The 54546-nt window shown below is 72.2% G+C and carries 62 protein-coding genes and 1 tRNA gene (2 of these 63 running past the window's edge); 27 read left to right on the top strand and 36 right to left on the bottom strand.

Translation table 11 applies throughout. The features are described 5' to 3' along the window. The 12 genes from K6T13_RS05790 to argS form a co-directional block, all read right to left on the bottom strand. On the bottom strand, positions 1 to 714 hold the 5' portion of the coding sequence (locus K6T13_RS05790) for a glycosyltransferase family 4 protein (RefSeq protein WP_222897569.1). Its footprint begins 426 nt before the window's first position; only the first 714 of its 1140 coding nucleotides appear in the window; the start codon lies at positions 712 to 714; the stop codon falls past the left edge of the window. A gap of 4 nt (positions 715 to 718) precedes the next feature. Next, positions 719 to 1381 carry an L-threonylcarbamoyladenylate synthase gene (locus K6T13_RS05785; RefSeq protein WP_249423955.1) on the bottom strand — a complete coding sequence of 221 codons (663 nt, stop codon included), beginning with the start codon at positions 1379 to 1381 and terminating at the stop codon, positions 719 to 721. Positions 1382 to 1386: 5 nt separating this feature from the next. Further along, complete coding sequence (prmC, locus tag K6T13_RS05780) at positions 1387 to 2238, bottom strand: peptide chain release factor N(5)-glutamine methyltransferase (RefSeq protein ID WP_222897567.1); 852 nt, start codon at positions 2236 to 2238, stop codon at positions 1387 to 1389. Next, positions 2235 to 3308: a peptide chain release factor 1 gene (prfA, locus tag K6T13_RS05775; protein WP_222897566.1), complete on the bottom strand. Its 1074-nt coding sequence runs from the start codon at positions 3306 to 3308 to the stop codon at positions 2235 to 2237. The genes prmC and prfA overlap by 4 nt, the downstream gene beginning before the upstream one ends. 82 nt (positions 3309 to 3390) lie before the next feature. Further along, on the bottom strand, positions 3391 to 3606 hold the full coding sequence (rpmE, locus tag K6T13_RS05770) for a 50S ribosomal protein L31 (RefSeq protein WP_222897565.1): 216 nt from the start codon (positions 3604 to 3606) through the stop codon (positions 3391 to 3393). Between the two features lie 112 nt (positions 3607 to 3718). Then, complete coding sequence (locus K6T13_RS05765; protein ID WP_222897564.1) at positions 3719 to 4090, bottom strand: response regulator transcription factor; 372 nt, start codon at positions 4088 to 4090, stop codon at positions 3719 to 3721. 125 nt (positions 4091 to 4215) lie between these two features. Next, positions 4216 to 6081: a transcription termination factor Rho gene (gene rho / locus K6T13_RS05760; protein ID WP_249423954.1), complete on the bottom strand. Its 1866-nt coding sequence runs from the start codon at positions 6079 to 6081 to the stop codon at positions 4216 to 4218. Positions 6082 to 6337: 256 nt separating this feature from the next. Beyond that, the gene (gene thrB, locus K6T13_RS05755) at positions 6338 to 7237 is read right to left on the bottom strand and encodes a homoserine kinase (protein ID WP_222897563.1); all 900 of its coding nucleotides are present in this window, start codon (positions 7235 to 7237) and stop codon (positions 6338 to 6340) included. A gap of 5 nt (positions 7238 to 7242) precedes the next feature. Further along, on the bottom strand, positions 7243 to 8331 hold the full coding sequence (gene thrC / locus K6T13_RS05750; RefSeq protein ID WP_222897562.1) for a threonine synthase: 1089 nt from the start codon (positions 8329 to 8331) through the stop codon (positions 7243 to 7245). Further along, positions 8328 to 9629 carry a homoserine dehydrogenase gene (locus K6T13_RS05745; protein ID WP_222897561.1) on the bottom strand — a complete coding sequence of 434 codons (1302 nt, stop codon included), beginning with the start codon at positions 9627 to 9629 and terminating at the stop codon, positions 8328 to 8330. The genes thrC and K6T13_RS05745 overlap by 4 nt, the downstream gene beginning before the upstream one ends. Next, on the bottom strand, positions 9626 to 11035 hold the full coding sequence (gene lysA / locus K6T13_RS05740) for a diaminopimelate decarboxylase (RefSeq protein WP_222897560.1): 1410 nt from the start codon (positions 11033 to 11035) through the stop codon (positions 9626 to 9628). Before lysA ends, K6T13_RS05745 begins: the two co-directional genes overlap by 4 nt. A 2-nt stretch (positions 11036 to 11037) precedes the next feature. Next, positions 11038 to 12711, bottom strand: a complete 1674-nt coding sequence (argS, locus tag K6T13_RS05735; protein ID WP_222897559.1) for an arginine--tRNA ligase — start codon at positions 12709 to 12711, stop codon at positions 11038 to 11040. 92 nt (positions 12712 to 12803) lie between these two features. On the opposite strand from argS, the gene K6T13_RS05730 reads away from it, so the two are divergent. Beyond that, positions 12804 to 12876: transfer RNA gene (locus K6T13_RS05730), tRNA-Arg, on the top strand. 168 nt (positions 12877 to 13044) lie between these two features. After that, positions 13045 to 14400 carry a choice-of-anchor P family protein gene (locus tag K6T13_RS05725; protein WP_222897558.1) on the top strand — a complete coding sequence of 452 codons (1356 nt, stop codon included), beginning with the start codon at positions 13045 to 13047 and terminating at the stop codon, positions 14398 to 14400. 6 nt (positions 14401 to 14406) lie between these two features. Here K6T13_RS05725 and K6T13_RS05720 read toward each other — a convergent pair whose 3' ends face one another. Together K6T13_RS05720 and K6T13_RS05715 are read right to left on the bottom strand one after the other, a co-directional pair. Beyond that, complete coding sequence (locus K6T13_RS05720) at positions 14407 to 15315, bottom strand: LCP family protein (RefSeq protein WP_222897557.1); 909 nt, start codon at positions 15313 to 15315, stop codon at positions 14407 to 14409. Beyond that, positions 15312 to 15992, bottom strand: a complete 681-nt coding sequence (locus K6T13_RS05715; protein ID WP_222897556.1) for a hypothetical protein — start codon at positions 15990 to 15992, stop codon at positions 15312 to 15314. The genes K6T13_RS05720 and K6T13_RS05715 overlap by 4 nt, the downstream gene beginning before the upstream one ends. Before the next feature lie 176 nt (positions 15993 to 16168). On the opposite strand from K6T13_RS05715, the gene K6T13_RS05710 reads away from it, so the two are divergent. Together K6T13_RS05710 and K6T13_RS05705 are read left to right on the top strand one after the other, a co-directional pair. Next, positions 16169 to 20002, top strand: coding sequence for a multifunctional oxoglutarate decarboxylase/oxoglutarate dehydrogenase thiamine pyrophosphate-binding subunit/dihydrolipoyllysine-residue succinyltransferase subunit (locus K6T13_RS05710; RefSeq protein WP_249423953.1), 3834 nt, complete (start codon positions 16169 to 16171; stop codon positions 20000 to 20002). A 6-nt stretch (positions 20003 to 20008) separates the two neighbouring features. Beyond that, positions 20009 to 20185 carry a DUF6104 family protein gene (locus K6T13_RS05705; RefSeq protein ID WP_222897555.1) on the top strand — a complete coding sequence of 59 codons (177 nt, stop codon included), beginning with the start codon at positions 20009 to 20011 and terminating at the stop codon, positions 20183 to 20185. A gap of 15 nt (positions 20186 to 20200) precedes the next feature. Here K6T13_RS05705 and K6T13_RS05700 read toward each other — a convergent pair whose 3' ends face one another. After that, positions 20201 to 20587 carry a VOC family protein gene (locus K6T13_RS05700; protein WP_222897554.1) on the bottom strand — a complete coding sequence of 129 codons (387 nt, stop codon included), beginning with the start codon at positions 20585 to 20587 and terminating at the stop codon, positions 20201 to 20203. Positions 20588 to 20753: 166 nt separating this feature from the next. Here K6T13_RS05700 and K6T13_RS05695 point away from each other — a divergent pair, with 166 nt between their 5' ends. The 3 genes from K6T13_RS05695 (at position 20754) to K6T13_RS05685 (ending at position 23977) form a co-directional block, all read left to right on the top strand. Beyond that, a complete protein-coding gene (locus K6T13_RS05695; protein WP_222897553.1) occupies positions 20754 to 22250 on the top strand; it encodes a S8 family serine peptidase in 1497 nt (498 codons plus the stop codon). A gap of 67 nt (positions 22251 to 22317) precedes the next feature. Further along, entirely contained in the window at positions 22318 to 23157 is an 840-nt protein-coding gene (locus tag K6T13_RS05690) for an alpha/beta fold hydrolase (RefSeq protein ID WP_222897552.1), read from the top strand. A 19-nt stretch (positions 23158 to 23176) separates the two neighbouring features. Continuing rightward, positions 23177 to 23977, top strand: a complete 801-nt coding sequence (locus tag K6T13_RS05685; protein WP_222897551.1) for an HAD-IIA family hydrolase — start codon at positions 23177 to 23179, stop codon at positions 23975 to 23977. Positions 23978 to 23983: 6 nt separating this feature from the next. Here the strand turns inward: K6T13_RS05685 and K6T13_RS05680 are convergent, their stop codons facing one another. Continuing rightward, entirely contained in the window at positions 23984 to 24187 is a 204-nt protein-coding gene (locus K6T13_RS05680; RefSeq protein WP_222897550.1) for a hypothetical protein, read from the bottom strand. A 57-nt stretch (positions 24188 to 24244) separates the two neighbouring features. Between K6T13_RS05680 and K6T13_RS05675 the strand changes: the two genes are divergently transcribed. Both K6T13_RS05675 and K6T13_RS05670 read left to right on the top strand, forming a co-directional pair. Next, complete coding sequence (locus K6T13_RS05675) at positions 24245 to 24859, top strand: TetR family transcriptional regulator (RefSeq protein WP_222897549.1); 615 nt, start codon at positions 24245 to 24247, stop codon at positions 24857 to 24859. Beyond that, on the top strand, positions 24856 to 25386 hold the full coding sequence (locus tag K6T13_RS05670; RefSeq protein WP_249423952.1) for a nitroreductase family deazaflavin-dependent oxidoreductase: 531 nt from the start codon (positions 24856 to 24858) through the stop codon (positions 25384 to 25386). The genes K6T13_RS05675 and K6T13_RS05670 overlap by 4 nt, the downstream gene beginning before the upstream one ends. Here K6T13_RS05670 and K6T13_RS05665 read toward each other — a convergent pair. From K6T13_RS05665 to K6T13_RS05650, 4 genes are read right to left on the bottom strand one after another with little or no spacing between them, the layout of a single operon-like run. Next, positions 25383 to 26057: an SDR family oxidoreductase gene (locus K6T13_RS05665; protein ID WP_222897548.1), complete on the bottom strand. Its 675-nt coding sequence runs from the start codon at positions 26055 to 26057 to the stop codon at positions 25383 to 25385. The genes K6T13_RS05670 and K6T13_RS05665 overlap by 4 nt on opposite strands. Beyond that, positions 26057 to 27025, bottom strand: coding sequence for a zinc-binding dehydrogenase (locus tag K6T13_RS05660; protein ID WP_222897547.1), 969 nt, complete (start codon positions 27023 to 27025; stop codon positions 26057 to 26059). Before K6T13_RS05660 ends, K6T13_RS05665 begins: the two co-directional genes overlap by 1 nt. 53 nt (positions 27026 to 27078) lie before the next feature. Then, entirely contained in the window at positions 27079 to 28260 is a 1182-nt protein-coding gene (locus K6T13_RS05655) for an NAD(P)-dependent malic enzyme (RefSeq protein ID WP_430228044.1), read from the bottom strand. A gap of 55 nt (positions 28261 to 28315) precedes the next feature. Continuing rightward, positions 28316 to 28642: a S24/S26 family peptidase gene (locus K6T13_RS05650; RefSeq protein ID WP_222897546.1), complete on the bottom strand. Its 327-nt coding sequence runs from the start codon at positions 28640 to 28642 to the stop codon at positions 28316 to 28318. A gap of 77 nt (positions 28643 to 28719) precedes the next feature. Between K6T13_RS05650 and sodN the strand changes: the two genes are divergently transcribed. The 3 genes from sodN (at position 28720) to K6T13_RS05635 (ending at position 30496) form a co-directional block, all read left to right on the top strand. Next, on the top strand, positions 28720 to 29121 hold the full coding sequence (sodN, locus tag K6T13_RS05645) for a superoxide dismutase, Ni (RefSeq protein ID WP_222897545.1): 402 nt from the start codon (positions 28720 to 28722) through the stop codon (positions 29119 to 29121). Positions 29122 to 29274: 153 nt separating this feature from the next. Further along, positions 29275 to 29682: an ATP-binding protein gene (locus tag K6T13_RS05640; RefSeq protein WP_222897544.1), complete on the top strand. Its 408-nt coding sequence runs from the start codon at positions 29275 to 29277 to the stop codon at positions 29680 to 29682. Between the two features lies 1 nt (position 29683). Next, positions 29684 to 30496: an RNA polymerase sigma factor SigF gene (locus K6T13_RS05635; protein ID WP_222897543.1), complete on the top strand. Its 813-nt coding sequence runs from the start codon at positions 29684 to 29686 to the stop codon at positions 30494 to 30496. A 34-nt stretch (positions 30497 to 30530) separates the two neighbouring features. Here K6T13_RS05635 and K6T13_RS05630 read toward each other — a convergent pair whose 3' ends face one another. Continuing rightward, complete coding sequence (locus K6T13_RS05630; protein WP_222897542.1) at positions 30531 to 30854, bottom strand: hypothetical protein; 324 nt, start codon at positions 30852 to 30854, stop codon at positions 30531 to 30533. A gap of 272 nt (positions 30855 to 31126) precedes the next feature. Here K6T13_RS05630 and K6T13_RS05625 point away from each other — a divergent pair, with 272 nt between their 5' ends. Then, positions 31127 to 31378: a WhiB family transcriptional regulator gene (locus tag K6T13_RS05625; RefSeq protein ID WP_222897541.1), complete on the top strand. Its 252-nt coding sequence runs from the start codon at positions 31127 to 31129 to the stop codon at positions 31376 to 31378. A gap of 14 nt (positions 31379 to 31392) precedes the next feature. Here the strand turns inward: K6T13_RS05625 and K6T13_RS05620 are convergent, their stop codons facing one another. After that, complete coding sequence (locus K6T13_RS05620; RefSeq protein ID WP_222897540.1) at positions 31393 to 32859, bottom strand: sensor histidine kinase; 1467 nt, start codon at positions 32857 to 32859, stop codon at positions 31393 to 31395. Positions 32860 to 32930: 71 nt separating this feature from the next. Here K6T13_RS05620 and K6T13_RS05615 point away from each other — a divergent pair, with 71 nt between their 5' ends. Genes K6T13_RS05615 through K6T13_RS05600 form a run of 4 tightly spaced genes read left to right on the top strand, consistent with a single transcriptional unit; the run spans position 32931 to position 36349 of the window. Continuing rightward, complete coding sequence (locus K6T13_RS05615) at positions 32931 to 33770, top strand: DUF2785 domain-containing protein (RefSeq protein ID WP_222897539.1); 840 nt, start codon at positions 32931 to 32933, stop codon at positions 33768 to 33770. 43 nt (positions 33771 to 33813) lie between these two features. Then, positions 33814 to 35496: an acetolactate synthase gene (locus K6T13_RS05610; RefSeq protein ID WP_222897538.1), complete on the top strand. Its 1683-nt coding sequence runs from the start codon at positions 33814 to 33816 to the stop codon at positions 35494 to 35496. Then, positions 35496 to 35981 carry a GNAT family N-acetyltransferase gene (locus K6T13_RS05605; RefSeq protein WP_222897537.1) on the top strand — a complete coding sequence of 162 codons (486 nt, stop codon included), beginning with the start codon at positions 35496 to 35498 and terminating at the stop codon, positions 35979 to 35981. The genes K6T13_RS05610 and K6T13_RS05605 overlap by 1 nt, the downstream gene beginning before the upstream one ends. After that, positions 35978 to 36349, top strand: a complete 372-nt coding sequence (locus tag K6T13_RS05600; protein ID WP_222897536.1) for a thioesterase family protein — start codon at positions 35978 to 35980, stop codon at positions 36347 to 36349. The genes K6T13_RS05605 and K6T13_RS05600 overlap by 4 nt, the downstream gene beginning before the upstream one ends. A gap of 61 nt (positions 36350 to 36410) precedes the next feature. Here K6T13_RS05600 and K6T13_RS17640 read toward each other — a convergent pair whose 3' ends face one another. The 5 genes from K6T13_RS17640 to K6T13_RS05580 form a co-directional block, all read right to left on the bottom strand. Next, the gene (locus tag K6T13_RS17640) at positions 36411 to 36485 is read right to left on the bottom strand and encodes a 50S ribosomal protein bL37 (RefSeq protein WP_425474887.1); all 75 of its coding nucleotides are present in this window, start codon (positions 36483 to 36485) and stop codon (positions 36411 to 36413) included. 82 nt (positions 36486 to 36567) lie between these two features. Next, positions 36568 to 36840 (bottom strand): mycothiol system anti-sigma-R factor, encoded by a 273-nt coding sequence (rsrA, locus tag K6T13_RS05595; protein ID WP_222897535.1) that lies wholly within the window; start codon positions 36838 to 36840, stop codon positions 36568 to 36570. Beyond that, positions 36837 to 37466 carry a sigma-70 family RNA polymerase sigma factor gene (locus K6T13_RS05590; RefSeq protein ID WP_222897534.1) on the bottom strand — a complete coding sequence of 210 codons (630 nt, stop codon included), beginning with the start codon at positions 37464 to 37466 and terminating at the stop codon, positions 36837 to 36839. The genes rsrA and K6T13_RS05590 overlap by 4 nt, the downstream gene beginning before the upstream one ends. A gap of 63 nt (positions 37467 to 37529) precedes the next feature. Next, on the bottom strand, positions 37530 to 38192 hold the full coding sequence (locus tag K6T13_RS05585) for an alpha/beta hydrolase family protein (protein ID WP_249423951.1): 663 nt from the start codon (positions 38190 to 38192) through the stop codon (positions 37530 to 37532). Next, the gene (locus K6T13_RS05580; RefSeq protein ID WP_222897533.1) at positions 38189 to 38944 is read right to left on the bottom strand and encodes an SOS response-associated peptidase; all 756 of its coding nucleotides are present in this window, start codon (positions 38942 to 38944) and stop codon (positions 38189 to 38191) included. The genes K6T13_RS05585 and K6T13_RS05580 overlap by 4 nt, the downstream gene beginning before the upstream one ends. A gap of 64 nt (positions 38945 to 39008) precedes the next feature. On the opposite strand from K6T13_RS05580, the gene K6T13_RS05575 reads away from it, so the two are divergent. From K6T13_RS05575 to rsgA, 3 genes are read left to right on the top strand one after another with little or no spacing between them, the layout of a single operon-like run. Further along, the gene (locus K6T13_RS05575; protein ID WP_222897532.1) at positions 39009 to 39539 is read left to right on the top strand and encodes a DoxX family protein; all 531 of its coding nucleotides are present in this window, start codon (positions 39009 to 39011) and stop codon (positions 39537 to 39539) included. Between the two features lie 25 nt (positions 39540 to 39564). Next, complete coding sequence (gene aroA / locus K6T13_RS05570) at positions 39565 to 40833, top strand: 3-phosphoshikimate 1-carboxyvinyltransferase (protein WP_222897531.1); 1269 nt, start codon at positions 39565 to 39567, stop codon at positions 40831 to 40833. Next, on the top strand, positions 40833 to 41855 hold the full coding sequence (gene rsgA, locus K6T13_RS05565; protein ID WP_222897530.1) for a ribosome small subunit-dependent GTPase A: 1023 nt from the start codon (positions 40833 to 40835) through the stop codon (positions 41853 to 41855). The genes aroA and rsgA overlap by 1 nt, the downstream gene beginning before the upstream one ends. Here rsgA and K6T13_RS05560 read toward each other — a convergent pair. Both K6T13_RS05560 and K6T13_RS05555 read right to left on the bottom strand, forming a co-directional pair. Then, positions 41852 to 42301, bottom strand: coding sequence for a hypothetical protein (locus K6T13_RS05560; protein ID WP_222897529.1), 450 nt, complete (start codon positions 42299 to 42301; stop codon positions 41852 to 41854). The genes rsgA and K6T13_RS05560 overlap by 4 nt on opposite strands. 67 nt (positions 42302 to 42368) lie before the next feature. Further along, positions 42369 to 42824, bottom strand: a complete 456-nt coding sequence (locus K6T13_RS05555; RefSeq protein WP_222897528.1) for a DUF2231 domain-containing protein — start codon at positions 42822 to 42824, stop codon at positions 42369 to 42371. A gap of 42 nt (positions 42825 to 42866) precedes the next feature. Here K6T13_RS05555 and hisN point away from each other — a divergent pair, with 42 nt between their 5' ends. The 3 genes from hisN (at position 42867) to K6T13_RS05540 (ending at position 44655) form a co-directional block, all read left to right on the top strand. Continuing rightward, positions 42867 to 43736, top strand: coding sequence for a histidinol-phosphatase (gene hisN, locus K6T13_RS05550; protein WP_222897527.1), 870 nt, complete (start codon positions 42867 to 42869; stop codon positions 43734 to 43736). 105 nt (positions 43737 to 43841) lie between these two features. Then, positions 43842 to 44273 carry a CBS domain-containing protein gene (locus K6T13_RS05545; RefSeq protein WP_222897526.1) on the top strand — a complete coding sequence of 144 codons (432 nt, stop codon included), beginning with the start codon at positions 43842 to 43844 and terminating at the stop codon, positions 44271 to 44273. A gap of 13 nt (positions 44274 to 44286) precedes the next feature. Continuing rightward, a complete protein-coding gene (locus tag K6T13_RS05540; RefSeq protein ID WP_222897525.1) occupies positions 44287 to 44655 on the top strand; it encodes an FKBP-type peptidyl-prolyl cis-trans isomerase in 369 nt (122 codons plus the stop codon). Between the two features lie 12 nt (positions 44656 to 44667). Here the strand turns inward: K6T13_RS05540 and K6T13_RS05535 are convergent, their stop codons facing one another. After that, complete coding sequence (locus tag K6T13_RS05535) at positions 44668 to 44916, bottom strand: RNA-binding S4 domain-containing protein (protein ID WP_283247946.1); 249 nt, start codon at positions 44914 to 44916, stop codon at positions 44668 to 44670. Next, the gene (locus K6T13_RS05530) at positions 44913 to 46175 is read right to left on the bottom strand and encodes a DUF445 domain-containing protein (RefSeq protein ID WP_222897524.1); all 1263 of its coding nucleotides are present in this window, start codon (positions 46173 to 46175) and stop codon (positions 44913 to 44915) included. Before K6T13_RS05530 ends, K6T13_RS05535 begins: the two co-directional genes overlap by 4 nt. A 46-nt stretch (positions 46176 to 46221) precedes the next feature. On the opposite strand from K6T13_RS05530, the gene K6T13_RS05525 reads away from it, so the two are divergent. Beyond that, positions 46222 to 46620: an FAD synthase family protein gene (locus K6T13_RS05525; RefSeq protein WP_222897523.1), complete on the top strand. Its 399-nt coding sequence runs from the start codon at positions 46222 to 46224 to the stop codon at positions 46618 to 46620. 99 nt (positions 46621 to 46719) lie between these two features. Next, positions 46720 to 48276, top strand: coding sequence for an MXAN_6640 family putative metalloprotease (locus K6T13_RS05520; RefSeq protein ID WP_222897522.1), 1557 nt, complete (start codon positions 46720 to 46722; stop codon positions 48274 to 48276). Between the two features lie 31 nt (positions 48277 to 48307). Here the strand turns inward: K6T13_RS05520 and K6T13_RS05515 are convergent, their stop codons facing one another. The 5 genes from K6T13_RS05515 to K6T13_RS05495 all read right to left on the bottom strand — a co-directional run bounded on the left by K6T13_RS05515 (position 48308) and on the right by K6T13_RS05495 (position 53519). Continuing rightward, complete coding sequence (locus K6T13_RS05515) at positions 48308 to 49549, bottom strand: endonuclease/exonuclease/phosphatase family protein (RefSeq protein WP_222897521.1); 1242 nt, start codon at positions 49547 to 49549, stop codon at positions 48308 to 48310. Positions 49550 to 49712: 163 nt separating this feature from the next. Then, a complete protein-coding gene (gene katG / locus K6T13_RS05510) occupies positions 49713 to 51905 on the bottom strand; it encodes a catalase/peroxidase HPI (RefSeq protein WP_222897520.1) in 2193 nt (730 codons plus the stop codon). Between the two features lie 61 nt (positions 51906 to 51966). Continuing rightward, complete coding sequence (locus tag K6T13_RS05505; RefSeq protein ID WP_222897519.1) at positions 51967 to 52407, bottom strand: Fur family transcriptional regulator; 441 nt, start codon at positions 52405 to 52407, stop codon at positions 51967 to 51969. Positions 52408 to 52461: 54 nt separating this feature from the next. Continuing rightward, complete coding sequence (locus K6T13_RS05500; RefSeq protein ID WP_222897518.1) at positions 52462 to 53178, bottom strand: cation diffusion facilitator family transporter; 717 nt, start codon at positions 53176 to 53178, stop codon at positions 52462 to 52464. Next, positions 53175 to 53519, bottom strand: a complete 345-nt coding sequence (locus tag K6T13_RS05495; protein ID WP_222897517.1) for an ArsR/SmtB family transcription factor — start codon at positions 53517 to 53519, stop codon at positions 53175 to 53177. Before K6T13_RS05495 ends, K6T13_RS05500 begins: the two co-directional genes overlap by 4 nt. 100 nt (positions 53520 to 53619) lie before the next feature. On the opposite strand from K6T13_RS05495, the gene heR reads away from it, so the two are divergent. Both heR and K6T13_RS05485 read left to right on the top strand, forming a co-directional pair. Beyond that, entirely contained in the window at positions 53620 to 54402 is a 783-nt protein-coding gene (gene heR / locus K6T13_RS05490; RefSeq protein ID WP_222897516.1) for a heliorhodopsin HeR, read from the top strand. A 45-nt stretch (positions 54403 to 54447) separates the two neighbouring features. Continuing rightward, a protein-coding gene (locus K6T13_RS05485; RefSeq protein WP_222897515.1) for an FUSC family protein crosses the window boundary here: on the top strand, positions 54448 to 54546 show its 5' end (the start). 981 nt of this gene lie beyond the right edge of the window; 99 of the gene's 1080 nt are visible here — the first part of the coding sequence; it begins with the start codon at positions 54448 to 54450; its stop codon lies beyond the right edge, outside the window.

The raw sequence follows: 54546 nt of genomic DNA, 5'->3' as shown, positions 1-54546 counted from the left end.
GGACAGGACCAGCCCCAGCAGCATCGAGCCGCTGTCACCCATGAACAACCGCGCGGGGTGGAAGTTGTGCGGCAGGAAGCCGGCGCACGCCCCCGCCAGGGACGCCGAGAGGAAGGCTCCCGTCGTCGCGAGGGTCACCCCGTTGAGCGTCGTCAGCTGGTAGCTGAAGAGGAACAGGGCCAGGGCGCCGATCCCGACGACGCCCGCCGCCAGCCCGTCCAGGCCGTCGACGAAGTTGACCGCGTTGACCGTCGCGACGACCAGGACGGCGGTGAGCAGCGCGCCCTGCGCCGGGTCGAGCGAGAACTGCCAGCGGTCCGGCAGCAGGATCCACTGGAACTGGATGCCCGAGTAGACGAGGAAGCCGACGGCGAGGACCTGGCCGCCCAGCTTGCTCAGCGCGTCGAGCTCGAAGAGGTCGTCGAGCACTCCGACAGCGCACACGAGCGCCCCGGCGAGGAGCACCACGCCCGCGTCCTCGAACACGAAGGGCCCGTTGCTGGACAGGAACGGCAGCTCACGACCCACGGCGTACGCCGCCACCAGACCGCCGAGCATGGCCAGCCCACCCAGGTAGGGAATGGGCTCGGCGTGGACGTCCCGGTCGCGGACCTCGGCGATGGCACCGGTCCGCAGCGCGATCTCCCGGGCGATGACGGTCAGCAGGTAGGTGACCGCGGCGGCGACCAGGAAGACCAGGACGTACTCGCGCACCGGCTCACTCCTCCTCGGTGAGCGTCGCTCCGAGCGGTTCCAGGACCTCGTTGAGCCGCTCCAGCGACAGCGCACCACGACGCAGCACGCGTCCCTGGCTGCCGGTGACGTCGACGATCGTCGACGCCTCTCCCCCGGGCGCTGTGCCGGCGTCGACGATGACCGCGACCTCGAGGCCCAGCATCTCCTCGGCCGCCTCGGCGTCCACCGCCGCGGGTTTCCCCGTCTTGTTGGCCGAGCTGACCGCCAGCGGGCCGGTGCGCTCGAGCACGGCCAGCGCCACGTCGTGGTCGGGCATCCGGACCGCGACCGTGCCCCGCGTCTCGCCGAGGTCCCACTGCAGCGAGGGTTGCTGCCGGCACACCAGCGTGAGCGGGCCCGGCCAGAAGGCGTCGATCAACGCGCGTGCGTATCCCGGGAGGTCGGTCGCGAGGGCGTCGACGGTCGTGGCCGCGCTGACCAGCACGGGCGGTGGCATGTCGCGGCCACGGCCCTTCGCGTCGAGCAGGGCGGAGACGGCGTCCACGTCGAAGGCGTCGGCGCCGATGCCGTAGACGGTGTCGGTCGGGATGACCACCAGCTCCCCGTGCTGGACGGCGCGGCTGGCCGCGGCGATCGCGTCCTCACGTTCCTCGTCGGTGCCGGTGGGGAGGCGCTGCGCAGTCACGGGGCTCATCGTGCCAGTCGCGCCGTGAGGAAGCGCGGCCGACCGGCCAGGTCGGCGTGGTCACGGACGTCGACCCACCTTCCGCCGGCCGTGAAGACGCCCGGTGCCGACGAGCCCTGGGCGTCGGCGTGCTCGACGCCGATCCAGCCCCCAGGGCGGAGCAGCCGCGCCGCGCGCCGCTCGACCACGCGGATCGCGTCGAGCCCGTCCTCGCCGGACCACAGCGCCAGGGCAGGGTCGTGGTCGCGGGCCTCGGGTGCGACCGACTCCCATGCCTCCAGCGGGATGTACGGCGGGTTGCACGTGATCACGTCGACGGTGCCGAGCAGGTCCTCGAAAGCGTCCGCCAGGTCGCCCAGCCGCAGGTCGACGCCGGTGCCGGCCAGGTTGCGCTCGGCCCAGGCGTGGGCCGCGGGGTCGAGCTCGACGGCGTGCACCTCGGCGGCCGGCACCTCGTGGCGGACCGCCAGCGCGATCGCCCCGGAGCCGGTGCAGAGGTCGACGACGCGACAGGTGCGGTTGCCGCGTTCGACCTCGTGGGCTCGCTCGACGGCCCAGCCCGCGAGCAGCTCGGTCTCGGGCCGTGGCACGAACACGCCCGGCCCGACGGCCAGCTCGACGTGGCGGAACGCCGCGGTGCCCAGCAGGTGCTGGAGCGGCTCCCGTCGCTCACGCCGCACCAGCAGCTGCTCGAGCCGCTGCTCCTCGTCCGGCGACAGCGGACCCGCCAGCGCGAGCCGGCCACGGTCGACCCCGAGCACGTGGGCGAGCAGCGCGTCGGCGTCGTACGCCGGGGAGGGGACTCCGGCCGCGGCGAGCCGATCCCTCGCGCGGCGCCGCGCGTCGCGCAGGCTCATGACTCCAGCGCGGCCAGCCGGGCCTCGAGGTCGGTGGTCACGCAGGACTCCAGCACCGGTCCGAGATCGCCGTCGAGGACCTGGTCGAGGTTGTAGGCCTTGTAGCCGGTGCGGTGATCGGAGATCCGGTTCTCGGGGAAGTTGTAGGTCCGGATCCGCTCGGAGCGGTCCACGGTGCGCACCTGGCTGCGCCGCGCCTCGCTGGCCTCGGCGTCGGCCTCCTCCTGGGCGATCGCGAGCAACCGGGAGCGGAGGATCCGCATCGCCTGCTCGCGGTTCTGCAGCTGGCTCTTCTCGTTCTGGCAGCTCACCACCACGCCGGTGGGCAGGTGGGTGATCCGCACCGCGGAGTCGGTGGTGTTGACGCTCTGCCCACCGGGCCCGCTGCTGCGGAAGACGTCGATGCGCAGGTCGTTCTCGTCGATGCTGACGTCGACCTGCTCGGCCTCGGGGAGCACGAGGACCCCGGCCGCGCTGGTGTGGACCCTGCCCTGGGACTCGGTGACGGGCACCCGCTGCACCCGGTGGACGCCGCCCTCGAACTTCAGCAGGCCGTACGGCGCCTGGCCCGGCTCGCTCGCTCCGCGGGCCTTCACGGCGACCGTGACGGACTTGTAGCCACCCAGGTCGGACTCGGTGGCGTCGAGCAGCTCCGTCGCCCAGCCGCGCCGCTCGGCGTACCGGGTGTACATGCGCAGCAGGTCTCCGGCGAAGAGCGCTGACTCCTCACCGCCCTCGCCCGACTTCACCTCCAGGATCGCGTCCTTCCCGTCGGCCGGGTCGCGTGGCACCAGCAGCAGGCGGAGCCGCTCGGCCGTCTCCTCCCGCCGCGCCGCGAGGGCGTCGGCCTCGGTCGCGAAGTCGGGCTCGTCGGCCGCCAGCTCCCGGGCCGCCGACGCGTCGTCCCCGAGCTGGCGCCACTCCTCCCACGTCCGCACGATCGCCGAGACCTCGGCGTAGCGCTGGTGGAGCCGCTTGGCGAGGGCCTGGTCGGCGTGCGTGGCGGGGTCGGCGAGCTGTCCCTCGAGCGCGCGACGCTCGGCGACGAGACTCTCGACGGCCTCGAACATCAGCACCCCCTGGTGGCCTCGTGGGCGGTCGGCACATGCAGAGCGCCGGCCACCACGAAGGTGACCGGCGCCGGCGGGGAAGCTACTTCTTGGCAGCCTTGGCGTAGCGGGCCTCGAAGCGGGCGACGCGGCCGCCGGTGTCGAGGATCTTCTGCTTGCCGGTGTAGAACGGGTGGCAGCTCGAGCACACGTCGGCGTGGATGACGCCGTTGGGTGCGGTGCTGCGGGTGGTGAACTGGTTGCCGCAGGTGCAGGTCACCTGGGTCGCGGCGTAGTCCGGGTGGATGTCCTTCTTCATGGTGTCCTCTCTGGGTCGCCGGGTCGCTGTCGCGGGTGCGGCGGCGTGAACCGGAACCGACGACCAAGTGTGCCACCTGTGGGCAACAGGTGCCCAAATCGGGGGCCGTGGGTCAGGGAGTACGGGCGAGGAGCGCGTCGACGCGGGCGGCGAGCTCCCGGGGGCTGAAGGGCTTGGTGATGTAGTCGTCGGCCCCCGAGTCGAAGCCGGTCTCGACGTCGGCCTCCTGGGCGCGTGCCGTCAGGAGGATCACCGGCAGGCCGGCCAGGTCCGCGTCGGCCCGGATCTCCCGGATCGCGTCGAGGCCGGAGACCCCGGGCATCATCACGTCGAGGACGGCGAGGTCGGGCTTTTCGGCCCGGCAGGCCTCGATGGCGGCGGCACCGTCGCCCACGGCCACGATGTCGTGGCCCATGGTGGACAGCTTGAACTCGACGAGCTCGCGGATGTCGACGTCGTCGTCCGCGACGAGGATCCTGGCCACGTTCGTGTCCTTCCGAGGGGCGCCGGGGGGTGTTGCTGGCACGAGAAGCCTAGACCCCCTGACGCCCGAAATCTCGAAGACCCGCACCCTCGCGGGTGCGGGTCCTCGGAGCCGGAGGCGGGAAGTCAGTCGTTCTGACCGGCGCCCGGCGTGGTCTTCTGCACCTGCATGAGGAACTCGATGTTGCTCTGCGACTTCTTGAGCCGCTCGAGCAGCAGCTCGAGGGCCTGCTGACCGTCGAGCCCCGACAGCACGCGGCGCAGCTTCCAGACGATCGCGAGCTCGTCCTTCGACATGAGCAGCTCCTCACGCCGGGTGCCGGACTGGACCGCGTCGATGGCCGGGAAGAGCCGCTTGTCGGCGAAGTCGCGGCGCAGCCGGATCTCCATGTTGCCGGTGCCCTTGAACTCCTCGAAGATCACCTCGTCCATCTTCGAGCCGCTCTCGATCAGCGCGGTCGCCAGGATCGTCAGCGAGCCGCCGTTCTCGATGTTGCGGGCGGCGCCGAAGAACCGCTTGGGCGGGTAGAGCGCCGCGGAGTCGACACCACCGGAGAGGATCCGGCCGCTGGCGGGGGCCGCCAGGTTGTAGGCGCGACCCAGCCGGGTGATGCCGTCGAGCAGCACCACGACGTCGTGGCCGAGCTCGACCAACCGCTTGGCGCGCTCGATGGCGAGCTCGGCCACGGTGGTGTGGTCGCTCGCCGGGCGGTCGAAGGTCGAGGAGATGACCTCACCCTTGACCGAACGCTCGAAGTCGGTGACCTCCTCGGGGCGTTCGTCGACGAGCACGACCATCAGGTGGCACTCGGGGTTGTTGGTCGTGATCGAGTTGGCGATCGACTGCATGATCATCGTCTTGCCGGCCTTGGCCGGGGAGACGATGAGGCCGCGCTGGCCCTTGCCGATCGGCGCGGCGATGTCGATCACGCGCCCGATCAGGTTGGTGGGCTCGGTCTCCAGACGCAGCCGGTCGCTCGGGTAGAGCGGGGTGAGCTTGGAGAACTCGACCCGGTCGCGGGCCGCCTCCGGGTCAGCGCCGTTGACGCTGTCCACGCGGACCATCGGGTTGAACTTCTCCTTGCGCTCACCCTCACGCGGCTGCCGCACCTGGCCGACGATCGCGTCGCCACGGCGCAGGCCGAACTTCCGCACCATCGAGAGCGACAGGTAGACGTCCTCGGACCCGGGCAGGTAGCCGCTGGTGCGCACGAAGGCGTAGTTGTCGAGGACGTCGAGGATGCCGGCCGCCGGCAGCAGCACGTCGTCCTCGAGGATCGTGGTGTCCGGCTCGCTGCGCTGGCTGCCGCCACTGCCGCCGCCGCGGTTGCGGTCGCGACCACGCCGCCGCCGGCTGCGGCTGCTGCGGCCGTCACCGTCGTCGGGTCGGCCACCGCCCTGGTTGCGGTTCTGGTTCTGCTGGTTCTGGTTGCCCGGGTTGCCCTGGGCCTGGTCGCGGTTGCGGTCGCGGTCCTGGCGGTCGCGGTCCTGGCGGTTGCGGCTCTTGTCCTTGCCACCGTCCTTGCCGCCGTCCCGGCCGGTGTCCTTGCCGCCGTCCTTCGCGCCGTCGTTGCCACCGTCGCGGGAGCCGTCGGCCTCGCGGTCGCCCCGGGACTGCTTGCCCTGGTCGTCCCGGCGGTCATCGGCACGATCATCCCTGCGGTCATCCCGGCGCTCGCCCTTGTCGTGCGCGGGCTGGTCCTGGGAGCGCGGCTCGTCCGCGGGCTTGCCACTGTCGGTGGGGCGCTGGTCGTCGCGGCTGTCGCGCTCCTTGGCCGGCGCACCCCCGGACTGCCCACCCGACTGGGCCGCCTTGATCGCGCTGACCAGCTCGGCCTTCTTCATCGAGCCGGCACCGGAGATCCCGAGGCTCCCGGCCAGCGACTTCAGGTCGGCGATCCGCATCGCGTTGAGACCACCACCGCGCTTCTTCGGGGCAGCGTCCTGGGCGGACTGGCCGTCGCCGACGGTGGTGTCGATGGTTTCCGTCACGTGAGGTCCTTCCCACGTATCAGTGCCAGCCGCTCAGATGGGCCGGCTTCTTGGTCGTTGCTTCCCCGACCGGAGTGCGCCGTCGCGAATGCTTCGGCACGACGTCGTCGCGGCGGAGGAAGAAGGTGCACACCCGCTCGGGTGCCGCCTCAGGGCGGCCGTCGTGGGTGTCACGCCGAGATCAACGGCGCTGTGTCAGCGTACCACCCGGCTGCGGACCTGTGTCATCGACGTCACGTTCCCGCGCGTCCGTGGCTCACTCGACCACGGCGCCGCGGTGCTCCGGCGTACGCCGCTCGGCGCGCCACCCGGCCGGCGCCCGCGCCACCAGCTCCTCGACCCCGGCGCCGTCGCAGAACGCCAGCACCGAGGGTCCGGCGCCCGACACCACGGCCGGGATCCCTCGTGCCCGCAGCGCGTCGACCAGCGCCAGTGACTGCGGCATCGCCGGCCGTCGGTAGTCCTGGTGCAGGTAGTCGCGGGTCGCGAGCAGCAGGTGCTCGGGCGCCCCCGAGAGGGCCACCACCAGCAAGGCGGTGCGCCCGGCGTCCGCGGCCGCGTCGGCGTGGGGGACGGCTGCGGGGAGGAGGCCTCGCGCCTGGGCGGTGGAGACCGCGGTCGGCGGGACGAAGACGACCGTGGTGATCCGCGGGTCGACGGCGGTCGGCACGGCGTAGAACTCCCCGTCCTCGCGCCCGCACACCACGAACCCGCCGTACCAGGCCGGGGCGACGTTGTCGGGGTGCCCCTCGAGCCGGGCAGCGAGCCGGAACACCGCATCGTCGTCGAGCAGCAGCGATCCCCCGGCGACGAGGGACCGGGCCAGCGCGATGCCACCCACGATCGCCGCCGACGACGAGCCCAGGCCGCGCGCGTGCGGGATCACGTTCTCGCACCGCAGCGACAACCCTGGCGGTCGGGCGTCCATCTCGGTGAAGGCCGCCCGCATCGCCCGGACCACGAGGTGCTGCTCGTCGCGGGGCACGTCGTCGGCACCCTCGCCCACCACCTCGACCACCAGGCCCCCGGCGGCCACCTCGGCCGTGAGTCGGTCCCGCAGGTCCAGCGCCAGCCCCAACGAGTCGTAGCCCGGCCCCAGGTTGGCGGAGGTCGCCGGGACCGACACCGTCACGGGCCCGTCGACGAAGCTCGCCACGGCGGTCAGGCCAGACCGGCGGCGCGCGCCGCCGCGTCGACGTCGGCGTCCACCACGGTGTCGGCCAGGGCGCCGAAGCCCTCCAGGGCCGTCGCGGTGTCCTTGAGCCCGTGCCCCGTCACGGTCACGACGACCGTGAGGTCGGCCAGACCGGTCACGGCGGCGTCGCCGTGCTCGAGGTCCTGCAGCAGGCCGGCCACACCGGCCGCCGAGGCGGGCTCGACGAAGACCCCGTCGCGGGCAGCCAGCAGCCGTTGCGCGTCGAGGATCCGCTCGTCGCTGACGGCCGCGAACCGCCCGCCCGACTCGTCCCGGGCGCGGACGGCCAGCGACCACGAGGCCGGGTTGCCGATCCGGATGGCCGTGGCCCTGGTCTCGGGGTCGCGCACCGGCTCCCCGTGCACGAGGGGTGCCGCTCCCTCCGCCTGGTAGCCGAGCATCACGGGCGACCGCGAGGTCCGGCCGGCCTTGTGGTGCTCGGTGTAGCCCAGCCAGTAGGCCGAGATGTTGCCGGCGTTGCCCACGGGCAGCACGTGCACGTCAGGGGCATCGCCCAGGAAGTCGGTGATCTCGAACGCCGCGGTCTTCTGTCCCTCCAGCCGCGCCGGGTTGACCGAGTTGACCAGGGCGACCGGGTAGCTGTCGGCCAGACCGCGTGCCATCTGCAGGCAGTCGTCGAAGTTGCCCCGCACCATGATGATCTGGGCGCCGTGCACGATCGCCTGCGCCATCTTGCCGGCGGCGATCTTGCCCTCGGGGACCAGCACCAGCGGCTTGAGCCCGGCCCGGGCGGCATAGGCCGCCATGGACGCAGACGTGTTGCCCGTCGACGCGCAGACGACCGCCTCGGCACCCTCGTGGCGCGCCAGCGAGATGGCCGCGGTCATGCCGCGGTCCTTGAAGGAGCCGGTCGGGTTGTCACCCTCGACCTTGAGGTGGACCCGGGCGCCGGTGAGGCCGGACAGCCAGGCCGACGGGACCAGCGGCGTCCCGCCCTCGCGCAGCGTCACCGCCTCGATGTCGGCGGGGAGGTCCAGCAGCTCGCGGTACTCCTCGATCACCCCCCGCCACTGGGTGGTGGTGCCGGTGCTCACTCGGCCTCGCCCTCCACGCGCATCACGGAGGTGACCTCGCGGACGATGTCCATGGTGCGCAGCTGCTCGACCGTGGCGGCGAGCTGGGCGTCGCTCGCCGTGTGCGAGACGACCACGAGCTGCGCGTCCTCGTCGCGACCCTCCTGCTTCACGGTCTGGATGGACACGTCGTGGTCGGCGAAGGCGTTGGCCACGGCGGCGAGGACGCCGGCACGGTCGTCGACGTCGATCGCCACGTGGTAGCGGGTGACGGTCTCCCCCATCGGCAGCACCCGTCGGTCGGCGTACGCCGACTCGCCGGCGCCCCGCGTGCCCGCCAGCCGGTTGCGCGCCACGGTGACCAGGTCGCCCAGCACGGCCGACGCGGTCGGCGAACCCCCGGCCCCGGGCCCGTAGAACATCAGCTCACCGGCCGCCTCGGACTCGACGAACACTGCGTTGAAGGCCTCCCGGACCGAGGCCAGCGGGTGGCTCCGCGGGATCATCGCGGGGTGGACCCGGACGGCCACCGCCTCTCCCCCGTCGTCGTCGGGCCGGAGCTCGGCGATGGCCAGCAGCTTGACCACGGACCCCATCTCCGCCGCCGACTGAACGTCGGCCGCGGTCACCTCGGAGATCCCCTCCCGGTGCACCTCGTCCACCGTCACCCGGGAGTGGAAGGCCAGGCTGGCCAGGATCGCTGCCTTCGCGGCGGCGTCGAACCCCTCGACGTCGGCCGTCGGGTCGGCCTCGGCGTACCCGAGCTCCTGGGCCTCCTCGAGCGCCTCGGCGAAACCGGCGCCGGAGCTGTCCATCCGGTCGAGGATGAAGTTGGTGGTCCCGTTGACGATGCCGAGGACGCGGGTGACGCGGTCCCCGGCGAGCGACTCGCGCAGCGGCCGGAGGATCGGGATGGCACCGGCCACCGCCGCCTCGTAGAACAGGTCGCGGTCGGCCTTCTCGGCCGCCTCGTAGAGCGTCGGTCCGTCGGCGGCGAGCAGCGCCTTGTTGGCCGTCACGACCGAGGCACCGTGGTCGAGTGCTGCCAGGATCAGGCCCCGCGCCGGTTCGATGCCACCGATCACCTCCACGACGAGGTCGGCCCGCGAGACCAGCTCCTCCGCGTCGGTCGTGAGGAGCCCCGTGGGCACCTCGACCTCGCGCGCCGCGTCGAGCCGCCGTACGGCGACGCCGACCAGCTCCAGCGGGGCACCGATCCGCGCGGCCAGGTCACCGGACTGCTCGTGGAGCAGCCGGACCACCTGCGAGCCCACCGACCCGCAGCCCAGCACCGCGACCTTCAGCGGCTTGTCACTCACGCGTGCGCCCCCATGTCGGTTGCCAACAGATCGTCCTCGGTCTCCCGGCGCACCAGGACACGTACCTCACCCTCTCGCACCGCGACGACCGGCGGCCGCAGCAGGTGGTTGTAGTTCGAGGCCATCGACCAGCAGTAGGCGCCGGTCCCGGGGACCGCCAGCAGGTCACCGGGAGCAAGGTCGCCGGGCAGGAACTCGTCCTTCACCACGATGTCGCCGGCCTCGCAGTGCTTCCCCACCACCCGGGACAGGACCGGGGGTGCGTCGGAGTGCCGTGAGGCCAGCGTGCAGGAGTAGTCGGCGTCGTAGAGCGCCGTCCGGATGTTGTCGCTCATGCCGCCGTCGACCGAGACGTAGGTACGCCGGGCGCCGCCGTCGAGCTCCACCTCCTTGACGGTGCCGACCGTGTAGACGGTGCACATCGACGGGCCCACGATCGCGCGCCCCGGCTCGATCGAGAGCCGCGGTCGCTCGACGCCGAGGGCGCGGCACTCGTGGTCGACGATCTTGGCCATCTCGGTGGCCAGCTGAGCAGGGTCAGCCGGGTCGTCCTGCGTCGTGTAGGCGATGCCGAAGCCGCCGCCGAGGTCGAGCTCGGGCATGGCGGTGCCGACCTCCTCGGCGACCTGGGCGTGGAGCGCGAGCACCCGCCGCGCTGCCACCTCGAACCCGGAGGAGTCGAAGATCTGGCTGCCGATGTGGGAGTGGAGACCACGCAGGTCCAGCCCCGGGGCGGCGCTGATGCGCCGTACTGCCTCGAGCGCGTCGCCGCCGGTGATCGAGAAGCCGAACTTCTGGTCCTCGTGGGCGGTGGCGATGTACTCGTGGGTGTGAGCCTCGACCCCGGCCGTCACGCGGACCATGACTGCGACGGGCTCCCCCGCGCGCCCCTCGGTGATCTGCACCAGCCGGTCTACCTCGTGGAACGAGTCGACGATGATCCGTCCGACGCCGGCGGCGACCGCGCGACGGAGCTCGGCGTAGGACTTGTTGTTGCCGTGGAACCCGATCCGGGCCGGGTCGACCCCGGCGCGGAGTGCCACGCTGAGCTCGCCGTCGGTGCACACGTCGAGGAACAGGCCCTCCTCCTGCACCCAGCCGGCCAGCGTGGTGCAGAGGAAGGCCTTGCCGGCGTAGTAGACGTCGAAGTCGGCGAAGGCGTCGCGAAAGGTGCGGGCCCGCGTGCGGAAGTCGTCCTCGTCGAGGAGGTACGCCGGGGTGTTGACCTCCGCGACGACGTCGGGCACCGCCGCGCCGCCGACGTGGAGCACGCCGTCGACCTTCTCGGCCGTGAGCGGCCACAGCAGCGGTACGAGGTGGTTGGGGTCGCCGGGCTGCCGCAGCCACGGCGGAGCCTTGAGCGCGCCGTCCGCGTGCGCCCAGCCCGACGGGTGCGAGGTGGGCACGACTACATCCGCTCGGGCGCGGTCACGCCCAGCAGGTCGAGCCCGTTGGCGATGACGGTGCGGCTCGCGACGACCAGCACCAGGCGGGCCTCGTTGACCGGGCGGACCGGCTCGTCCCCGACCGGCAGCATTCGGCACTCCCGGGTGTCGTACCACTTGTTGAAGACCGAGACCGTGTCCTCGAGGTAGCGGGCGACGCGGTGGGGCTCGCGCAGCTCCGCGGCGGCCGCCACGACCCTGGGGAAGTCGGCCAGGGCCCGCAGCAGCTCGCGGTCGCGCTCGTGGGTCAGCAGCGAGGGGTCGAACTCCTCGACCGACGGGAGCGACATGCCCAGGTCGGCCGCGTTGGCCATCATCCGGCAGGTGCGGGCATGGCCGTACTGCACGTAGTAGACGGGGTTGTCGTTGGACGCCTTGGTGATCTCGGCGACGTCGAGCACCAGCGGGGAGTCCGACGGGTAGCGGGCCAGGGAGTAGCGCAGCGCGTCGACGCCGATCTCGTCCATCAGCTCCTCGAGCGTGACGATCTCCCCCGCACGCTTCGAGAGCCGGATCTCCTCACCGTCTCGGAGGATCTTGACGAGCTGTCCGATGAGCACCTCGATGTTGCGCTCGGGGTCGTCGCCCGCGCAGGCCGCCATGGCCTTGAGCCGGCCGACGTAGCCGTGGTGGTCGGCGCCGAGCAGGTAGAGGCAGCGGTCGAAGCCGCGCTCCCGCTTGTTGACGTAGTAGGCCGTGTCGCTGGCGAAGTAGGTCAGGTCGCCGTTGGACCGGATCAGCACCCGGTCCTTGTCGTCGCCGAAGTCGGTGGTGCGCATCCACAGGGCGCCGTCGGCATCGAACAGGTGGCCCTGCCCACGCAGCTTCTCCAGTGCCGCGGCGACGTCACCCTCGTGCAGGGTGCGCTCGGAGAACCACACGTCGAAGACCGTGTGGAAGCGCTCGAGGTGCTCGCGCTGCTCGCGCAGCTGTAGCTCGTACGCCGCCTCCTGGATGGCGGCGGTGCGCTCTGCCCCGGCCGGTTGCTCGCGCAGCTCCGGGTGTGCGGCCAGGACGGCCGCCGCGAGGTCGGTGACGTAGGCGCCCTGGTAGCCGTCCGCGGGCACCTCCTGGTCGAAGGCGCGCGCCTCGACCGAAGCGCCGAGCAGGTCCATCTGGTTGCCGCGGTCGTTGATGTAGAACTCGCGGGTGACGGACGCGCCGGCTGCCTCCAGCACCCGCGCGATGCTGTCGCCGACCACCGCCCACCGGGTGTGGCCCAGGTGGAGCGGCCCCGTGGGGTTGGCCGAGATGAACTCGACGTTGACCCGTTCCCCCGCCTGGCTGTCGTTGTGCCCGTAGCTCGCGCCGGCCGCGACGATGTCGGCGGCGATCCTGCCCTGCGCCTCGGCGGCCACGGTGACGTTGAGGAACCCCGGGCCGGCGACCTCGACCGCGGCGATCCCGTCGGCCTGCTCAAGCTCGCCCGCCAGGAGCTGGGCGAGGTCGCGGGGCGGCATGCCCGCCTGCTTGGCCAGCTTCATCGCCGCGTTGGTGGCGTAGTCGCCGTGGCCCTTCTGCCGGGGTCGTTCGACCGTCACCTCGGGGGGCACGCCGTCGGCCAGGACGAGCGCGCCGCGGTCGACGAGGGACGCGAGGGCGTCGACGACGGTGGCGGAGAGCTGGGCGGGATTCACCGGGCCAGCCTATCGACGCCCACCGGTTTCGTTGTCGCCGTATCAGCCGGGTAGTGTTCGGCACCGCAGCGCCGGCCGTCGGCCTGCGACCAGCCTCCGTAGCTCAGGGGATAGAGCACTGGTTTCCGGTACCAGGTGCCGCAGGTTCGAATCCTGCCGGAGGCGCCCGACGATCGCCTATCTTTCTCCTTTCCCGGGTCTGTCAAACCGTGGCAAGCGTCACAGTCACAGACCATGTCGTCGCGCCACCACGCCTCGTTAGGGTCCGCAAACCACGACGACGGGGTCCGGGCTCGTAAGGGTGTCGTTCCCCCCTGGGTGCAAGGACGAACGATGACCACCTCCCGAGTGACTGCCGCCCTGTGCGCAACCGCCCTCGCGGCCACGCTCACCGCCTCCGTGACCACCACGACCGCCAGCGGCGCGGCCCCCTCACAGCGTGGCAAGCCGGTCACCGACTACGGGTTCGCCGGCCGCGCCTACGGATCGGTCGCCAAGGCCTCCCCCCTCGCCGTGGGCTCGGCCCCGACGGCCCCGACGTACCTCGCCTGCACCCGCCGGGCCGGCATCGACCGGGACAACTTCGTGGCCGCGTCCGGCGGCGGGTCCGGCTCGGCCCTCGAGGTCACCCGGGCGGACAACTCGACCGAGTCCTTCCGCACCGGCACCCGGGTGGGAACCCGCTCGATCAGCCGGGTCGCCAGCGCGACCCTCGGTAGCCCCGGCGGTCCCACCCTCACCATCGAAGGCATCCGGACGGTCGGCACCGCCTACGCACGTCGCGCCGACGGGAAGCTGGCAGCCACGACCGAGGCGACCGCCAACCGCATCGAGAGCAACACCGGCACTCCGCTCGACGCGGTCCTCAACGAGGCCGACGCGGGGCTCGACACGCTCCTCGAGGCGATCACGGACGCGGGCGGGACCCTGATCGTCCCCGGCCTCGGTGAGCTCCAGTCCGGCGAGGACGTCACCCGGGTGGACCGCTCCGCCGCGGTCGCGCGGGTGGCGGCGATCAAGGCGAAGCTCTACGGCGAGGACGGCCTGCCCGGCGGTGGGGACGACGTCAAGGCGATCCTGGGCAGGAGCCGGGCGGCCGTCTACGCCGACGTCACGGGAGGCGTCTTTCGCGGCCGGAGCATCCCCCTCGAGGCGCAGGTCGCCGGCGGGCTGCTCGACGTCGGCCGTGTGGTGGACAAGCCGATGCCGTGCCCCGGCACGAACGGCAAGGTCCGACAGCTGTCCAGTGGCAGCCCCGACCTCGGTAACGCCGACCTGATCGAGGTGGCGGCGCTGCGCGGGCGGGCCTTCGGCGTGCAGGAGAACGGATCGGCCCGGGGCTGGACCGACGCCACCGTGAGCTCGGTCGACATCGGCAACGGCCGGGTGCGCCTCTCCGGGATCGTCGGCCGCGTCAACGTCCGGACCGACCGGTCCGGCGCCGTCGTCGGCAACACCATCGAGGGCAGCAGCATCGGGCGGCTCGTCATCGACGGGGAGAAGCAGGACGCTCCTCGTCCCGGCGACGTGGTCGAGGTCCCCGACCTCGCCACGCTGGAGTTCTTCCTCCGCGACCGAGGAGCCCGCGGCTCCGACGTGATCGCCGTCCGGATCACGCTCCGGCCGGGCACCCCCGAGGAATCGGTGATCGACCTGGGTCACGCCCGGGCCTACATCACCCGCAGCTGAGCCGACTCAGCAGCGGCCCAGGCTCCCGTCGTTGCGGGCGGCGTTCCCGTAGCGACGCGCCTGGGTGAGGTTGGGCCGGATGATGCTGGCCCCACCGACGTTCCCGAAGGACCCGCCCACGACGCACGTGCGGATCCGGCGCGGGTCGACCTGCGCCACCACGTGGGCCAGCCGGAACAGCTCGGCGGGGCCGAGGTTGGTGTCCATGTTGCGCATCACCGAGACCACACCTCGCTCGACGAAGCCGGGTTGACCCGCCCGTGTCGCGATGCGCGACTGGATGCCCCGCAGCACCCGCTGCTGGTTGGCCGACCGGTCGAAGTCGCCGCCTGCCAGGCTCTTGCGGATCCGGGCGAAGGCCATGGCGCCGTACCCGTCGACCTTGATGTGGCCACGTCGGAAGCCGCGCGGCTTGAGGTCGGGGTCGCCGAAGGCACGGGGGTTGTCGACGTAGATGCCGCCGATCGCGTCGACCATGTTCTCGAAGAACGGGAAGCGCGTGACCATCACGTAGTCCGGCTGCACACCCACCATGGCCCCGACGGTCCGGCCCATCAGCGCGGGACCACCGAAGGTGAGGGCCGCGTTGACGCGGTTGTAGCCGTGGCCCGGGATCGGCACCCACGAGTCGCGGGGGATGCCGATGGCGGAGGCTGCGCCGGTGCGCGGGTTCAGGGCGATCATCTGGATGGCGTCACCGCGGGTCCGGGTCATCAGCTGTCCGGGGCGCGCGTCCGACCCGATCCCCAGGATCCAGATCACGCCCCTCCCGCCGTCGACGCCGCGGGCGTGCGGGACCTTGACGAGGCTGACCTCGGCGGGCCGGACGGCGGAGTCGGGCACCGTCACGCCCACGAGGGCCAGCACCAGCACCAGCAACCCGGTGCGCAGGAACGTCGGCAGCCTGCGGGTCATGCCCGACCTCCCCGGGAGCGGTTCTTCGTCGTCGATCTGCCCTGCTTCTCCTTCTGCTTCTGGTCCTGCTTCTGCTGCTGCTTCTGGGCGGGCTTGCCACCCTGCTGGCCCCGCGCGATGTCGTAGGCGAACACCCGCCACCCCGGCTGTTGCCGCGTCATCATCAGGCGGCCCGCGACGCGGTAGTCGCGCTCGACCTTGCCGGTCGTGCGGAACCGCAGGTCGACGTGGGCGGTGGCGGTGACGGCGCGCAGGCGCACGGCGAGCAGGTCGACCTCCACGCTGATCGCGGTGGGCGTGACCGCGTCGACGCGGCGCCCGACCAGCTTGTTGGTCATCCGGCCGAGGTCACGTCGCGCGGCCGCCCGGGCGCCAGGAGTGAAGACGGCGAAGGAGCTGCCGAAGCCGGACCGCGGGTAGCGGCCGCCGAGGAAGGCGTCGTCCATCCAGCGCACCGCCACCCGGGAGACCGCGCGCTCGACGCGCACGCGGTCCTTGCGCGGCAGCCGACCCAGCACCCGGCCGGTCGTGGTGACCGGCTCGACCGCGAGGGTCGGCGCCTCCTCCGGCTCCTGCAGCGAAGGTGACGGGTCGGCGTCCGGGCGAGGCTCCTCGTCGTCCCCGCTGCACGAGGTCGCCACCAGGGGCAGGAGGAGGGCCAGCGCGACGACCGGCACGGCGGTTCGGAGCCGCCTTCGCCGGGTCCGCTTCACAGTCATCGGACTCCCTGTCTGTCGTGTCGCGCGGCCCCGACCCCGATCCCGGACGGTGGCTGCGCATTTGCATGGCTGTGGGACTAGCCTTTGGTGGAGCACCCAACCGCGCGCGATCCCGGAAGAGGCGAAAAGCACCCGTGCCGCAGTCCGAAGGTTCCCAGTCCACCGACACCACCGCCGACTTCGGTGCCAACGAGTGGCTCGTCGAGGAGATGTTCGAGCAGTACCAGCGCGATCCGAACAGCGTCGGGCCGGAGTGGGTGCGCTTCTTCCAGAACAACGGTACGACGGGCGGCGGGTCGTCCGCGCAGGCCCCCTCCGGCGAGGCGAAGCAGCAGGCTGCGTCGACGAGTGAGTCGAGCCAGCCGACGAGCCAGCCGGCCCCGGAGAAGCCCCGAGGGAAGACCGAGCAGAAGCCCCAGCAGAAGGCCGAGCAGAAGGCCGAGCAGAAGCAGCAGGACTCGGGGCAGGAGGACTCGGGCTCCGGCCGGGCCGTCGCCCGCCCCCGGCCCGACGCGGCGGCCGCCGAGCCCGCCAAGGGAACCAGCAGCCCGGTCGCCAAGGACCCCTCACCCCCGTCGCGCTCGGAGGCCAAGGACGAGCCGACCCGCACCGTGCTCCGCGGGGCGCCGGCGCGCACCGCGCAGAACATGGATGCCTCGCTCAGCGTGCCCACCGCGACCTCGGTGCGGTCGGTGCCGGTGAAGCTGCTCTGGGACAACCGGACGGTCATCAACAACCACCTCGCCCGAGCCCGCGGCGGCAAGGTGTCCTTCACCCACATCATCGGCTACGCGCTGGTCAAGGCGCTCAAGGCGATGCCGGAGATGAACGTCGGCTTCGACGTCGTCGACGGCAAGCCCACGCTGGTGACCCCGGCCCACATCAACCTCGGCCTGGCGATCGACATGCAGAAGAAGGACGGCACCCGCCAGCTGCTGGTGCCCTCGATCAAGGCCGCCGAGACCATGGACTTCGCCGGGTTCTGGACGGCCTACGAGGACATGGTCCGCAAGGCCCGTGACGGCAAGCTCGGCATCGAGGACTTCCAGGGCACGACGATCTCCCTCACCAACCCCGGGGGCATCGGGACCGTCCACTCGGTGCCGCGGCTGATGAAGGGGCAGGGCGCCATCATCGGCGTCGGCGCGATGGAGTACCCGCCGGAGTGGCAGGGCGCGTCGGAGGAGGCGATCGCGCGCAACGCGATCGGCAAGATGATGACCCTGACGTCGACCTACGACCACCGGGTGATCCAGGGCGCCCAGTCCGGCGAGTTCCTGAAGCGGGTGCACAGCCTGCTGCTCGGCGAGGACGACTTCTACGACGAGATCTTCCGGTCGCTCCGCATCCCCTACGAGCCGATCCGCTGGGCGCAGGACATCGCGACCTCCCACGACGACGAGATCAGCAAGCAGGCACGCATCCTCGAGCTGATCCACGCCTACCGGGTCCGCGGCCACATGATGGCCGACACCGACCCGCTGGAGTACCGCCAGCGCAGCCACCCCGACCTGGAGGTCGAGTCGCACGGGTTGACCCTCTGGGACCTCGATCGCGAGTTCGCCACCGGGTCGTTCGGGGGCGAGGGACGGCGCTTCATGAAGCTGCGGACGATCCTCGGGATCCTCCGCGACTCCTACTGCCGGACCACCGGCATCGAGTACATGCACATCATGGATCCTGAGCAGCGGCGCTGGATCCAGCAGCGCGTCGAGCAGCCGCACGTGAAGCCGCCCCGCGAGGAGCAGCTGCGGATCCTGCTGAAGCTCAACCAGGCCGAGGCGTTCGAGACCTTCCTCCAGACGAAGTTCGTCGGCCAGAAGCGCTTCTCCCTCGAGGGCAGCGAGACCACCGTCCCGCTGATCGACGAGATCTGCGAGGCCGCTGCCGAGGCCGAGCTCGACGAGGTCACGATCGGGATGGCCCACCGCGGCCGGCTCAACGTGCTGGCCAACATCGTCGGCAAGTCCTACTCGCAGATCTTCCGCGAGTTCGAGGGCAACATCGACCCCCGCACCGTCCAGGGCAGCGGCGACGTCAAGTACCACCTCGGAGCCGAGGGTGAGTTCATCGCCGGCAGCGGCGACCGGATCAAGGTGTCCGTGGCCGCGAACCCGTCCCACCTCGAGGCGGTCAACCCGGTGCTGGAGGGCATCGCGCGGGCCAAGCAGGACGTGCTCGACCGCCACACCGAGTACCCCGTCCTGCCGCTGCTGATCCACGGCGACGCCGCCTTCGCCGGCCAGGGCGTCGTGGCGGAGACGCTGAACCTCTCGCAGCTGCGTGGCTACCGCACCGGCGGCACCGTCCACGTGGTCGTCAACAACCAGGTCGGGTTCACCACCTCCCCCGGTTCCTCGCGTTCCTCGCTCTACTGCACCGACGTGGCGCGGATGGTCCAGGCCCCGATCTTCCACGTCAACGGCGACGATCCCGAGGCCTGCATCCGGGTGGCCCGGCTGGCCTTCGACTACCGCCAGCGCTTCAACAAGGACGTCGTCATCGACCTGGTCTGCTACCGGCGCCGCGGTCACAACGAGGGCGACGACCCCTCCTACACCCAGCCCCTGATGTACGACCTGATCGAGCAGAAGCGGTCGGTGCGCAAGCTCTACACCGAGTCCCTCATCGGCCGTGGCGACATCACGATCGAGGAGGCCGAGCAGGTCCTCCAGGACTACCAGCAGCAGCTGGAGCGGGTCTTCACCGAGGTGCGCGAGGCCTCCAGCCAGCCCGACGACTGGACGACCGTGCCCGACTACCCCGAGAAGCCGGCGGGTGCGACCGCGACCTCGGTGTCGAGCGACGTCCTGAAGCGGATCTCCGACGCCTACGTGACCCCGCCGGAGGGCTTCACGGTCCACCCGAAGGTGATGCCGCAGCTGCAGCGCCGCGCCGCCGCCATCACCGACGGTCCGATCGACTGGGGAACGGCCGAGGTGATCGCCTTCGGCTCCCTGCTGATGGACGGCCGGCCGGTCCGGCTCGCCGGGCAGGACTCCCGCCGCGGCACGTTCGTCTCCCGGTTCGCGACGATCATCGACCGCACCAACGCCGACGAGTGGACGCCGCTGAGCTCGCTGACCGAGGACCAGGCGAAGTTCTACTGCTACGACTCGCTGCTGTCGGAGTACGCCGCCCTCGGCTTCGAGTACGGCTACTCGGTGGCCCGCCCCGACGCGCTCGTGCTGTGGGAGGCCCAGTTCGGCGACTTCGTCAACGGCGCGCAGACGGTCATCGACGAGTTCATCACCTCCGGGGAGACCAAGTGGCGCCAGCAGTCCGGCGTCGTCCTGCTGCTCCCGCACGGCTACGAGGGCCAGGGCCCGGACCACTCCTCCGCGCGGATCGAGCGGTTCCTCACGATGGCCGCCGAGGACGCCTTCGTCGTGGCGCAGCCCTCCACGCCGGCGTCGTACTTCCACCTGCTGCGGCAGCACTCGCTCGGCGAGGACCACCGCCCGCTGATCGTCTTCACGCCGAAGTCGATGCTCAAGCGCAAGGAGGCGGCCTCGCAGCCGTCCGACTTCACCGACGGCGAGTTCCGGCCGCTGGTCACCGACCCGGAGGCGGACCCCGAGAAGGTCGACACCCTGCTGCTGTGCTCCGGTCGGGTCACGTGGGACCTGGTGGTGGAGCGCGCCAAGCGGGAGGACGGCGAGCGGTTCGCCATCGCCCGCGTCGAGCAGCTCTACCCGCGGCCGACCGAGGAGATCCACGACTACCTCGACTCGCTGCCCAACCTCAAGACGGTCCGGTGGGTGCAGGACGAGCCGCGCAACATGGGCCCCTGGCCGCACTTCGCGCTCAACGTCTGGCCGGCCCTGGGCCGTCACGTCGAGCCGGTGACGCGGCAGGCCTCGTCCTCGCCCTCGGTCGGCACGGTGAAGCGCCACGTCGAGGAGCAGAAGGCGCTGCTCGACCGGGCGTTCGCGAGCGCGACCGAGCGCATCGGCGACGACTACTGAGCGCCCGTGTACTTCACCGACCGCGGGATCGAGGAGCTCGAGAAGCGTCGGGGTGACGAGGAGGTCACCCTGGCGTGGGTCGCGGAGCGGCTTGCCGAGTTCACCGACCTCAACCCCGACTTCGAGACCGCCGTCGAGCGGTTCGCCACCTGGCTGGCGCGGCTCGACGACCCCGAGGACTGAACTCGAGACGGCGAGCTAGCCGTTGCCGATCGACAACACGTTGCCGTCGGGGTCCTTGACCCAGGCCCCGACGAAGTCACCGATCCGCGCCACGCCCTTCTCGTCGGTCGCGATCGGGCCGTCGTCGTAGTGCTCCGGGGTCACCCCACGCGCGAGCAGGTCGCCGATCGTGCCCTCGACGTCGTCGACCTGCCAGCCCGCGACCGTGGCCCCGGTGCCGTGGGCCGCCGGTGACGGGAAGACGTGGACGCTGCTGCCGCCGCCGCACGCGTAGGTGCGGCCACCGTCGACCTCCTCCCCTCCGGAAGGGGTCAGCCCGAGCTTCCCCTCGTAGAACTCGACCGCCCGGTCCATGTCGGAAACGGCGATCGCGGCCGAGACCTTGCCATCACTGAGGCCCATGACTCCCCCTGGGGTGCACGCGGCGCCCCGGCGGCGCCGGTCGACTTCCTGACTCTACGCCCGTGCGCGCGAGGCGGCACGTGGCCCGGCGGGCAGGAACGTGAGCCACGTAACGGACGGGCCCGCATCTCGTTGGAGTGCGAGACCCACTCTGGAAGGCTTCATCATGCTGCGCACGATCACCCGACGCCTGACGGCGTCCGTCGCTGTCCTGGCCACGGCCGCTGCCATGGCGGTACCCGCAACCACGGGGGCCAGCGCCCAGCCCCCGTCCGCACCTGCGTCCTCGGTGCCGACGGACGGCGACGGGCTGGGCAAGGTCATCGTGGCCTTCGACGGCGGCGGCATCCCGACCGGCACCCTGGCGGCGCTGCAGGCGCTGGGCGTGGAGCGCGCGATTCCGCTGCGCACGATCGGCGCGATCGCCGTGACGGCGCCCCTCAGGGTGATCGACCGGCTCGACACCGTCCCCGGTGTGGCCGCGGTGGAGCCGCAGCGCCGGTTGGACACCCAGCTCTACGAGTCCAAGAAGCAGATCAAGGCCGTCGGCGTCGACAAGCCGCAGCGGTACACCACCCGAGCAGGGAAGAAGCGTGTCCGCGGGACGCGACCGGGGGTCACCGGCAAGGGCGTGACCGTGGCCGTCCTGGACTCCGGCATCTTCGCGGGGCACCCCGACTTCGGTGACCGTGTGGTCAAGGGACTCAACTTCTCCTACTCCGAGGTGAACCAGCAGGCGGGGTTCTCGACCGAGCAGTGGGACACCTACGCGGAGTCGACCGGCCCCGTGGCGCTCCAGGACGAGATCGGCCACGGGACCCACGTCGCGGGCACGATCGGCGGCGACGGCAGCCTCTCCGCGTCGCAGGGCGGTCCGGACCTCGCCGGTGTCGCCCCGGGCGTCGAGCTGATCTCCATGCGGGTGGCGACGCCCGGCTTCGGCATCGTCGACGACATCGACTGGGAGGAGGCCGCGCTGGCCGCCTTCGACTGGACGATCCGGCACCGCAAGGAGTACGGCATTGACATCACCCAGAACTCCTGGGGTCTGCTCCCGACCGAGCCCAACTGCTTCGGTCTAGACTGCGGCGAGCCGACCGACTTCGACGCGATGTCGGAGATGATCGCCTCCGTCGTGGACAGCGGGGTGCACGTGGTGTTCTCGGCCGGCAACAACGGCCCGGAGCCGGGCACCATCGGCGGCTACCACGACCCCCGGAACGGCGCCATCCTCGTCGGGGCCGCCTGCAAGACCAAGGACTCCTCGCGGTGCGACGAGGGCCAGGAGATGACCGACTTCTCCAGCCGTGGCGCCCAGGACGGCTCGGGTCCGCAGGTCGACGTCGTGGCCCCCGGCGACACCATCATGGCTGCGCTGTCCCCGTCCGTGCTCGCGCCGCTGACGGAGTGCCCGGAGATCCAGACGCCCGGCTACTTCTGCATCTCCGGCACGTCGATGTCGTCGCCGCACGTCGCCGGTGTCGTGGCGCTCATGCTGGAGGCCAACCCGCGGGCGACGCCGCGGCAGGTGAAGAGCTGCCTGCGCGCGACGGCGGTCGACATGATGGACCGCGGGTTCGACATCCACTCAGGCATGGGCATGGTGCACACCAAGAAGGCGCTCCGCTGCATCCACGCGCTCACCTTGCTCAAGAAGCGCTGATCACCGCCCGCGGCGCAGGAGGAGCGGCACCGTAGGCCGACCGGTGCCGCTCCCCTACGGTGACAGCATGACCCGGTTGACCACGTGGACCCATGACGGGCTGACCTTCGCCGTGCGTGACGAGGGGCCCGAGGACGGCCCGCCCGTCCTGCTGCTGCACGGCTTCCCGCAGCGCGCCACCAGCTGGGACGCTGTCACACCGCTCCTCCACCAGCAGGGCTTCCGCACCCTCGCGCCCGACCAGCGCGGCTACTCGCCCGGGGCGCGCCCCCGCCGGCGACGTGACTATGCCGCCGAGCACCTGGTCGCCGACGCGGCCGCCCTCGCCGAGGTGGTCGGTACGCCGGTCCACCTGGTCGGCCACGACTGGGGCTCGCTCGTCGCCTGGCTGCTGGCCGGCCACCGTCCCGACCTCGTCAGGTCGCTGGTCGCCGTCTCGGTCCCCCACCCGGGCGCCTTCGTCGAGTCCTTCCGTCGCAGCGACCAGCTGCGGCGGAGCTGGTACATGGCCTTCTTCCAGCTGCCATGGGTGCCCGAGAAGGTGCTCGCCTCTCCGCGGGGGGAGGGTGCGTTCCGCGCCGGCGGGATGACCCGCGAGATGGTGGCGCGCTACCGCGCCGAGGTCGTGCAGGACGGAGCCCTCCGCGGCGGGCTGCTGTGGTACCGCGGGATGCCGTTCACCCGTCGCCGCACGCTCCGTCGCCCGGTGCGTGTGCCCACCACCATGGTCTGGAGCGACCACGACGTGGCGCTGGCCCGGACGGGCGCGGAGCTCACCGAGCGCTGGGTCGACGCGCCCTACCGGCTGGAGGTGCTGCCGGGCGTCTCGCACTGGATCCCCGAGGAGGCTCCCGAGACGCTTGCTGCGCTGATCGCGGAGCGGGCGCGGAGCGCCTCGGAGGGCTGAGGTCTGCAAGCATGACGCCATGACGAACACCCGGCCGGTGGAGTGCTGGCTCATCGACATGGACGGCGTCCTGGTACACGAGGAGGACCCGCTCCCCGGTGCCGCGGAGTTCATCGACACCCTGAAGCGACACGACCGCCCGTTCCTGGTCCTCACCAACAACTCGATCTTCACCCCGCGCGACCTGCGCGCCCGGTTGCAGCGGGCCGACATCGACGTGCCCGAGTCCGCGATCTGGACCTCGGCGCTCGCCACCGCGCAGTTCCTCGACGACCAGCGACCCGGCGGCACGGCCTACGTCGTCGGCGAGGCCGGGTTGACCACCGCGTTGCACGAGATCGGCTACACGATGAACGACCGCGACCCCGACTACGTGGTGCTGGGCGAGACCCGCACCTATTCCTTCGAGGCGATCACCCGCGCCATCCGGCTCATCGACGGCGGTGCCCGCTTCATCGCCACCAACCCCGACCCGAGCGGGCCCAGCGTCCACGGCAAGCTGCCGGCGACCGGCTCGGTGGCCGCCCTCATCAGCACCGCGACCAACCGTCAGCCCTACTACATCGGCAAGCCCAACTCGCTGATGATGCGCTTCGCGCTCAACGAGCTGCAGGCTCACTCGGAGACGACCATGATGGTCGGCGACCGCATGGACACCGACGTCGTCGCCGGCCTGGAGGCGGGGCTGCGCACGATCCTCGTGCTGTCGGGATCGACCTCGGCCGATCGCGTCGACGACTTCCCCTACCGTGCCACCGAGGTGCTCGACTCCATCGAGGACGTCATCGCGATGGTCGCCGAGCTCGCCCCCGAGGGCTGAGCCCGCTCACCCGTCGACGTCCTCCCGGGCACGACGGGACGAGTCACGGATCTCGAAGAGCTCGGTCGCGAACCCCCCGAGCACCCCGGCGACGTCCTTGACGGCACCGGTGAGGATCGTCGTCACCTGACCCACCGTGCCGGCGGCGGCCTCCACCACGGACTGCACGGCGTCCTTGCGGATCTCACCCTTGCTCAGCCGGTCCGTCATGGCGCCAGTCTCCCACGCCCGTCCGAGGTGACGGCGTGCCGTGGCTAGGCTGCCAGCGTGACGACCACCACCCGCGGCGAGCGCAAGGAGCGAACCCGACGCGCCCTCCTCGACGCGGCTCTCGAGCTCTCCGACGCCGAGACCTTCGCGGCACTCTCGTTGCGCCAGGTGACCCGCGAGGTCGGCATCGTGCCGACGGCGTTCTACCGGCACTTCAGCTCCCTCGAGGACCTCGGCATGGCCCTGGTCGAGGAGTCGATGGCATCGCTGCGGAGCATGCTCCGCGACGTCCGGCGCGGCGACCCGGAGCTGGACCGGGTCATCGACCGGTCGCTGGACGTCCTCGTCGAGCACGTGCACGCCCAGCGTGCCCACATCGGCTTCATCGCCCGCGAGCGGGCGGCAGGGCCGCCGGCGGTGCGGGAGGAGATCCGCGACCAGATCGAGCGTTTCGAGGCCGAGCTGGCCGCCGACATCGCCCGACTGCCGGGGGCTGCCGACTGGACCGACGCCGACCTGCGAGTGCTCGCCAACCTCGTCGTCACCTCGGTGGTCGCGACCGCCGAGCAGCTGATCTCCTCCCCCGACGCCGAGACCGCCATCGTCGCCCGGGCGCGCACCCAGCTGCGGATGGTGCTCGTCGGGGCCCTGCACTGGACCTCCAGGACGTGAGCGCCGTGGGCCTGGCCGCTGATCTCGACTACCACCACCGCACCGGCAACCCGCTCCACCGGACCGTCCGCAGGATGGCGGGCACGCGGGGCGGGGCCTGGGTGCTCTCGCGGGTGCTGCGCCGGCTCGACGACGTCGTCGGCCGGCTCTCGCGCGGCCGTCACAGCGCTCCCGGGCTGCTCACCGGGCTGGCGGTGCTCGACGTGACGACGACCGGCCGCCGTTCGGGCCAGCGGCGCACCAGCCACCTCATCGCCACGCCGTACGCCGGCACGCTGGCCCTCCTCGGCACCAACTTCGGCCAGCCGGGCACCCCCGCGTGGGCACTCAACCTCGAGGCGGACCCGCGGGCGAGCGTGACCTACCGCGGCCGGACCCGCGAGGTCGTGGCCCGGCCGGCGTCGGGCGCCGAGGTGGAGGAGATCTTCGCGCTGGCGTCGGCCTCCTACGCCGGCTACCGCCGCTACCGGGAACGCGTGGGCGGCCGGCGCCGGATCCGGGTGTTCGTGCTGGAGCCGGTGCCCTAGAGGGGCCGAAGTGTCACGTCGGGGATCGTGGCGTCGCGCGACAGGTCGAGCAGCCGCACGATCTCCTCGGCCACGGTCTCGGGACGGATCCACTGGGAGGCGTCGTACTCCTTGCCCTCCTGGGCGTGGACCCGCTCCTGCATCCGGGTGGCGGTCCGGCCGGGGTAGACCGAGCTCACCCGGACCCCGTGCTCGGCCTCCTCCTGGCGGAGCGCGTCGGCGAAGCCACGCAACCCGAACTTCGAGGCGTTGTAGGAGGCCCAGTGCGGGTTGGCGCGCAGGCCGGACCCGGAGTTCACGAAGACGTGAGTGCCCCGCCCGCGGCGCACGGGCTCCAGCAGCAGCCTGGTCCACGCCATCGGGGCGACGAGGTTGACCGCGACGGTCTCGGCCAGGCTCGCCGCATCGCTGTCAGCCACGCTGGCCACGTCGACGACCCCCGCGGCGTGCACCACGCCGTCGAGGGAGTCCGGCACGCCGTCGGGCAGCTCGGCCGGGAGCTCGCTCAGGTCGGCGGTCACGACCCCCGACCCGGGGAACGCCTCCGCGAGGTCTGCCGCGCGCTCCTCGTTGCGGGCGAGCAGCACCAGGTCGTCGCCGCGCTCGTGCAGCCGCCGCGCCAGCTCGTGCCCGATCCCGGAGGTGGCCCCGGTGATGAAGTGGCGTCCCATCAGCGCGTGAACACCACCTTGCCGAAGACGTCGCCCTCCGCCATCGCCGCGAAGCCGTCGCGGGCCTGGTCCATCGGCAGGGTGCGGTCGACCAGCGGTCGGGTCCCGGTGGCGTCGAGCATCTCCACGAGCGACGCCAGCTCGCCCCGGGTGCCCATGGTCGAGCCCACGACGCGCAGCTGCAGGAAGAAGACCCGGGTCAGCTCGGCGTTGTCGAGGTCGGCTCCGGACGTGGTCCCGGTGACCACGAGGGTCCCGCCGGGGCGCAGCGACTTGATCGAGTGCGACCATGTGGCGCGCCCCACCGTCTCCATGACCCCGTCGACCTTCACGGGCAGCCGTTCGCCGGACTCGAACACCTCGTGGGCCCCGAGCTCCAGCGCCCGCTTGCGCTTCACCTCGTCGCGGCTCGTCACGAGCACCTTGAGCCCGCCCGCCCGGGCCAGCGTGATCAGGGCGGTCGACACCCCGCCGCCGGCGCCCTGCACCAGGACGGTGTCGCCGGGCCGCATGCCGCCCTGGACGAAGAGCATCCGGTACGCCGTCAGCCAGGCGGTCGGCAGGCAGGCCGCCTCCTCGAAGCTCAGCGATGCCGGCTTGGGCACGACGTTGCGTCGCGGCACCGCCACCCGCTCGGCGAAGGTCCCCTGGTAGCGCTCGCTCAGCAGGGACCGCTTCGGGTCGAGGGTCTCGTCGCCGCTCCAGCCCGGCGAGCTGATGACGGCGTGGACGACGACCTCGTTGCCGTCCTCGTCGAGCCCCGCGGCGTCGCAGCCGAGGATCATCGGCAACGCCTCCTCGCGCAGCCCCACACCCCGGAGCGACCAGAGGTCGTGGTGGTTGAGAGAAGCGGCCCGGACGGTCACCGTCGTCCAGCCGTCGGGGACCTCGGGGTCGGGGCGATCCCCCACCACCAGTCCCGCCAGCGGGTCGTCGGCAGAGAAGCTGTCGGCGTACACGGCGAACATGTCACGACCCTAGACCGTGCCCGAGGAACGAGGGGACCGAGCCGGGGCCGGATTCAGGCCCGCGCGACCCCGTCAGCGCGTGCCGCTGCGGCGACGGCGCTGGCCACAGCCGGTCCCACGCGCTCGTCGAAGGGCGAGGGGACGATGTGGTCCTCACGCAGGTCGTCGCCGACCAGCGCCGCCAGCGCCTCGGCGGCCGCGAGCTTCATGGCCTCGGTGATCGCGGTGGCGTGGACGTCGAAGGCGCCCCGGAAGATGCCGGGGAAGGCGAGCACGTTGTTGATCTGGTTCGGGAAGTCGGAGCGGCCGGTCGCCACCACCCGGGCGTGCCGGTGGGCGACGTCGGGGTGCACCTCGGGGTGCGGGTTGGCGAGACCGAAGACGATGGCGTCGGAGGCCATGCTGGCGACGACGTCCTCGGGGACCGTGCCACCACTGACGCCGATGTAGACGTCGGCTCCGGCCATCACCTCGGCCAGCCTGCCGCGGCGGCCGTGCTGGTCGGCGGTGTCCCGGGCGAGAGCACGCTTGACGGGCGTCAGGTCGGAGCGCTCGGAGTTGAGGACCCCCTGACGGTCGAGCACCGCGATGTCGTCGACGCCGGCCTCGAGGAGGATCCGGGCGACGGCCACGCCGGCCGCGCCGGCCCCCGAGATGACGACGCGGGTGCCGTGCGCGCCGCGACCCGTGAGCCGCAAGGCGTTGGTGAGGGCGGCGAGCGCGACCACCGCCGTCCCGTGCTGGTCGTCGTGGAACACCGGGATGTCGAGCCGCTCCTTGAGCCGACTCTCGATCTCGAAGCACCGAGGCGCTGAGATGTCCTCGAGGTTGATCCCCCCGAAGCTCGGAGCGAGGCGGGCGACGGTGTCGATGATCTCCTCGACGTCCGTCGTGTCGAGGCAGATCGGGACGGCGTCGACCCCACCGAACTGCTTGAACAGCACGGCCTTGCCCTCCATCACCGGCATGGCGGCGGCCGGCCCGATGTCACCGAGGCCGAGCACCGCGGTGCCGTCGGTCACGACGGCCACGGTGTTGGGCACCCAGGTGTAGTGACGGCTCAGGTCGGGGTCGGCGGCGATCGCCTCACAGACGCGGGCCACACCGGGCGTGTAGGCGAGGGACAGGTCGTCCCGGCCCGCCAGCGCGACGGTGGACCGGATCTCCGTCTTGCCGCCGACGTGCAGGTCGAACACCGGATCACCGGCGTGCGGGTGCGGGAGCGGGTCAGCCACGGCCAGCGATCCTTCCACACCGCCGCGCCCGGCACCGCGCGATCTCACCGCCGACTCACCGCGGGCGGAGCCCTCGAGGCCGGGGCCACACGCGCGCGACCGCGACACCGAGGACGTCGGTCTCGGGCACCGGACCGCGGTGCCGCGAGTCGAGCCCGTCGGGGTTGTCGCCGAGCAGCCACCAGCCGCGGGAGCCGTCACGAGCCGGCCGCTGCTCCGCTGCCCGTTTGACCGCAAGGGTCCCGTCGGCGAAGCGGCCCACGACCACCGCTCCGGGCCGGACCGCGGCGCCGTACCTGACCAGGAGCCGGTCGCCGTCACGGAGTCCCGGCAGCATCGAGGTGCCGCGCACGACAGCGATCCCGAACGGGATCAGACTCACCTTCAAGGGTGGTGACACGCGGAGTAGTGTCGCAGTCGACGGACGACCGAACCCCAGCAGATAGGAGTGGACTCCACGTGTTCACGAAGCTGTTCATGCCCACCGTCGAGGTCGCGGCGCACTGCGACCTCCCCTGCGGCGTCTACGACCCGGCGCAGGCACGCATCGAGGCCGAGTCGATCAAGGGCATCATCGAGAAGGTCGCCGACAACGACGACCCCGACTTCCGTACCCGCGCCATCGTCATCAAGGAGCAGCGGTCCGAGCTGGTCAAGCACCACCTCTGGGTGCTGTGGACCGACTACTTCAAGCCCCCGCACTTCGAGAAGTACCCGCAGCTGCACCAGCTGTTCAACGAGGCCACCAAGCTGGCCGGGGCGTCCGGCACCAAGGGCGAGCTGGACGCAGGCAAGGCCGACGAGCTGCTGGCCAAGATCGACGAGATCGCCGAGATCTTCTGGGAGACCAAGAAGTCCTGAGGATCGGACCGCACGGACCGCACGGCCCGCACGGACCGCGCGGGCCGTCGGAGCGAGAACACCCGAACACACAGCCGGGGTCGGCCTGCCGGACACGGCGGCCGGCCCCGGCTAGTGTCGGCACCAGCCCATGTGCGAGGAGGACGGCCCCCCATGTCACTCACTGGCCCGGAGAGTCCACGCGCGGACGTCGAGCTGCGGCTGCCGGCGGACAGCGCCTACGTGTCCGTGCTGCGCACGACGACCGCTGGACTGGCGGCTCGCCTCGACTTCACCATCGACCACATCGAGGACCTGCGGATCGCCGTCGGCGAGGCCTGCGCGCTCGTGCTGCCCGAGGCCGACGAGGGCAGCTCCCTGCTGGCCGAGTTCCATCTCGCGCCCTCCCGGCTGACGGTCCGTGTCGCGGTGACGGGCGCCGACATCGGGACCCCCGACTACGACAGCTTCGCCTGGCAGGTGCTGGACACCCTGGCCAGCTCGGCCACCGCGGAGGCCGGGGAGGGAAAGCTCGCCGTCACCCTGACGCTCGAGACGGAGACCCTGGAGCCCAGCCTCTGACATGACCTCCCAGACCAGCCGGGGCGAGGATCAGCTCGGGGATCCGTCCTCGCCAGGGGTCGACGACAGCCGGCGACACAGCCTCGAGCTGTTCGCCGTGCTCGCCGACGCCACCAGCACCCCGCTCGACCTCGAGACGGCGCGCGACCGGCTGGTCCGGCTCCACCTTCCCCTGGTCCAGCACTGCGCCCGCCGCTTCCGCAACCGCGGCGAGCCGTTCGAGGACCTGGTGCAGGTCGGGACCATCGGGCTGCTGAAGTCCATCGACCGCTTCGACGTCGACCGCGGCGTCGAGTTCTCGACCTACGCCACCCCGACGATCATCGGCGAGATCAAGCGCCACTTCCGCGACAAGGGCTGGGCGATCCGGGTGCCGCGGCGGCTGCAGGAGCTGCGGATGCAGATCGGTGCCAGCACGGCCGAGCTCACCCAGCGGCTGGGACGCTCCCCCACGCCTCGCGAGCTCGCCGAGCGGCTCGGCTGCAGCGTCGAGGAGATCGTCGAAGGTCTGGAGTCCGGCAACGCGTACGCGACCCTGTCGCTCGACGCCGGCGCCGAGGGCGACGGCCCGACCCCGCTGTTCGACGCCCTGGGCGACCACGACCCGCGGTTGGAGCACGTCGAGATCCGCGAGTCGCTCAAGCCGCTGATCGACGGCCTCGAGCCGCGCGAGAAGCAGATCCTGCTGCTGCGGTTCTTCCGCAACATGACCCAGTCCCAGATCGCTGCGGAGGTCGGCGTCTCCCAGATGCACGTCTCCCGGCTGCTCACCCGCACCCTGGCCCAGCTCCGGACCTCCCTCCAGGAGGGCTGAGCTCCCCGACAGCGGGCCAGCGTCGGGTCGGGCGTCAGACCCGTTCGTCGCCGGCCGGGCGGTCGGCGAGGGCCTCGAGGCTCGCCGGGTGGAGCACACCGGCGATCACGACGACCCCGGCGACGGCCAGCAGGATGGCCACCCAGGTGGTGCCGTCGCCCCGGAAGCTCCAGGCCAGCCCCAGCTGGATCAGCTGGGCCAGCACGACCGGGCTGCGGGCCCAGGACTCCCGTCGGGCGAGCTGCCAGGCGCAGAGCAGCAGGCCCACGCCGTACACCGCGAAGAACGCCGCGGTGGTCAACCCCATCGCCAGCCGGGTGGAGGCCAGGGTGGCGACCTCTGCGAGGCCCAGCAACACCAGGACAACCCCTTCCACAGCGACCAGTGAGGCCGCTACGGTGAGAGGCGGTGGATTCTGGTCGGTACGGGGGCTCACGATCTCAACCCTAAGGGAGGCCTCTGTGACGGAATCGACGGTGATTCGGGGTTGTTTCACGATCAAACTCTTGCCACGCTAGGCGCTGCGCGAATGAAAGCGTGCGATTCGTCCTGCCCTACGGCCACAGGCCGGGCAGGACCCGTGCGGTGAGAAGCCGCCCCCTGACGTCAGAAGAGAGGGATTCCCCAGCCATGGATTGGCGCGACCGCTCCGCATGCCTCGACGAGGATCCGGAGCTGTTCTTCCCGATCGGCAACACCGGTCCGGCTATCCTCCAGATCGAGGAGGCCAAGCAGGTGTGCCGACGCTGCGAGGTACGCGAGCAGTGCCTCGCGTGGGCGCTCGAGGCTGGTCAGGACCACGGTGTGTGGGGCGGCATGAGCGAGGACGAGCGGCGGGCGCTCAAGCGACGCAACGCCCGGGCCCGCGTCCGCACCGCCTGAGGCCAGGTCCCGGCTCAGGGTCGCGGCAGGTCCAGCGTCACGCGCGTCCCACCGTCACCCGACACGTCGCCGACACCGAGCCGGCCGCCGAGCTCGGACTCCACGAGCGTCCGCACGATCGAGAGCCCGAGGCTGGTGCTGGCGTCGAGGTCGAAGCCTTCCGGCAGCCCCCGACCGTCGTCGGTGACCGCCACCTGCAGACGGCCGGCCACGATCCCGACCTGCATCGTGATCGTGCCTCCCTGGTCGCTGCCGTAGCCGTGCTCGACGGCGTTCTGCAGCACCTCGGTCAGCACCATCGCCAGCGCCGTCGCCGTGTCGGAGCCGAGCACACCGAAGGACCCTGAGCGCGCCACCCGGACGCGGTCGCCGGACGCACTGACTTCGGTCACCATCCGTCCGAGCCGATCGGCCACCTCGTCGAAGTCGACCCGTTCGTCGGCGGCGGCACTCAGCGTCTCGTGGACGATGGCGATCGAGCCCACCCGGCGCACCGCCTCCTCCAGCGCCGACCGCGCCGCCGGCGCCTCGATCCGGCGTGCCTGCAGCCGCAGCAGGGCCGCGACGGTCTGCAGGTTGTTCTTCACCCGGTGGTGGATCTCGCGGATCGTGGCGTCCTTCGTCACCAGCTCCCGGTCGCGCCGCCGCAGGTCGGTCACGTCGCGCACCAGCACCAGCGCGCCGATCCTCTCCCCGGCCGGGGCCAGCGGGATCGACCGGACGATCAGCACCACCTCGTCGGTGCCCAGCTCGGTGTCACGGTGCGCGCGCCCGCCGAGCACCGCCGACACGGTCTCCTCGTCAGGTCGGCGCCGCGCCGGGACCAGGTCGCGGGTCACGTCGGTGAGCACCAGCCCCTCCAGGTCCCCGGAGAGGCCCAACCGTCGGAACACCGACAGCGCGTTGGGGCTGGCGTAGGTGACCCGCCCGTGGACGTCGATGCGCACGAAGCCGTCGCCCACCCGCGGGGAGTCGGCGTGGTCGCTGCGCTGGCCGGGGGCGGGGAACTCGCCGGCTGCGATCATCTGGCTCAGGTCGGCGGCGGTCTGCAGGTAGGAGAGCTCCAGACGACTCGGGGTGCGTACGCCGAGCAGGTTGGTGTTGCGCGCGATGACGGCGATCACGCGACCGCTGCGCCGCACGGGGATGGTCTCCACACGGACCGGGACGTGGTCGCGCCACTCCGGGTCCCCCTCGCGGACCACCCGCCCCCGCTCGTAGGCCTCGTCGAGCATGGGCCGCCGCCCGCGGGGCACGAAACGGCCCACCACGTCGTCCACGAGGGCGGTGGGCCCGGTCGTCGGTCGCATCTGGCTACCCGCCCAGAATCCACGTCCTTCACGGTCGGGCAACCACAGCACCAGGTCGGCGAAGGACAGGTCGGCCACGATCTGCCAGTCCGCCTGGATGAGCTGCAGCCAGGCCACGTCCTCGTGGTCGAGGTCGGTGTGGCTGCGCACGAGCTCGGTCAACGACGGCACGCCCCCGAGGGTAGGCGGTGACGGCGCAGCCGGGTCGTGACGACCGGGGGTCGACTGGCAGGATGGGCGCCATGTCCGGGCGGTACTGGAAGCAGGTGCTGGAGCGAGGGCTCGCCGTCCCCACCGACCGCCCGCTGGCCGAGCTGACCGCCGAGCTGACCACCCTGCTCGGCTCCCCCGACCCCGAGCTCCGCGACGGCGTCGCCTATCCCACCCTCGGCACCTGGATCGACCGCGGCGTCTACGACGAGCTGCTGGTGGGCCTCGGAGACGGCATGGCCGCCGGCCTCGCGACCGGCCTGGGCGAGTCCGACACCGACACCGTCTTCCGGCGCTCGTTCAGCGTGCTCGTCCTGGCCACGGTCGTGGAGCGCGACACCTCCCAGCACCTGGTCCCCGGGGAGAAGGTGCTGCGGTGGGGCGACCAGATCGTGTCGTGGTTCCTGCGGGAGCGCGACCTGCGTGGCTTCGTCCCCGGCAAGGGCTGGGCGCACGCGGTCGCCCACGGCGCCGATGCCGTCGGTTCCCTCGCCGGCTCCCGCCACTTCGGCCTCAACGAGCTCACCGTGCTCCTCGACGTGGTCGCGGACCGGCTGCTCCAGAGCGACCAGCCGCTGCTCTACGGCGAGCCGGACCGGTTGGCGCACGCCGTGATGGGGGTGCTGCGGCGCAACCTCGTGCCGACCCGCGTCGTCGAGCCGTGGATCGCCCGCATCGCCGCTCGTGCCAACTCCCACCTCACCCGTGGCCACGTGGACCCCTACCGGCCGACGCTCAACGCCCAGCACTTCCTGCGCGCGCTCTACCTGCAGCTCTCGCTCGGGCCCACCCCGCCGGCCGACCGCGCCGACCTGGTCCTGGTGACGGTCGACGCCCTGCGCGCCAGCAACCCCTGGACGCTCGGCCGCTGAGCGGGTCGGCGGCCCGCCACTACCCTTGAGTAGCCTGCGGGGCATGACCGATCTCCACGCCTCCACCGAGGCCACCGGCCAGCTGTCCGGCCACGCGGGCGAGCTCGCGGTCGCCGTGGCGCGTGCCCACGGCGTCGAGACGATGTTCACCCTCTCGGGCGCCCACGTGTTCCCGATGTACGACGGCGCGGTCAAGGCCGACCCGCCCCTGCGGCTGCTCGACGTCCGCCACGAGCAGACCGCGGCGTTCGCGGCCGAGGCGACCGGCAAGCTGACCCGGGTGCCCGGGCTCGCGGTCCTCACGGCCGGCCCCGGCGTGACCAACGGTCTCAGCGCGGTGGCACAGGCTCAGTTCGCCGGATCGCCGATGGTCGTCGTGGGGGGCCGCGCCCCCGCGAACCGGTGGGGCAGCGGCAGCCTGCAGGAGCTCGACCAGCCGCCGATCATCGCGCCCATCGCCAAGTCGGCGCGCACGCTCCACACCGCCGACGCGGTGCTCGAGGGGATGCACGAGGCGTTCGCCACCGCCCGGACCCCTCACCGTGGCCCGGTCTTCGTCGACGTCCCCATGGACGAGTTCTTCAACTCGGCGTCCGGCACGCTCCCCGCGGCCGCGGCACAGCGGGGCGCGGAGCCGGACCCCGACGCGATCGCCGAGGTCGCCGAGCTGCTGGCGTCCGCGCGCCGGCCGGTGCTGATCCTGGGCACCGACGTGTGGGCCGACGGCGCCGAGGAGGCCGCGCTGCGGCTCGTCGAGTCCACCGGCGTCCCCGCCATCACCAACGGCATGGGCCGCGGGATCGTCCCGGGCGGTCACCCGCTGCTGGTGACCAAGGCGCGGGGGCAGGCACTCGGCGGCGCCGACCTCGTCGTCGTGGTCGGCACCCCGCTCGACTTCCGGCTCGGCTACGGCGTGTTCGGCGGCAAGGACGGTGCCCAGCCGGCGCAGGTCGTCCACGTCGCCGACTCGCCGGGCCAGGTGTCCGGGCACGCCGAGCTCGCCGCCTCCGTGTCCGGCGACCTGACGCGCACCCTCGACGGCCTGCTCACCGCTGTGCAGCAGGTCGTGCGCCGCCCCGACTGGTCCTCGTGGGTCGACGAGCTCCAGCAGGGCGTGGCGCAGGCCGTCGAGCGCGACGCCGCCCTGCTCTCCGCCGAGGCCGACCCGATCCACCCGGCCCGGATCTACGGCGAGCTGGTGCCCCGGCTGGCAGAGGACGCCGTGGTCATCGGCGACGGCGGTGACTTCGTCTCCTTCGCCGGCAAGTTCGTCGAGCCCAAGCAGCCCGGCGGCTGGCTCGACCCGGGCCCCTACGGGTGCCTCGGGGCCGGGCTCGGCTCGGCGATCGCCGCCCGCCTGGCACGCCCCTCCTCCCAGGTGGTGCTGCTGCTCGGCGACGGCGCGGCCGGCTTCTCCCTGATGGACGTGGACACCCTGGTCCGGCACCAGCTGCCCGTCGTGATGGTGTGCGGCAACAACTCCGCCTGGGGGCTCGAGAAGGGTCCCATGCAGATGCTCTACGGCTACGACGTCGCGGCCGACCTGGCCGGGCAGACCCGGTACGACGAGGTCGTCAAGGCCCTGGGTGGTGCGGGCGAGACCGTCACGGACCCGCGCCAGATCGGGGCGGCCCTCGATCGCGCCTTCGCGGCCGACGTGCCCTACCTCGTCAACGTCATCACCGACGTGGAGGCGGCCTACCCGCGCAACACCTTCGGCGTCTGATGGAGCTGCGGCGCCCCGCGAGGACCGAGCTCGACGCCGCCGGCCGGCTGTGCGTGGCGGCGTACGAGGACTTCTTCACCGGCGCCGAGGACTTCTACCGCGACCGGGTGGCCGACGTGGCCCTGCGTGACCGGGAGGCCGAGGTCTGGGTGGCCGCCGACGGCACGACCCTGCTGGGCTGCGTGACGTTCTGCCCGCCGGGCTCGCCGTGGCGCGAGCTGGCCCGCGACGCGACCGAGGGCGAGTTCCGGATGCTCTCGGTCCACCCCGACGTCCGCGGGCGTGGCGTCGGCCAGGCGCTGGCCGCGCTGTGCGAGGCCAGGGCCCGGGAGCACGGCGCCACGCGGATGGTGCTGTCGTCGTTGCCGACCATGGCCGCGGCGCACCGGGTCTACGCCCGGCTCGGCTACACCCGCTGCCCGCACCGGGACTGGGACCCGGTCCCGGGAGTCCACCTGATCGCCTTCACCAAGGAGCTGACGTGACCGACACCCTCGCCGCGACCCGGAGCTTCACCGTCACCGAGGCCGACACGGCCGAGGCCGTCGGCAGCGGCAGCCTGCCGGTGCTGGCGACGCCGCGGCTGCTGGCGTGGGCCGAGGCGGTGACGTGCGCGGCCATCGAGCCGGCACTGCCCGCGGGTGGCACCTCGGTCGGGACCCGGGTCACGCTGGAGCACCTGGCGGCCTCGCCGGTGGGCGCGGAGGTCGAGGTGACGGCCAGCGCGGCGTACGTCGACGGTCGCCTGCACCGCTTCACGGTCTCGGCGCGCCACGCCGACGGAAAGCTGGTCGGGTCGGGCGAGGTGACCCGCGTCGTCGTGGACGCCGAGCGCTTCCTGTCGCGGCTCTGACGCACCCACAGACGACGGACCCCCGGCCGTGGGCCGGGGGTCCGGGAGAATCGTCAGCGTCTCAGCTGTTGGGGCGCTTGCCGTGGTTCGCGCTCTTCTTCCTGCGCGCACGACGCTTGCGGCCGGTCTTGCCCATGGTCGTCCTCCGATCAGTTGCTCGGCACAGTCTCGCAGACCCGTGACGGACCGCCGTAATCGCCAGGGTCGGATCCGCGGGCTCAGACGTCGGTGATCCGCACCTGGACCTGGCGGATCTGCACGAGCACGCGGGCCCGCAGCTCCTCGGGGGCGTGCTCGGAGGAGCACGAGCGTGCGACGACCGACTTGACGGTGCGCTGCAGGTCGAACTTCTCCAGGCACGGACCGCACTCGTCGAGGTGCCGCTGCACGACCGCGCAGTCGGCGGCATCTAGCTCGTTGTCGAGGAAGTAGACGATGCGCTCGAGGTAGTCGGCGCACTGGTCCGCGGTGTGGTCGTGGTGGTGGCTCACGCGTCGCCTCCTTCGGGACCGATGGGCAGCAGGTCGTGGGCCCGGACATGGTCGGCGAGCAGGTCCCGCAGCTGCCGGCGCCCGCGGTGCAGCCGGGACATCACGGTCCCGATGGGGGTCTCCATGATCTCGGCGATCTCCTTGTAGGCGAACCCCTCGACGTCGGCGAGGTAGACCGCGAGCCGGAACTCCTCGGGGAGCTGCTGGAGCGCGTCCTTGACCTGGGAGTCCGGCAGCCGCTCCAGCGCCTCGGTCTCGGCCGACTTCAGTCCCGAGGAGGTGTGGGACTCGGCGCGGGCGAGCTGCCAGTCCTCGACGTCCTCCGTCATCGACTGCTGCGGCTGCCGCTGCTTCTTGCGGTAGCTGTTGATGAAGGTGTTGGTGAGGATGCGGTAGAGCCACGCCTTCAGGTTGGTCCCCGGCTTGAACTGCTTGAAGGAGGAGAAGGCCTTGGCGAAGGTCTCCTGCACGAGGTCCTCGGCGTCGGCAGGGTTGCGGGTCATCCGCATCGCCGCGGCGTACAGCTGGTCGAGGAAGGGCAGCGCGTCACGCTCGAAGCGTGCGGCTCGGTCCTCGTCGGACTCGGTGGCGACGTCGATCTCGTCGACGCTGGTCTCGTCGGTCATCGTCCCCCAGCGTACTGGCGTGTCTGGTCGTTCCATCGTCGCGAGCACATGGCCACAACGCACCTACCCCGCGGGTGATTCCCCGACCGCCTCACGGACCACCCACTCGAGGGTCGCCTCGACGACGATCCCCAGCGCCTCCTCCTGGGACACCGGACCCCGGGCGGGCACCTTGAGGCCGTGGTCGGCGCCCGGGATCACGCACAGCTCCACCTCCGGCGGGAACTCCTCCGGCCGGCCGAAGGCGTCCCGCTCCCCCTGCACGACCAGGGTGGGTACGCCGGCACCGAGCAGCTCGTGGAGCCGGCTCTTGTCGGGCTTGCCGGGCGGGTGCAGTGGGAAGGCGAGCGCCAGCACCCCGACGGCGCCGAGGTCGAGAGCGCACCGGGAGGCCGACCGCGCCCCCGCGGAGCGCCCGCCGACGATCAGCGGGGTGCTGCCCCGCAGCCGCGCAGCGGCGGCTCGCAGGCCGTCGTCGAGCGTCGCCGGTGGGCTGGCCACCTTGCGGCCGGCCAGCACCCACGGCTGCTCGAGGCACACCACGGTGATTCCCTGCCGGGGCAGCGCCTCGGCCAGGGCGACCAGGTCGCGAGTGTGGATCCCGGCCCCCGCCCCGTGGCTGAGCAGCAGGGTGGCCACCGACCGGCGGGCCCGGGCCGTCACGGTCCGGGCCGGCCCGTGCGGCGTGTCGAAGTGCGACTCGTGCCCGGAGACCACGGCGTTCACGACAGCGCGTCCTCGAGCGGGATCGGCTCGACGAGGTCGGGGCCGTTGTTGCGCACGTTGCTGACCCGGGCGGAGACGGGGAAGGCCTCGAGCTGTCCCGGCGCCGCGGGCACCAGCAGCCCCAGCAGGTCGTCCGCGCCGGAGACCCGCGGGTCCAGCCAGGTTCCCCACCGCTCCCGTTCGACCATGAGCGGCATCCGGTCGTGGATGTGGCCGACGGCGTCCTCGGCCTCGGTGGTCAGCACCGTGCAGGTCCAGCGGAACCGGTCGGGATCGTCGTCGTCGCGAGTCGGGTCACGCCAGATCTCGTAGAGGCCGGCCATGGCCAGGACGCCGCCGTCCTGGGGCCGGATGAAGAAGGGCTGCTTGGCGGGCTTGCCGGCCGCGGTCCTCTGTGAGGTGGGGTACCACTCGAAGTAGCCGTCGGCCGGGAGCAGGCACCGGCGGGCGGCGAACGCCCGCTTGAAGGAGGGCTTCTCGGCGACCGTCTCCATCCGGGCGTTGATCAGCCGGTTGCCGATGCCGGGGTCCTTCGCCCACGAGGGCACCAGGCCCCAGCGCAGCGTGCGCAGCTGGCGCTGCGGATCCTCCTCGGAGTCGCGGGACGGCTTGCGCTCCATCACCGCGTAGACCTCCTTGGTCGGCGCGACGTTGTAGTCCGGCTCGAGCGGCTGCTCGACCCGGCTGTCGACGACCTCGAACTCCTCCACCAGGTCCTCCGGCTTCCGGCTCGAGGCGTAGCGACCGCACATGTGCCGACCCTAACCGGGCGCGACGCCCCGACGGCGCCGCACGACGATCGTGCAAGATGGGCCCATGACGATCTCGCGACTGCTCGCCCGGCCGATGCTCGCCTCGATGTTCGTGGTGGGCGGTGTCAACGCCCTGCGCAACAGCGAGGCCCACGCGGCCCGGGCCGAGCCGGTGGCCGAGCGGCTGACCCCCCTGGCCCGGAAGGCGCTGCCGCAGGCGCCCATCCCGACCGAGACCGTGACGCTGGTGCGGATCAACGCCGCCGCCCAGATCGGCGCCGCCGCGATGCTCGCCACCGGACGCCTCCCGAGACTCTCCGCCACCCTCCTCGCCGCCTCGCTCGTCCCGACGACCGCCGCCGGTCACCGGTTCTGGGAGGAGGAGGACCCCGAGCAGCGCCGGAACCAGAAGATCCACTTCTTCAAGAACGTCTCGATGCTGGGCGGGCTGATGCTCGCCGCCGTCGACACCGAGGGGAAGCCGGGGATGGCCTGGCGTGCCCGCCGCGCGGCGAAGGACGCCCGCCGCGAGGCCCGCCACCTCGCCACCTCCGCGCGCCGGGAGGCCAAGCTGGCCGCGGCGCAGATCGGGTAGCCCCCGGCCTCGATACGCTTCCCGGGTGACCACCACCCGGCTCGCCGACCCGTGGCCGGCCCCGCGTGCCGCAGGGCCGGTCTCCGCGGTGGTCTCGCTGCCCGGCAGCAAGTCGCTCACCAACCGCGCGCTGGTGCTGGCGGCCCTGGCCGAGGGCCCCAGCGTCGTACGCCGCCCGCTGCGATCGCGCGACACCCGCCTCATGGCCGCAGGGCTGGTGGCGCTGGGGTGCGGGGTGGACAGCGACCGGGACGACTGGCTCGTGACCCCCGCCCGGCTGACCGGGCCGGCCCGGGTGGACTGCGGCCTCGCCGGGACCGTGATGCGGTTCCTCCCACCGGTTGCCGGCCTGGCCGAGGGAGCGGTCGACTTCGACGGCGACGCCCACATGCGGCAGCGTCCGGTCGGGCAGGTGCTCGCCGCGCTGCGGGCCCTCGGCGTCGACGTCCCCGGCGACACGCTGCCGTTCACCGTCCACGGCAGCGGCCGGGTCCGGGGCGGGCCGGTCGCCCTCGACGCCTCGGCCTCGTCGCAGTTCATCTCCGCGCTGCTGCTGGCCGGGGCCCGCTTCGACGACGGCGTCGACATCCGCCACGCGGGCGCACCGGTCCCCTCGCTGCCACACGTGGAGATGTCGGTCGCCCTGCTCCGCGAGCACGGCGTCGCCGTCGACGACTCCGACGTCGACCGGTGGGTCGTGACCCCGGGCCCGCTCACGCCCGTCGACCGCACCATCGAGCCCGACCTCTCCAACGCCGGCCCGTTCCTGGCCCTCGCCGCGGTGACCGGGGGCGAGGTCACGGTCCGCGACTGGCCCCGCGCCACCACGCAGGCCGGCGACCGGCTCCGCGAGATCCTGGCGGAGATGGGGTGCGACGTCGGCTTCACCGACGAGGGACTCCGGGTGGCCGGACCGGAGCAGCTGCAGGGGATCGACCTCGACCTCCACGACGTCGGCGAGCTCACGCCCGCGGTAGCCGCGCTCTGCGCCCTCGCCGACGAGCCGTCCCGGCTGCGCGGGGTCGCCCACATCCGGGCCCACGAGACCGACCGGCTGGCCGCCCTGTCACGGGAGCTGGGCGCCCTGGGTGCCGACGTCACCGAGCACGACGACGGCCTGTCCTTCCGCCCGGCCTCGCTGCACGGCGGCGTCTTCCACACCTATGCCGACCACCGGATGGCCCACGCCGGCGTGATCGTGGGCGCAGCCGTGGACGGCGTCCTGGTCGAGGACGTCGCCACCACGGCCAAGACCTTCCCCGAGTTCGCCGACTTCTGGGCCGGGCTCCTCTGATGGGGGGAGCACGGCCCGGGCGGTACGGCGAGCACGACCACGAGCACTACGAGCGCCCCCGCCGCCGGACCCGGCCGCGCACCAAGGAGCGGCCGACCTACGACGACGCCGTCGAGGCGACCGTGGTGACGGTCGACCGGGGGCGGTTCACGCTGCTGGTCGACGGCACGACCGTGACGGCGATGAAGGCCCGCCCGCTCGGTCGCAAGGGCGTGGTGGTCGGCGACCGGGTGCGGGTGGTCGGCGACACGTCCGGTGCCGAGGGGAGCCTCGCCCGGATCGTGGAGGTGGCCGAGCGCCGCACGGTGCTGCGGCGCACCGCCGACGACGACGACCCGGTGGAGCGGGTGGTCGTCGCCAACGCCGACCAGCTGGTCATCGTCACCGCGCTGGCCGACCCCGAGCCCCGGCCACGGCTCATCGACCGCGCCCTCGTGGCGGCGTACGACGCCGGGATGAAGCCGCTGCTGTGCCTCACCAAGGCCGATCTCGCCGACCCCGAGACCCTGCTCGCCACCTACCGCTCGCTGGGCGTGCCGTGGCTGGTCACCCGCAAGGGGGGCGACCTCGGCGAGCTGCGGAGCGCCCTGCACGGCCGGACCAGCGTGCTGGTCGGGCACAGCGGGGTGGGCAAGTCCACGCTGGTCAACGCGCTGGTCCCCGACGCGGACCGCGAGATCGGCCACGTCAACGCCGTCACCGGCCGCGGCCGGCACACCTCCACCTCGGCGCTGATGCTGGCGCTGCCCGGATCGCCGGCGGGCTCTCCCCACCCGGCCGGCTGGATCGTCGACACGCCCGGCATCCGCTCCTTCGGCCTCGCCCACGTCCGGCCGGAGGACCTGATCGAGGCGTTCCCCGACCTCGACGAGATGACGGAGGACTGCCCGCGGGGGTGCACCCACGGGGACGACGAGCCCGAGTGCGGCCTCGACGCGGCGGTCGCGTCCGGGGAGGCTGAGCGCGACCGCGTGGACTCGTTCCGACGACTGCTGGCTGCGCGGAGCGAGCCGAGCTACTAGAGCTCGTCGGTGATCGTCTCGAGCAGCGAGCGCGCGTCGGGGTCGCCGGCCAGGATGGTGAGCACCAGCACGACGAGTGCGAACCCGAACAGCAGCATCGGGAGCATGATCCGCAGCGCCCCCGTGCGCGGGTGGACCCACCCGGTCACCAACGCCACGACCAGCCATCCCACGGTCGGCAGGGCGAGCTGGTTGGCGTACTCGCGGTCGACGTCGTCCTGCGACTCCGACACGCCACGCTCGATCATGAGCGTGCCCTCGCCGGTGACGTAGGCAGCGAGGATGGAGACGGCGCCGAGCACGGCGGTGACCAGCATGGGGGTGCGCCACGAGTCGCGGCGCTCGATCAGCAGGGCGTACCCGAGCGACACCAGGCAACCCACCGGCGCCAGGACCACGGCCGCCACCACGAACGCGGCGTGCCACGTCAGCCCGGCGAAGTCCATGCAGAAACGGTAGGGCCTGCGCCACCTCGGCGTACGGACAATCGCCGAGGTGTGTCCGAACGGACGATCAGGTCCGGTCCACCCCCACGCCCTCCCACACCGAGCGGGCCCCGGCGTCGCCCGTGAGCACCGCCAGGACGAGCAGCCCCAGGGCGGAGACGGCGAGCAGCCCGGCCAGGACCGGGCGGACCACCCCGGGCCGCTGGTGCCACCACCCGGCGGCGAGGGCGAGGACCCCGAACCCCAGGGTCACCCAGAGCAGCAGCCGGGCGCGGTCGCGGTGCGTCAGCAGCTGCGCGTTGTCGGCGAGCTCGGGCCGGCGCTCGAGGAAGTCGGTCCCGGTCACGTACGCCGCCACGACGGACCCGGTCGCGGCCAGCGCCGTCAGCAGCATCGGCCAGCGCAGCCGCTCCCGGAACCGGCCGGGGACGGCGTAGGCAAGGGCGGTCAGCGCCCCCAGCGGGGCGAGGACGACGGCCGCGTGCACGACCAACGGGTGCAGCGGCAGCCCGCTGATCTCCATGCCGGCACGGTACTCCCGTCCCGTACGCATAGTGTGGCGCCCGTGCCCGACTACACCGACGACCTGCGACTCGCCCACGTGCTGGCCGACGACGCCGACTCGCTGACCACCACGCGGTTCCGGGCGCTCGACCTGCACGTCATGAGCAAGCCCGACCTGACGCCGGTGACCGACGCCGACCAGGCCGTCGAGGAGAGCATCCGCCGCACCCTCTCGCGGGTGCGCTCGCGTGACGCCGTGCTGGGCGAGGAACAGGGAGCCACGGGGCACAGCCAGCGCCGCTGGGTGGTCGACCCGATCGACGGCACCAAGAACTTCGTGCGCGGTGTCCCCGTGTGGGCGACGCTGATCGCGCTGGTGGTCGACGACGTGACCGTGCTCGGCGTCGTGTCCGCACCACAGCTGCAGCGCCGCTGGTGGGCCTCGGCCGACAACGGCGCCTGGACGGGACGCTCGCTGCTCAAGGCGAGCCGCTGCCAGGTCTCCGACGTACGCCGGCTCGAGGACGCCTCCCTGTCCTACTCCTCCCTGCACGGCTGGGACGAGCGCGACCGTCTCGACGACTTCCTCTCGCTCTCACGGCGGTGCTGGCGCACCCGGGCCTACGGCGACTTCTGGTCCTACATGCTGCTCGCTGAAGGAGCGGTCGACCTCGCCGCCGAGCCCGAGCTGGAGCTCTACGACATGGCCGCCCTCGACGTGATCGTCCGGGAGGCCGGTGGGCGGTTCTCGTCCCTCGATGGAACCGACGGTCCCTTCGGCGGCAACGCGCTGGCCTCCAACGGCCACCTGCACGAGGCGGCCCTGGCCTTCCTCGGGTCACTGCCCGACGACGCCGACGACCCCGACTCCCGACCCCGGGGGCCGGGGTCGGTCTCCGAGCTGCGCGAGCGTCGAGGCCGCGAGGACTGATCGGGTCTCACCGTGTGGCGGACCTGTTGCGAGGGTCCGCGCCGGGCTAGCGTGGAAGCAGTTGACGGGGGCCAGTTGACGGGGGCCAGTGAGCGGGAGGTCAGGATGCGGATCGGCGACGTTCTCAACGCCAAGCAGTCCCAGGACGTCATCACCATCAGCCCGGACGCGAGCGTGCGCGAGCTGCTGACGCTCCTGGCCGAGCACAACGTGGGCGCCCTCATCGTCAGTGCCGACGGGTCCTCGGTCGACGGGATCGTCAGCGAGCGCGACGTCGTCCGCCGTCTCCACGACGACGAGGCCGTCCTCGACGGTGCGGTGTCGGCGATCATGACCACCGAGGTCGAGACCTGCGATCCGGACGCCGTCCTCGACGACCTCATGAAGGTGATGACCGAGCACCGGGTCCGCCACCTCCCCGTGGTCCACGAGGGTCGTCTCGTCGGCGTGATCAGCATCGGCGACGTCGTCAAGCACCGCATCGACCAGCTGCAGTTCGAGCGCGACCAGCTCGACCACTACGTCCACCAGTCCTGACCGGAAGGCCCCCATGGACAAGCCCGAGATCGAGTTCTTCGACCCCGAACCCCCGACCGAGCTGGTCATCACCGACGTCACCGAGGGCGACGGCGCGGAGGCCGCCCCCGGGTCGACGGTGTCGGTGCACTACGTCGGGGTGGCCCACTCGACCGGCGAGGAGTTCGACGCCTCCTACAACCGGGGCGAGCCGCTGCAGTTCCGCCTCGGGGTCGGCCAGGTCATCTCCGGGTGGGACCAGGGGGTCCAGGGCATGAAGGTCGGGGGCCGGCGGCAGCTCGTGATCCCGCCCCACCTCGGCTACGGCGACCGCGGTGCCGGCGGCGTCATCCAGCCGGGCGAGACCCTGATCTTCGTGGTCGACCTGCTCGGCGTGCGCTGAGCCTCGCCGCCATCACCACGGCAGGTCGTCCTCGTTCGCCTCGTCGGCGACGCGGGCCGACTGCCCGGCCAGCGACACGACGTCGCCCAGCTCCAGCTGCCGCCCGCGGCGGGTCTCGACCTCACCGTTGACCAGCACGTGACCATCCTGGATGAGCGGCTTGGCGTCCGCACCGCTCTCGACCAGGTTGGCGAGCTTGAGGAACTGGCCCAGCCGGATGGACCGGTCGCGGATCGGGACGTCGACCGGCTCGCCGCTCACAGCAGCACCGCCACGGTGTGGATCAGCACGCCGACCAGGCCGCCGACGATGGTGCCGTTGATCCGGATGAACTGCAGGTCCCGACCCACGTGGAGCTCGATCCGGCGGGCGGCCTCGTGGCCGTCCCACCGCTCGATGGTGTGGGTGATGACGGTGGTCAGCTCGGCGCCGTACCGCTCGACGACGAAGACCGCGGCGTCCGCCGCGAGGCCGTCGAGACGACGGCGGAGGTCCTCGTCGACGGTGACCCGCTCGGCGAACGCGACCAGCTCGGCCTGGAGCCGCGACCGCAGCTCGCCGTGCGGGTCGCGCAGCGCGCCCAGCAGTGCCTTGCGCAGGGCGTTCCAGAGCGACACCCCAGTCGCGGCGAACTGCGGGTGGTCGAGGAGGCGCTCCTTGAGCGCCTCGGCGCGTGCCTGCGTCGCCGGGTCGAAGAGCAGGTCCTGCCCGAGCTGGCCCAGCATCGAGTCGAGGGCAGCGCGGGCGTGGTGCTGCGGGTCGTCGCGGATGTCGGCGATCCACCGGACCGCCTCGACGTGGATCCGGGTGGTGACGGCCTCGTTGAGCCGGGGCGGCGCCCACCACGGCGCCCGCTCGCTGAGGACCTCGCGGACGGTCTCGGGGTTCTCCGACAGCCAGCGGTGCAGCTCCTCGAGCGCCAGGTCGACGACACCGTGGTGCAGGTCGTCCCGGACCGCCTCGACCACGAAGCTGCCCAGCACGGGGGCGATCGGCTCTTCCCGGAAGCGGGGCACGAGGGCTCGCTCCACGAGCTCGGTGACCTGGTCGTCGCGTACCCGCGCGAGGGCGAGGGCCACGATGTCGGCGACCTCGTCGACGACCCGCCGGGCATTGGCGGGCTCGGCCGCCCAGTGGCCGATCCGGTTGGCGACCGCCGCCGCTGCCACCCGGTCCCGGATGATCGTCTCCTGCAGGAAGTTCTCCCCGAAGAACTCCTCGAGGCTGCGCCCGAGGTCGTCCTTGCGGCGCGGCACCAGCGCCGTGTGTGGCACCGGGATGCGCAAGGGGTGCCGGAAGAGGGCAGTCACCGCGAACCAGTCCGCGATGGCGCCCACCATCGACGCCTCGGCTCCGGCGTTGACGAAGCCGAGGAAGCCGTCCTCGCCCAGGGTCAGCAGGTAGACCACGGCGGCCAGGAGGAGCAGGCCGACGGCCACGCTCCGCATCCGGCGCAACCCGCGCCTGCGCAGGTCGTCGGCGGCCGGGTTGGCGGTGACCAGGGGGACGGTGGTGCTCATCACGGTCGATTCTTCCCTACGCGGGGGACGCTGCCAGAATGCCGGGATGTCGCGGACCGTCATCACCTTCGGCACCTTCGACGTCTTCCACGTGGGGCACCTGCGCGTCATCGAGCGTGCAGCGGCCCTCGGGGACCGTCTGGTCGTCGGCGTGTCGGCCGACGCGCTCAACCTGCGCAAGAAGGGACGGGAGCCGGTCTTCAGCGAGGCCGAGCGGCTCGCGATCGTCGGTGCGCTGCGTGCCGTGGACGAGGTCTTCGTCGAGGAGAGCCTCGAGCAGAAGCGCGACTACATCCTCCAGCACGCCGCCGACGTGCTCGTGATGGGCGACGACTGGGCCGGCAAGTTCGACGAGCTCGAGGACATCTGCGAGGTCGTCTACCTCTCCCGCACGCCGGCGATCTCGACGACCGCGCTGATCGAGAAGATCTCCGGCGCCTCCTGAGCGTCCTCCCACGCCGACCGCCCGGGGCGTCTACCCTCGATGGCTGCGGATCCTTCCCCCGCGCTCCAGCGCCCCCGCCCCACCCCGGAACGGAGCACCATGCGCCGCACCGCCGCCGCCCTCGTCGCCGTCGTCGCCCTCCTGTCGGCCCCTCTCGGCCCTGCCGTGGGGTACGCCGACGACCGGGCGTCCCGCGCACCTGAGGGGGTTGCGGGCGAGGCGGAGCGGGCGCTGGCGCTGGCGGAGGAGGCCCTCGCGGGTGACGCCGACGGCGATCCGCCGGCGGGTCATGTGGGGCACGACCAGCCCGAGGCCACCATCGCGCTCCGCGACCTGTTCCGGTCGCTCCCCCAGCTCGAGGGCGCCGAGCGCAGGCGGGCCGAGCGCATGCTGGCACGCCCCACGGAGGGCGCCCAGGACCCGTACGGCGACGGCTACCGCGCGCGATCGGTCAAGACGTGCAACGGCCGGATCTGCGTGCACCGGGTGAAGCGGACGCGTGACCGGGCCACCGCCGCCTGGGCACGGCGCACGCTGACGACGGTCGACCGGGTGTGGTCGCAGCAGGTGGGCAAGATGGGCTACCGGCGTCCGCTCCGCGACGGCCGCCGGGGTGGCAACGCCAAGTTCGACGTCTACCTGGCCGACGTGGGCGACCAGGGGCTCTTCGGCTACTGCGCCCCCGAGCTCACCAAGCCGGGCAACCGGCGACTCGCGTCCGGCTACTGCGTCCTGGACAACGACTTCGCCCGCTCGCAGTACGCAGCCAAGCCCGTCCACAGCCTCCGGGTGACCGCGGCCCACGAGTTCTTCCACGCCGTCCAGTTCGCCTACGACTACCTCGAGGACCCGTGGCTGATGGAGGCGACGGCGACGTGGATGGAGGAGCGCTTCGCCGACGCCGTCAACGACAACCGCCGCTACCTCCCGCAGGGACAGGTCGCCCGGCCCGACATCCCGCTGGACTACTTCGACCGGAGCGGGACCAGTCAGTACGGCAACTGGGCGTTCGTCGAGCACCTCACGCAGCGGTTCGGCACCGGCTTCGTCCGGAAGGTCTGGCGCGAGGCCGGGAACGGTCCCGGTGACGGCCGGGCCTGGTCCACGAGGGCCCTGGAAGCAGCGCTCCCCCGCTCCGCGCCCTTCGCCCGCACCTACCTCGGGTTCCTCGCCGCCAACGTCGTGCCCGCCCGCTCCTACCCCGAGGGCAAGCACTGGCCGAGCCCACGGCTGGCCTACGACGGCAGCCTGGGCCGCAACCAGGGCGTCGAGTCCGACCAGGGCTTCCGGGTCCGGCACCTGGCCGGCTACGTGTTCCGGGTCCGCCCGGCCCGGACGCTCGACGACCGGCGGTGGCAGCTGCGGGTGCGGGTCGACGGGCCGGCCCGGAAGACGGGGCCGCGGGCCACGGTCGTGCGACGTACCGCCTCGGGCGCCCTCCGGCGGACGAGCGTGGCGCTGGACGGCAACGGCGACGGCGTCGTGACCGTGCCCTTCAACCGCCGGCAGACCTCGCGGGTGTGGGTCGTCGTCGCCAACACCTCGACCCGGTTCGACTGCCGCGGCAAGTACGTCACCGGCTACTCCTGTGGCGGCCGGTCCCGCGACGACGACCGTCGGTACGCCGTCACCTTCCGGACCACCCGGAGCGGCTGACCGGCCGGCCCGCCAGACTCACCTCATCGGGTCAGTCGTCGTCGGCGCGCCGGACCTCCACCCAGACCAGCCGGTGGTCGCTGGCGTCCACCAGGTCGGCGTGGGGGTCTCCCGCCCGGGGCCAGAACACCGCGGAGTCGCGGATCCTCAGCTGCTTCGAGGGCAGCACGTAGTCGACGCGCAGGTTGCCGGGGGGCTCCCCGAAGTCGGCCGTGTCGAACTGCGGCGGTGACGCGTGGCCCTCGTTGCCCGGCTGGGTGGCGGCAGCCTGGACGGCACCGGCGCTGGCGGGCGTGTCCCGGTCGTTGACCCGCGGGTGGTCGAGCAGCTGCTGCACGGCACCGGGGACCGAGTCGCCGTCGCGCGGGTCGGCGTTCTGGTCACCGGCGATCACGAAGCGCGCCCCCGGACGCAGGCCGCCGCGGCCGCCCTCGTCGTCGTAGATGTAGCGCGACCGCTTGCGGCTGCCCACGTAGTCGGCCCAGAACCGGATCTCGTCGTGGTTGCGGGTGCCGTTGCGGTCCTCGGGACCGTCGAACACCGGCGGCGTGGGGTGGGAGACGAGGAAGTGGACGGTGTCGTCGTCACCCACCTCGATCGGCAGGTCCCAGTGGGACTTGCTGGAGAGCCGGACGTCCTCCAGCTCCTCGGGCGAGTACCAGTCCGCCGGCCCCGGCCTCGCCGGGTCGTCCGGGAGCATCGCGCCCGGCATGTCCGCCCACCGGAAGCGCTGGAACGTGCGGGCCGCGTCGATGTCGATCGGGTACCTCGAGAAAACGACCATGCCGAACTGGCCGGGGAAGAACCCGAAGCCGAACGCGTCGCCGGGTCCACCGACACCGTTCCGGTTGTCGAGGTCGTGGCCGCTCGGGATGCCGGTGTTGGAGGGCGCGACGAAGACGTAGGGGTAGTCCACCGGGCTCGCGCCGTTCTGGGCGACCTCGAGGTAGTTCTCCCGGAACAGGTCGGCCGCCTCCCCCGCCGCGTCGTAGTCGAACTCGTTGACGAGCAGGACGTCGGGACGGGTGCGCTGGACGACCTCGGCGACCTTCCGGGCCTGCGCGTCGTCGGGCGTCGACAGGTCCCGCACGAGGTCACCCTCGTTGAAGCGGTTGAGCGAGGCGTTGTAGGTCGCGAACCGCACCGCCCGCTCTCGGCGGTCGCCGTCGGCACCGTCGTCGTCACGGTCGCCGTCCGCGGCCGCGGGCAGGGCCAGGACGGTGACGAGGAGGGCGATGAGGGCGATCGGCACGGCCAGGGGCTTCCGAGACATGCAGCCCAACCTAAGCGGTGCGGGCCGATGCCGACACCCTCCCCCGGGTGAACCGTCGGCGACGGGTCGCCGCCCGTCCTGGCCACCGGACGACCGAGGGGCCGGCCGGATGTCACCACCCGACCGGCCCCTCGTCGACCCCGTCCTGTTCCCAGGCCGGCTCTCAGGCCAGGTCGAACCGATCCAGGGTCATCACCTTGTCCCAGGCCGCGACGAAGTCGTGCACGAACTTCTCGTGCGCGTCGTCGGCGGCGTAGACCTCGGCGATGGCCCGCAGCTGCGAGTTCGCGCCGAACACCAGGTCGGCGGCGGTGGCGGTCCACCGCACGTCGTCGGTGCCGCGAGCCCGGCCCTCGAAGACCTGCTCGTCGGACTGCGACGCCTTCCACTCGACGCTGTTGTCGAGGAGGTTGACGAAGAAGTCCGTGGTGAGCGCGCCCGGCCGGTCGGTGAACACGCCGTGGGGGACGCCGGCGGTCGTGGCCCCGAGGGCCCGCATCCCCGCCACCAGCACGCTCATCTCGGGGGCCGAGAGGGCGAGCAGGTTGGCCTTGTCGAGCAGCAGCGTCTCCGGGGAGACCTTGGCGCCGGCCTGGAGGTAGTTGCGGAAGCCGTCGGCACGCGGCTCGAGGACCGCGAAGGAGTCGGCGTCGGTCTGCTCCTCGGTGGCGTCGGTACGACCGGGCACGAACGGCACGGTCACCTCGACACCGGCCTCACGGGCGGCCTTCTCGACGCCGGCGGCGCCCGCCAGGACGATCAGGTCGGCCATGGAGACCTGGCGGCCGCCGGCCTCGTTGAAGTCCTGGCGGACCTGCTCGAGGGTCTCGAGCACGGAGGCGAGCTGCTCCGGGTCGTTAGCCCGCCAGCTCCGCTGGGGCTCGAGGCGGATCCGGGCGCCGTTGGCGCCACCCCGCTTGTCGGTGTCGCGGTAGGTCGAGGCGGAGGCCCAGGCGGTGCCCACCAGCTGGCTCACCGACAGACCGGCGTCGAGGACGCGCTGCTTGAGGTCGGTCACGTCCGCGTCGGTGACGAGGTCGTGGTCGACCGCCGGCACCGGGTCCTGCCAGATCTGGGGCTCCGCGACCCAGGGGCCGAGGTAGCGCGTCACCGGACCCATGTCGCGGTGGAGCAGCTTGTACCAGGCGCGGGCGAAGGCGTCGGCCAGCTCCTGGGGGTTCTCCAGGAAGCGCCGCGAGATCTTCTCGTACTCGGGGTCGAAGCGCAGCGCGAGGTCGGTGGTCAGCATGGTCGGCTTGCGGTCGGGTCCGCCGTGGCCGTCCGGGATGGTCGCCTCGGCGTCCTTGGCCTCCCACTGCCACGCGCCGGCGGGGCTCTGGACGAGCTCCCACTCGTGGCCGAAGAGGTTCTGGAAGAACCCGTGGCTCCACGTGATGGGGGTCTGGGTCCAGATCACCTCGAGACCGCTGGTGATCGTGTCGGGTCCCTTGCCGGTGCCGTAGGTGTTGCGCCAGCCGAAGCCCTGCTCCTCCAGCGGGGCGCCCTCGGGCTCGGGCCCGACGTGGTCGTCAGCCGTGGAGGCGCCGTGGGTGCGCCCGAAAGAGTGGCCACCGGCGATGAGGGCGACCGTCTCCTCGTCGTTCATGGCCATGCGCCCGAAGGTCAGCCGGATGTCGTGGGCCGCGGCGACCGGGTCCGGCTTGCCCTGGGGGCCCTCCGGGTTGACGTAGATCAGCCCCATCGTGACGTTGCCGAAGGGCGTCCCTTCGAGGTCGAGCGGCTCGTCCTCGCGGTAGCGCTCGTCACCGAGCCACGTGTCCTCCGGGCCCCAGAAGATCTCCTCGGGCTCGTAGATGTCCTCGCGACCGAAGCCGAACCCGAAGGTCTTGAACCCCATGTCCTCCAGTGCGCAGTTGCCCGCGAACACGAGGAGGTCGGCCCAGGAGATCTTCGTGCCGTGCTTCTTCTTCACCGGCCACAGGATCCGCCGCGCCTTGTCGAGGTTGGCGTTGTCGGGCCAGCTGTTGAGGGGGGCGAAGCGCTGCGAGCCGTCACCGCCGCCGCCGCGGCCGTCCTCGATCCGGTAGGTGCCGGCCGCGTGCCAGCTGAGCCGGATGAAGAGCGGGCCGTAGTGGCCGTAGTCGGCCGGCCACCACTCCTGCGAGGTGGTCATCACCTCGATGACGTCGCGCTTGAGCTCCTCGACGTCGAGCTCGGCGAAGGCCGCGGCGTAGTCGAAGTCCTCTCCCATGGGGTTGCCCTGCGGCGTGTGCTGGTGGAGGACGTTGAGCGGGAGCTGGTTGGGCCACCAGTCCCGGTTGGTCCGCGGGTGCGGGTGCTCCGGGGTGGGAGCGTCGATGACCGGGTTCTCGCTCTCGCTGCCGTGCTGGGTCACGTCGTACCTCTCTGTGTCGGTGTGGAACTCGCGTGGGTCTGGTGCTGGTCTCGGTGTCGTTTCAGCTGTGGGTCGTGCCGGCCGCGGCGACGCACTCGGGGCAACGGCCCCAGTAGACGACCTCGGCCTCGTCGATCTCGAACTCCTGCTCCCCCGCCGGCGCCAGGCACGGCGCCACGCCGGTGGCGCAGTCGACGTCGGCGATCGCCCCGCAGCTGCGGCACACCACGTGGTGGTGGTTGTCGCCGACCCGCGCCTCGTACCGTACGACGGAGCCTGCGGGCTCGATGGAGCGGACCAGCCCGGCGGCCGTCAGCGCCCGCAGCACGTCATAGACGGCCTGGTGGGAGACCTCGCCCAGCTCGGCGCGCACGGCGCGGATGATCGAGCCGGTGTCGGCGTGGGGCTGCTCGTGGACCGTCGCCAGCACAGCCACCCGGGGCCGGGTCACCCGCAGGCCGGCGCCGCGCAGGCTCTGCTCGAGCTCGGTCGCGTGGGGCACGTCCCGAGCCTCCCCCACTTTCTTGAACGAGTCAAGAGAACAGGTCCGAGGACGTCAGCAGCACGTGTCCCCCGGGCTGCGCACGTCCTGCTGGTCAGCGGGGTCCACGGCGTGCGCGTCACGCAGACCGCCCACGGTGCAGCAGGCGTCGCCGCGCCAGGCGTTGAACCCCTCACGTACGGCCAGCCCCGCGATGCCGAGGGCGGCGACCGGGTCGGCCCACCACCAGCCGAGCCAGGCGTTGGCCAGCAACCCGACGAGCAGCACCGCCGACATGCAGGCGCACAGCAGGGTCTGCCTGGAGTCGGCGACTGCCGAGTGGGAACCGAGCTCCCACCCGGTGCGCCTCTGGAGGCGGGACAGGGCAGGCATGACCAGCAGGCTCAGCGCAGCGACGGCGATGCCGATCGTGGAGGGGTCTGGCTGCTCCTGCCGGACGAGGGCGTCCACCGCGTCGTAGGAGATGAAGACCGCCAACGCCAGGAACGACCCCGCGATGACCCGCAACGTGGCGCGCTCCCGGACCTCGTGGTCGGGCCGGGAGAACTGCCAGAGCACCGCGACCGCCGAGGACACCTCGATCACCGAGTCGAGGCCGAAGCCGATCAGTGCCGCAGACCCTGCCAGCGCTCCGGCCGTGAGCGCGACGGTCGCCTCGAGGAGGTTGTAGCCGATGGTCAGCAGCACCAGCAGCCGCACCCGGTTCGCGAGACGGGCGCGCCGCTCGACCCCGATCACGGGATGGGCACCGGAACGGGTCCCCGTCGTCATGCCGGAACCCCCGTCGCGTCGGCCTCGGCGGTGCTGCACAGCGCAGGGTCGACCTCGAGCACGAGGGCCTCGAGGTCGCCCAGGGCGTGCCGGAGCCGTCCGTCCACCAGCTCGTAGCGGACGCGTCGGCCCTCCGGGACCGCCACCACCAGGCCGCAGCCGCGCAGGCACGCGAGGTGGTTGGACACCGACTGTCGCGAGACCCCCAGGCGCTCCGACAGCTCGGCGGGGTAGGCCGGCGCCTCGCGCAGCCCCACGAGGATGCGGGCCCGCGTGGGGTCGGACAGCGCGTGGCCGAAGCGGGCCAGGGCCTCCAAGGTGTCGACGGCGCGCGTGGTCATGTCCCCATCGTGACACCCGAGGCTGTATTCAGCAAGCAATGTATCCAGCAAGGGCTGTACTGTCCCTGTGTGGTGCTCAGCCCGCTGGCACGATGGAGCCATGACCACGCCCTCAGCCATGGCCACCGCCTCCGGGGTGGACCACCGCAGCCTGCGCTCCCTGCGGCGGTGGAACCTGGGGCTCACCGTGTTGCACGCAGCGCAGGCGGTGGTGGTCCTCGTGCTGGCCAGCGACTTCGCGATCACCGTCACCACGTCCCTGCCCACGGGGCCTCCGGGCACCCCTCCGGAGGCACCCGAGGCCTTCTTCGACGTCCCGATCGGCGGGGCGATCGCCGTCTTCCTCGCCCTCGCCGCGCTCGACCACGGGCTCACCGCGACCGTCCTCCGCGACCGCTACGAGACCGGGCTGCGGGCGGGCATCAACCGGTTCCGGTGGGTGGAGTACTCCGTCAGCGCGACCCTGATGGTCGTGCTGATTGCCTTCTACACCGGCATCACGGGGTTCTCCGCGGTCATCGGCATCGCCGGCGCCAACGTCGGGATGATCCTCTTCGGCTGGTTGCAGGAGGCCGCGAACCCGCCCGGCCGGGCCGCCACCACCATGAAGGCCTTCTGGTTCGGCTGCGTCGCGGGCGCGGCGCCCTGGGTCGCGATCGGCTACAACATCCTGAGCGCCGAGACGGTGCCGGGCTTCGTGTACGGCATCTTCGCCTCGCTGTTCGTCCTGTTCTCGAGCTTCGCCGTCAACCAGTGGCTGCAGTACCGGGAGGTCGGGCCCTGGCGCAGCTACGCCTTCGGCGAGCGGGCTTACCTGGTCCTCAGCCTGGTCGCGAAGTCGGCGCTCGCCTGGCAGATCTTCGCGGGGTCGCTGGCCGGCTGACCAGCGCCCTAGGCTCGACCCGATGACGCGGCCGCAGGGGGTGTGATGGTGTCGCGATGGTGGCGCCGAGCCCGCTCCGGCTTGCGTCGGCCCGAGGTCCAGACGGACCTGCTCCAGGTGGTCAAGGCGGTGGTCGCGACTGTC

The sequence above is a fragment of the Nocardioides coralli genome, from assembly GCF_019880385.1.
Taxonomy (GTDB): Bacteria; Actinomycetota; Actinomycetes; order Propionibacteriales; family Nocardioidaceae; genus Nocardioides; species Nocardioides coralli.
The sequence above is the reverse complement of the archived record's forward strand: the minus strand, read 5'-3'. Positions and strand labels throughout refer to the sequence as shown.

Coding starts and splice junctions, on each gene's coding strand:
- prmC (WP_222897567.1), bottom strand. CDS start 2,238: ATGAGCCTGCGCGACGCGCGGCGCCGCGCGAGGGATCGGCTCGCCGCG.
- prfA (WP_222897566.1), bottom strand. CDS start 3,308: ATGTTCGAGGCCGTCGAGAGTCTCGTCGCCGAGCGTCGCGCGCTCGAG.
- rpmE (WP_222897565.1), bottom strand. CDS start 3,606: ATGAAGAAGGACATCCACCCGGACTACGCCGCGACCCAGGTGACCTGC.
- K6T13_RS05725 (WP_222897558.1), top strand. CDS start 13,045: ATGACCACCTCCCGAGTGACTGCCGCCCTGTGCGCAACCGCCCTCGCG.
- K6T13_RS05720 (WP_222897557.1), bottom strand. CDS start 15,315: ATGACCCGCAGGCTGCCGACGTTCCTGCGCACCGGGTTGCTGGTGCTG.
- K6T13_RS05700 (WP_222897554.1), bottom strand. CDS start 20,587: ATGGGCCTCAGTGATGGCAAGGTCTCGGCCGCGATCGCCGTTTCCGAC.
- K6T13_RS05695 (WP_222897553.1), top strand. CDS start 20,754: ATGCTGCGCACGATCACCCGACGCCTGACGGCGTCCGTCGCTGTCCTG.
- K6T13_RS05690 (WP_222897552.1), top strand. CDS start 22,318: ATGACCCGGTTGACCACGTGGACCCATGACGGGCTGACCTTCGCCGTG.
- K6T13_RS05685 (WP_222897551.1), top strand. CDS start 23,177: ATGACGAACACCCGGCCGGTGGAGTGCTGGCTCATCGACATGGACGGC.
- K6T13_RS05680 (WP_222897550.1), bottom strand. CDS start 24,187: ATGACGGACCGGCTGAGCAAGGGTGAGATCCGCAAGGACGCCGTGCAG.
- K6T13_RS05665 (WP_222897548.1), bottom strand. CDS start 26,057: ATGGGACGCCACTTCATCACCGGGGCCACCTCCGGGATCGGGCACGAG.
- K6T13_RS05660 (WP_222897547.1), bottom strand. CDS start 27,025: ATGTTCGCCGTGTACGCCGACAGCTTCTCTGCCGACGACCCGCTGGCG.
- K6T13_RS05640 (WP_222897544.1), top strand. CDS start 29,275: ATGTCACTCACTGGCCCGGAGAGTCCACGCGCGGACGTCGAGCTGCGG.
- K6T13_RS05635 (WP_222897543.1), top strand. CDS start 29,684: ATGACCTCCCAGACCAGCCGGGGCGAGGATCAGCTCGGGGATCCGTCC.
- K6T13_RS05625 (WP_222897541.1), top strand. CDS start 31,127: ATGGATTGGCGCGACCGCTCCGCATGCCTCGACGAGGATCCGGAGCTG.
- K6T13_RS05615 (WP_222897539.1), top strand. CDS start 32,931: ATGTCCGGGCGGTACTGGAAGCAGGTGCTGGAGCGAGGGCTCGCCGTC.
- K6T13_RS05610 (WP_222897538.1), top strand. CDS start 33,814: ATGACCGATCTCCACGCCTCCACCGAGGCCACCGGCCAGCTGTCCGGC.
- K6T13_RS05605 (WP_222897537.1), top strand. CDS start 35,496: ATGGAGCTGCGGCGCCCCGCGAGGACCGAGCTCGACGCCGCCGGCCGG.
- K6T13_RS05590 (WP_222897534.1), bottom strand. CDS start 37,466: ATGACCGACGAGACCAGCGTCGACGAGATCGACGTCGCCACCGAGTCC.
- K6T13_RS05580 (WP_222897533.1), bottom strand. CDS start 38,944: ATGTGCGGTCGCTACGCCTCGAGCCGGAAGCCGGAGGACCTGGTGGAG.
- K6T13_RS05575 (WP_222897532.1), top strand. CDS start 39,009: ATGACGATCTCGCGACTGCTCGCCCGGCCGATGCTCGCCTCGATGTTC.
- rsgA (WP_222897530.1), top strand. CDS start 40,833: ATGGGGGGAGCACGGCCCGGGCGGTACGGCGAGCACGACCACGAGCAC.
- K6T13_RS05560 (WP_222897529.1), bottom strand. CDS start 42,301: ATGGACTTCGCCGGGCTGACGTGGCACGCCGCGTTCGTGGTGGCGGCC.
- K6T13_RS05555 (WP_222897528.1), bottom strand. CDS start 42,824: ATGGAGATCAGCGGGCTGCCGCTGCACCCGTTGGTCGTGCACGCGGCC.
- K6T13_RS05545 (WP_222897526.1), top strand. CDS start 43,842: ATGCGGATCGGCGACGTTCTCAACGCCAAGCAGTCCCAGGACGTCATC.
- K6T13_RS05540 (WP_222897525.1), top strand. CDS start 44,287: ATGGACAAGCCCGAGATCGAGTTCTTCGACCCCGAACCCCCGACCGAG.
- K6T13_RS05530 (WP_222897524.1), bottom strand. CDS start 46,175: ATGAGCACCACCGTCCCCCTGGTCACCGCCAACCCGGCCGCCGACGAC.
- K6T13_RS05525 (WP_222897523.1), top strand. CDS start 46,222: ATGTCGCGGACCGTCATCACCTTCGGCACCTTCGACGTCTTCCACGTG.
- K6T13_RS05520 (WP_222897522.1), top strand. CDS start 46,720: ATGCGCCGCACCGCCGCCGCCCTCGTCGCCGTCGTCGCCCTCCTGTCG.
- K6T13_RS05515 (WP_222897521.1), bottom strand. CDS start 49,549: ATGTCTCGGAAGCCCCTGGCCGTGCCGATCGCCCTCATCGCCCTCCTC.
- K6T13_RS05500 (WP_222897518.1), bottom strand. CDS start 53,178: ATGACGACGGGGACCCGTTCCGGTGCCCATCCCGTGATCGGGGTCGAG.
- K6T13_RS05495 (WP_222897517.1), bottom strand. CDS start 53,519: ATGACCACGCGCGCCGTCGACACCTTGGAGGCCCTGGCCCGCTTCGGC.
- heR (WP_222897516.1), top strand. CDS start 53,620: ATGACCACGCCCTCAGCCATGGCCACCGCCTCCGGGGTGGACCACCGC.